We start from the raw sequence: 56,284 nt of genomic DNA, 5'->3' as shown, positions 1-56,284 counted from the left end.
GCTGTCGGCGGTGGACCACATCGAAGTGCTGCGCGATGGTGCTTCGGCACGTTACGGCTCTGACGCGATCGCCGGCGTGATCAACGTGATCCTCAAGCATGACGACCAGGGCGGTTCGATCTCGACCCGCTTCGGCGGGTACAAAAAGGGTGACGGCATCCAGCGTAATGTCAGCGGCAATACGGGCCTGGCATTGGGCGAAAACGGTTTTATCAATCTGTCAGCCGAAGGTGCCGACAACGATTACACCAACCGCGCCGGCAAGGATTACCGCCCAGGCAGCATCGGTTCCACCACCTACGGCCAGCGAGTGTTCCGTCAAGGCGAGCCTGCCACCAATGAAGGCAAATTCCAGTTCAACTCGGAATATTCCTTCAACGATGCCGCCGAGTTCTACAGCTTCGGTGGCTACAGCAAGCGCCGTGGCGAGACGGCAGCGTTCTACCGCGCGAGCAACGCTTCCAACAATATCCCGGCACTCAACCCCAACGGCTACCTGCCACTGATCAAAGGGAACCTGGAAGACACCTCGCTGGTGGCGGGTCTGCGCGGGCTGCTCGCCTACGATTGGCATTACGACCTGTCGGCCAACTACGGCAAGAACCAGTACGAGCTCGGCACCGAAACCATCAACACCTCTCTGGGCCTGGCTACGCCGCGCAAATTCAACAACGGCACCCTGAGCAACGAGCAGAAGCAAGTCAGCCTGGACCTGTCCCGTGAGTTTGACCTGAGCTTGCTGCCGTACCCGGTTTCCGTGGCGTTGGGTGGGGAATACCTGCACCAGGGCTATGAAATCGAAGCTGGGGAGCCCGCGTCCTACTACCAGACCGGCAGCTCGGGCCTCGGCGGGTTCCGCGATGCGGATGCCGGCACCAGTACCCGGCATAGCTGGGCGCAATACCTGGACCTGGAAACCAACTTCACCGAACAACTCAGCGCCTCGGCCGCGGTGCGCCATGAGGACTACAGCGATTTTGGCTCCAACGTCAGCGGTTCGTTGTCGGCGCGTTACGACTTCACTCCGCAAGTGGCGTTGCGCGGCAGCATTTCCAATGGCTTTCGCGCGCCGTCCCTGGCCCAGCAGAACTTCGCCTACACCTCTTCGCAGTTGATCGGCAGCACCCTTCAGGAGGCCGGCACGTTCCCGGCCAACAGCCAAGTGGCGCGCCTGCTCGGTGCCGAAGACCTCAAGGCTGAAAAGTCGCGTAACTACAGCCTTGGCCTGGTACTGGAGCCTGCCGACGACCTGACGGTGACGCTGGATGTGTATCGCATCGACATACGTGACCGTATCAGCCTGTCGTCCAACCTCACGCTCAATCCGGCGACGGTGGCCTACCTGCAAGCCAACGGCGTCGGCAATATCAATTACACCACGGCGCGCTATTTCACCAACGCCACCGACACCAGCACCGACGGTGTCGACCTGGTGGCCAACTATCGCTATCAGTTCGATAACGGCATCCGCTGGAACAGCACTGTGGGTTACAACTACAACCACACCAAAGTCACCGACGTGAAGGCCAACCCGGCCGTCCTCGACAGCCTGGGCGCCAACCTGGTGCGGGTGGACCGTCGCGAGCGCATCGGCTTGCTCGGCGACACCACGCCCCAGCACAAGCTGAGCCTGGGCAACGACTTCACCTTCGGCAATTGGGCGCTGCACAGCAACCTGGTGCGCTATGGTGAGTTCACCAGCTACCAGGCGGACAAGGTCAACGACCAGACCTTCAAGGCAGCCTGGGTGCTGGATTTGTCGGCGGACTACAAGTTGAAGAACTGGACCTTCACCCTGGGCGGCGACAACGTCACCGATAAATACCCCGAGAAGGTCAATGCCTACGCCAGCAGCGGCGGCAACCTGGCCTACAGCACTTTTTCGCCGTACGGTTACAGCGGCGCGTTTTATTACGGTAAAGTCGCTTACAACTGGTAGCACACAGGAGGCGCAACGCTTTTCGCCATGACCGCCATTGAAACCGATCTTTTGCAGTTGGCTTACCCTCCGCGGCTCGATCTTGGGCCGCAACTCACTCACGAACAATTAATGAGCTCGATGCAGGCCACCATGGCCCGGCACAAGGGTGGGCCGGTCTGGCTGTTTGCCTATGGTTCGCTGATCTGGCGTCCTGAATGTTCGTCGAGCGAGCGAGTGCGCGCGCGGGTTCACGGTTATCACCGTGGCCTGTACCTGTGGTCCCACGAGCACCGGGGGACGCCGGAGTTGCCGGGCCTGGTCTTCGGACTGGATCGGGGCGGTTCGTGCAGCGGGTTTGCCTACCGCTTGCCGGAAGATCAGTTGGAGGCTTCGCTGTATGCACTGTGGCAGCGCGAAATGCCTTACCCCTCCTACAAGCCGCACTGGCTCAGTTGCCGCCTGGAAGATGGCAGTCAGGTACAGGCGTTGGGATTTGTGCTGGAGCGGCATTTGCCCAGCTACGCCGGCAACTTGCCCGATATCGTACTCAATCACGTGCTGCAAAGCGCTTGCGGGCGTTACGGCACCACTCGCGATTATGTCGAGCAGACCGTGAACGCCCTGCGTAGCCACGCCATGCCAGATAAAAACCTGGAGGCGCGGCTCAAGCGTTGTGCAAAGGATTGCTCGGGTAGCTAGCGCGCCGAGCTGACGCTGTTGGTGTGCCACAGCGTCGGGATCAGGAAGGCGATCGCCAGCACGCACGCGCCAATCAGCAGCACGAAACCACCGTCCCAACCGAAGTGGTCCACGGTGTAGCCCATTGCCGCGCTCGCCGCCACCGAACCACCCAGGTAGCCGAACAGGCCAGTGAAGCCCGCAGCGGTACCGGCGGCTTTCTTCGGTGCCAGTTCCAGCGCCTGCAGGCCGATCAGCATCACCGGGCCGTAGATCAAAAAGCCGATGGAGACCAGCGCGATCATGTCGACCATCGGGTTACCCGGCGGGTTGAGCCAGTAAACCAGGGTCGCCACGGTCACCAGCGCCATGAACACGATGCCGGTCAGGCCGCGATTGCCACGGAAGATCTTGTCCGACATCCAGCCGCACAGCAGCGTGCCCGGGATACCTGCCCACTCGTAAAAGAAATACGCCCACGACGACTTGTCGACCGTGAAATGCTTGGCTTCTTTCAGGTAGGTCGGTGCCCAGTCCAGTACGCCGTAGCGCAGCAGGTAGACGAACACGTTGGCGAACGCGATGTACCACAGCATTTTGTTGCGCAGCACGTATTTGACGAAAATTTCCTTGGCGCTGAATTCGTCTTCGTGGCTGGCGTCGTAGCCTTCCGGGTAGTCGTTCTTGTACTGCTCGATCGGCGGCAGGCCAACCGATTGCGGGGTGTCGCGCATGGTGATGAAGGCAAACGCCGCCACAGCCAGCGCCACCGTGGCCGGCACGTAGAACGCCGCATGCCAGTCATTGAACCAGGCCATGCCCAGCAGGAACAGCGGACCGATCAGGCCGCCGCCGACGTTGTGCGCCACGTTCCACACCGAGACTACGCCGCCGCGTTCTTTCTGCGACCACCAGTGCACCATGGTCCGCCCACTTGGCGGCCAGCCCATGCCTTGGGCCCAACCGTTGATGAACAGCAAAATGAACATCATGGTCACGCTGGACGTCGCCCAGGGCGCGAAACCGAAAATGAACATCACCCCCGCTGACACCAGCAGGCCGAAGGGCAGGAAGTAACGCGGATTGGAGCGGTCGGACACCAGGCCCATGAGGAACTTGGACAGGCCGTAGGCAATCGCGATGGCCGACATCGCCAGGCCCAGCTCACCGCGGGTGTAGCCGTCCTCGATCAGGTAGGGCATGGCCAGGGAGAAGTTTTTTCGTAGCAGGTAATAGCCGGCGTAACCGAAGAAAATACCGGCGAAGATCTGCCAGCGCAGACGTCGGTAGGTACTGTCTATTTTTTCTTCAGGCAGGGGCGCCTGGTGTGCGGCAGGTCGAAAGAAAGCAAACATTCAAGAGCTCCAAATTTCTTGTTTTGACTGCGGATGCGAATGTTACAGTTTCGTTACCGAAAATAGCATCGCCTCTTATCTGCAAACACAGGAAATGGGAGCAATGGCATGTTCTTTTATGAACATGTCGCTAATAGGTAAGCGTGGGTCGTTGAGGATCAAGTGTGGGAGGGGGCTTGCCCCCGATGGCGGTGTATCAGGTTAGTCATTCCTGGCTGACCCACTGCTATCGGGGGCAAGCCCCTCCCACACTGACCGCGTTCCACTTCCGTCAACGGGTTTGGACGACAACCTTACCCACAGCCTTGCGCTGCCCCAGATCATTGATCGCCTGGGCCGCCTGTTCCAGCGGGTACACCTGCGACACCAACGGCTTCAACTTGCCCTCGCCATACCAGGTGAACAGTTGCTGAAAATTGGCCGCATTGTCCTGCGGCTGACGCTGGGCGAACGAGCCCCAGAATACGCCCACCACCGCCGCGCCCTTGAGCAGCGCCAGGTTCACCGGCAATTCGGGGATGCGCCCGCTGGCAAAACCCACCACCAACAAACGGCCGTTCCAGGCGATCGAGCGGATCGCCTGGTCAAACAGATCGCCGCCCACCGGGTCGTAGATCACATCGGCGCCGTTACCATCGGTGAGGCGCTTGACCTCATCCTTGAGGCTGGCTTCGCTGTAATTGATCAACTCATCGGCGCCGGCCGCCTTGGCCACCGCGAGTTTGTCGGCGCTGCTGGCGGCGGCGATCACCCTCGCACCCATGGCCTTGCCGATTTCCACGGCGGCCAGGCCCACACCACCGGAAGCGCCGAGCACCAGCAGGGTTTCGCCGGGTTGCAGGTTGGCTCGCTGTTTGAGCGCGTGCATCGAGGTGCCGTAGGTCATGCTGAAGGCTGCGGCGGTGTTGAAATCCATGCTGGGCGGGATCGGCAGCACGTTATAGCCCGGCACCGCCACCTGCTCGGCAAAACTGCCCCAGCCGGTCAGGGCCATCACGCGATCACCGACCTTCAGGTGGCTGACCTTTTCGCCGACCTCACTCACCACACCTGCCGCTTCGCCACCCGGCGAAAACGGGAAGGGCGGCTTGAACTGGTATTTGCCCTCGATGATCAGGGTGTCCGGGAAATTCACCCCGGCGGCGTGCACGTCCAGCAGGATTTCGTTCTTCTTGATCGCGGGGCTGGCGATTTCTTCCAGCACCAGGGTTTCGGCGGGGCCGAAGGCTTTGCACAGCACAGCTTTCATCGGACTATTCCTTTTGGCGTCGTGGCCGATAAGTGTAGGAGGGTACGCCCGTGGGTCAACGAGCATGCCCGCGCCTGATAAGCCCCCATAAGCTTGTACTCAGCCTTGCTAGCGTTATGCTACCCGGCAACCGAATTCGAGGAATGAACTGTGAAAGCGTGGATCCTGTTGATGCTGGCCCTGACCTTGCCGATGGCCGCCCAGGCCGAAGAAGCCAAAGAGGGCGAGGCGCCGAAGGTCAGCTATATCAGCCTTTCCCCGCCGTTTGTGGGCAACTACGGCCTGGATGGCACGGCAAAACTCAAGGTATTCAAGGCCGACATCGCCCTGCGCGTGACCGGCACCGAAGCCGCCGCGGCGGTTAAAGCCAACGATGCGTTGATTCGCAACCAACTGGTGGCGCTGTTTACCCAGCAGACTAATGAGGCAATGAGCACTGTTGAGGGCAAGGAGAAACTGCGCCAGGAAGCGTTGAAACAGACGCAGCAAGTAATGAACGATGAAACGGGTAAGCCGATGGTCGAGGATTTGTTGTTCAATAACTTGATTATTCAATAAGGGCAGATAAACGAAGCCTGCGACTGGTTTCTCAGTCGCAGGCAAGTATGTGTGTTAATTGAAAGGCAATGCTGCGGTTCTTTTTTTTACTTGAGTGCTGCCAGTCGGCATCGCCTGGAATAAGAACTCCAGTTCGCAGAACATGTTGCTGAGCCGGGGCGTTATCAAGCTTGAGTCCCATCTTGTCCACTGGTTCAACGCTGTTGGGTTTATAGATAATGTTGCGTGGTCAGGCGCTCGGACGGTAAATACCGTACGCTCCGGCAGTGACGAGCTTCGGAGATAGTATTGTAGGGTTCTTATTAAAACCGTCTGAGGCGTACTAAGAGAATATTCGAACTGTATGGCGCCGAGGTATCCCCATTCAGGAACCTCTGCTGAATACGCCAATTTAATCGGTGTGCTGGTTGGTGGGGGGGCAGTATCAAGGGTTGTTACGAGGATGCCGTCAATGAGTAGTTCTGTCACGGTGACTCTCCAATAGTTTTATGAGCATGTAAAGCTGCCCAGGTCGCTTTGCGTAGTCAATGTTGAAAGCGCCAGTAAACTTTGAAATTGAAGCGTTTGCTACTGTCAGAAATGACAGGTTTTTATATGTTTTTCTAATGTTCAAATGTTTTTTATAGCGACAGATTTTAACTGTCTGCGTTAAAGCCAGGACTCCCGCTGCAGGCAAGCTTGATGATCGTAGTCATCTGGTCAGTCGTCACGGCCATCACCGAAAGCCGACTGCCTTTGTGCACCAAAGGCATCTCTGCCAACGCGGCCTGCTGTTTCAGGTAGCCAAGGCCCAGTACTTTGGGAAAGGTCTGCACATGCGCAACGTCAATTGCGCTCCAAGGGTTTTTCTCCGCACTGGCCTTGGCGTCGAAATAGTGGCTGTCTGGCTCCAGTGCGGTCGGGTCGGGATAGGCGGCCTGGATGATTTTGCCGATGCCGGCGATGCCCGGCTCCGGGCAACTGGAGTGGTAGAAGAGAAACTCATCGCCGGCCGCCATGGTGCGCAGGAAGTTACGCGCCTGGTAATTGCGCACCCCGTCCCAGCGGGCTTCGCCGAGCTTTTCCAGGTCTACGATGGACAGCTCGTCAGGTTCGGATTTCATCAGCCAATAGGCCATTTTGGGCTCCTCAAACAGGTATTGGGCAAGTTGTCGGGCAATTGCATGACAAACCGACAGTCGGTTGGCGCCAAGGTTTGCGTGTTGGTTCACGTTACCGCAGAATGCCGGGCTTCAAGCTTGGTGCAGCTGCAACGGACTACTTTGGAACGTTGTTGTCATCGTGTACGAGATGCCTGAAGGGGGGCAATCGATGCAACGTAAACCGGATTTACTATGGATATTGGTTATTTTGTTTGGTCTGGGTGTCGTGACCACCGGTTATGCCCAGAGCCTGTGGTCGAACAAGACCGATGCACCGGTTGAACTCTCGCCTGTGCAGCAGCAATTCAAGCGTTAACACGACTTTAAAGCGTCGCTGGCTCCAGCGACGTTTCTGCGACATACCAGTGCTTATCGGTGACAGTGCCCGCCAGCGGCACGTCCCAACTCGCCTGCGCCAAGCGATCAACCTGCTGACATTCATGGGCCAACCCCAACAGCGTCGGCTTGCGCCATGTGTTGCGCCTGGCGAGGTAAGCCAGGCTGCGGTCATAGAATCCGCCGCCCATGCCCAAGCGCCCACCCTCATTATCGAACCCCACCAGCGGCAGCAGCACCAGGTCGAGCGCCCACACCTTGCGTTGGCGTTGGGCGACGGCCCGAGGTTCGAGAATGCGAAAGCGGTTGGGCCGCAACTTATCCCCAGGCCGCACGCGCTGGAACACCATTTTGGTACGCGGCCACGCACTCAGTACCGGCAGGTAGGTCGCCTTGCCCCGGCGCTGGGCAGCGCGCAGCAGCAGGCGCGGGTCAATTTCACCGTCCGTCGGTAGATACAGGGAAATATGTTTGGCCCGGCGAAACAGCGGGTGCTGTGCCAGTTGCCGATACAGGCCAAGGGCGGCCTCGCGCTGCTCGCGGGGCGTGAGGGCGCGGCGGGCGTTGCGCAACATGCGTCGAAGGTGCGGACGGGAAAGCGGCGCAGGTTCGGTCATGGCTTTTTGGCTCATAAAACAATGCCAGTCCGGGGACTGGCATTGAGTTTGGGAATTCAGGCTCCCCGGCAGAGCCGCTGTCGACTAAGCCCTTGAACCCGAAAGTTCAAGGTGGAAGAAGCAGTAGGCTTTAAGGCTTTCCGTCTAGCGGACATGCACACCAGCCCAACGTGCAACTTCCAGGGTAGTGCGAATCGGCTCCGGGACATCGCCGACTGGCAAACACGCCAGGGAGTGAGGCGAGTATACCTTAAACAGACTCGGCAATCAGCCCTTGGGTGCGTCCGAATCGGTGGAAAGCACCAGGTCGACGCGTTCGAGCAGGTCACGCACTTGCTCGCGGGTCGAGCCGCTGGCCTGCACGTCAGGCCGCTCCTGCTTGTGCAGCAGGTCGTGGGTAATGTTCAGTGCAGCCATCACGGCGATGCGGTCGGCGCCGATCACTTTGCCGCTGCTGCGGATTTCACGCATCTTGCCGTCCAGGTAGCGGGCAGCGCTCACCAGGTTGCTGCGCTCTTCCTGGGGGCAGATGATCGAATACTCTTTGTCGAGGATCTGCACGGTAACGCTATTGCTTGAACTCATGAGTCTTGCTCCAGGGCCTTCAGGCGCGAAATCATCGATTCGACCTTACGCCGGGCGATTTCGTTTTTTTCAATGAGGTGAGCGCGTTCCTCGCGCCAGGTCTTTTCCTGAGCTAATAGGAGTCCGTTTTGACTCTTAAGTTGCTCGACCCGATCAATTAGCAGTTCGAGTCTGGCCATCAGCGCTTGCAGGTCGGTGTCTTCCATTGGGTTCCACTGGATTTTGTCTGATGAATGGCAACTTCAGGATAAACGATCTGACGCCCTCGATAGTCTTGGTGCGTCTGCCGGTGCTAGGATACAGCGCTCCATTCTAGACATTGCGCCGTCTGGCGCCTAGCTCACCATGCCCATTCAGAACTCCCCGTACGACGCTTTTTCAAAACTGCTGAGCACCAGCGGTCATCCTTGCTCGCCTGCCGAACTGCACGGCGTGCTGTTGGGCCGCAGCTGCACCGGCGTGGGCTTCGATGCCGACAACTGGCTGGCCGATGTGGCCGAGCTGCTGGAAACCGAACCGACCGAGAACGTGCGTAACGCGCTGATCGGCCTGCAAGAGATGGTCAAGGGCGAACTGACCGGTGATGACGTCACCGTGGTCCTGCTGCTGCCGACCGACGACGCACCGCTCGCCGAGCGTGCCGCTGCCCTGGGTCAATGGTGCCAGGGTTTCCTCCACGGTTTCGGCGTGAACGCCGGCGGCCTGGAACTGAGCACCGACGCCAAGGAAGTGTTGCAGGACCTGGCGGCCATCTCCCAGGTGCAGGACGCCCTGGAAGAATCCGAAGACGGCGAGGGTGACTACATGGAGGTCATGGAATACCTGCGCGTCGCACCGTTGCTGCTGTTCACCGAGACCAGGAAGTCCGCTGAGCCGGCAGCCCCCAAGCCGTCCCTGCATTAAAAGGAAGCCCATCTGCCCATGATCCATATCCCCAAAGCGGAATACACCCGTCGCCGCAAGGCGCTCATGGCGCAGATGGAACCCAACAGCATCGCGATCCTGCCGGCCGCCGCCGTGGCGATCCGCAACCGTGATGTGGAACATGTCTACCGCCAGGACAGCGACTTCCAATACCTGAGCGGCTTCCCTGAACCGCAGGCGGTGATCGTGCTGATGCCTGGTCGCCAGCATGGCGAGTACGTGCTGTTCTGTCGCGAGCGCAACGCCGAACGCGAATTGTGGGACGGCCTGCGCGCGGGTACTGAAGGCGCGATCCGCGATTTTGGCGCCGACGACGCGTTTCCCATCACCGATATCGATGACATCCTGCCCGGCCTGATTGAAGGCCGCGACCGGGTGTACTCGGCCATGGGCAGCAATGCCGAATTCGACCGGCATGTGATGGAGTGGATCAACGTGATCCGCTCCAAAGCGCACCTGGGCGCCCAGCCGCCAAACGAATTCGTTGCCCTGGATCACTTGCTGCACGACATGCGCCTGTATAAATCGGCGGCGGAAGTGAAGGTGATGCGCGAGGCGGCGCGGATTTCCTGCGCCGCCCATGTGCGCGCGATGCAAGCCAGCCGTGCCGGCCTGCATGAGTTCAGCCTGGAGGCCGAGCTGGATTACGAGTTTCGCAAGGGCGGCGCGAAAATGCCGGCTTATGGCTCCATTGTGGCCGCCGGGCGTAACAGCTGCATCCTGCATTACCAGCAGAATGACGCGCTGCTCAAGGACGGTGACCTGGTATTGATCGACGCCGGTTGCGAGATCGACTGCTACGCCAGTGACATCACCCGCACCTGGCCGGTCAACGGCAGGTTTTCGCCCGAGCAAAAGGCGATCTACGAGATTGTGCTGGCCTCCCAGGAAGCCGCCTTCGCGCAGATTGCGCCGAACAAGCATTGGAACCAGGCGCATGAGGCGACCGTGCAGGTCATCACGGCCGGGCTGGTCAAGCTGGGGTTGCTGCAAGGCGACGTTGACGAACTGATCGCCAGCGAAGCCTACCGCGCCTTTTACATGCACCGCGCCGGCCATTGGCTGGGCATGGATGTGCATGATGTGGGCGAGTACAAAGTGGGCGGTGAATGGCGTGTGCTGGAAGTCGGCATGGCCTTGACCGTGGAACCGGGGATCTATATTTCACCGGACAACCAGAACGTAGCGAAGAAGTGGCGTGGCATTGGCGTACGCATCGAGGACGACGTGATAGTGACCAAGCAAGGCTGTGAAATTCTGACCGGTGCGGTGCCCAAGACGGTGGCCGAGATCGAAGCGCTGATGGCGGCTGCCCGATGAGCCGGGTCAACCTGGCGATCATCGGCGGTGGCCTGGTGGGCGCCAGCCTGGCGCTGGCGTTGCAGGCCGGGGCCAAGGCGCGAGGGTGGAAAATCGCACTGATCGAACCCTTTGCGCCGGGTGACAGTTATCAGCCGAGCTACGATGCGCGTTCTTCGGCGCTGTCCTTTGGTGCCCGGCAGATCTATCAGCGCCTGGGCCTGTGGCAGGACATCTCCCGTCGCGCCGAGCCGATCAAGCAAATCCATGTGTCCGACCGTGGACGTTTCTCCACCGCGCGTCTGTCAGCCATGGAGGAGGGCGTGCCGGCCCTGGGTTACGTGGTGGAAAACGCCTGGCTGGGCCAATGCCTGTGGCAAGGCCTGGATAAGGACGTGGTCAGTTGGCGCTGCCCGGCGGAAGTCACGCGCATGGAGCCGCTGCCTGAGGGCTACCGCCTGACCCTCAACGACGAAACGGTGCTGGAGTGCGACCTCGCGGTACTGGCCGACGGCGGCCGCTCGGGCCTGCGCGAACAACTGGGCATCGGCGTGAAGACGCGCCCGTATAACCAGAGCGCGCTGATCGCCAACATCACCCCGAGCGAAGCCCACAACGGCGAAGCGTTCGAGCGCTTTACCGATGAAGGGCCGATGGCCTTGCTGCCGCTGCCCGACAACCGCTGCGCGCTGGTCTGGACCCGCATGGGCATGGACGCCCAGCGTCTGGCCAATCTGGACGAGCGCAGTTTCCTGAGTGAATTGCAGGGCGTGTTCGGCTATCGCCTGGGCACCCTGAAGCAGGTAGGCGCACGGCATCTGTACCCGCTGACCCTGGTGGAAGCGCAAGAACAGGTCCGCTCGCACCTGGTAGTCCTCGGCAATGCAGCGCACAGCCTGCACCCGATCGCCGGGCAGGGCTTCAACCTGTCGTTGCGCGATGCCAACGCCCTCGCCGAAGCCTTGCTGGCCGGGCCTGCCGTGCCGGGCGACCTGGCGACACTGCAGCGCTACCGCGAGCGCCAGCGCCTGGACCAGCAACTGACCGTGGGTTTCTCCGACCAGGTCACGCGCCTGTTCGGCAGCGGACAACCGTTGGTTGCGTTGGGGCGCAACATGGGCCTGCTCGGCCTGGATCTGCTGCCGCCGGCCAAGCGCTGGTTCGCCCGTCAGGCCATGGGCCTGGGCACGCGCTCCGATGCGTAAGTGGCTGATCCAGCGCCTGGGCAAGGCCCGGCTGCTGCGCTGGGTGATGACGCTCTATCCGCCGTACCTGGGCGCCGGGATCAGCGTGCAGCAGATGAGCGCCGACTTTCGTCACGTCAAGGTGCGCATGGGCCTGGGCTGGTATAACCGCAACTATGTGGGCACTCAGTTCGGCGGCAGCCTGTATTCGATGGTCGACCCGTTCTACATGCTGATGCTGATGGAGAACCTGGGCCGCGATTACATTGTGTGGGACAAGGCCGCCAGCATCGACTTCATCTCGCCGGGCAAAGGCCCGGTGTATGCCGAGTTTTCCATCGACGACGCCTTGCTCGATGAGGTGCGTCGACAGACCGCCGATGGCGAGAAATATTTGCCTCACCTCAAGGTCCAGATTCATGACGGCTCCGGCACCCTGGTGGCGCGGGTCGACAAAACCCTTTACGTGCGGCGCAAGCCGCCAGCGAGACAGGCTTGACTATGGACATGCGCGCAGATGTGCTGATTGTCGGGGCCGGAATGGTCGGAAGCGCCCTGGCGCTGGCGTTGCAGGGCAGTGGCCTGCAGGTATTGCTGCTTGACGGCAGCCCGCTGAGCGTCAAGCCGTTCGAACCGGCGGCGGCGTTTGAACCGCGGGTCAGTGCACTGTCCGCCGCCAGCCAGCGCATTCTCGAGCGGCTTGGCGTGTGGGACGGCATCGTCGAGCGCCGCGCCAGCCCCTATGGCGAGATGCAAGTGTGGGACGGCAGCGGCACCGGGCAGATCCACTTTTCGGCGGCCAGCGTGCATGCCGAGGTGCTGGGGCATATTGTCGAGAACCGCGTGATCCAGGATGCCTTGCTGGACCGCCTGCATGATTGTGACCTGGGGCTGCTGGCCAATGCGCGCCTGGAGCAGATGCGCCGTTCCGGCGATGAGTGGCTGCTGACCCTGGCCGATGGGCGCAAGCTGCGCGCGCCGCTGGTGGTCGCCGCCGACGGCGCCAACTCCGCAGTGCGCCGCCTGACCGGCACCCCCACCCGTGAGTGGGACTACCTGCACAACGCCATCGTGACCAGCGTGCGCGGCAGCCAGCCGCACCAGCGCACGGCGTGGCAACGCTTCACCGACACGGGCCCGCTGGCATTCTTGCCGCTGGTGCGTGATGGGCAGGAGGATTGGTGCTCGATTGTCTGGTCGACCACGCCGGCGGAGTCCGAGCGCCTGATGGCCCTGGACGATGAGCGCTTCTGCCGTGAGCTGGAGCGGGCCTTTGAGGGGCGTCTCGGCAATGTGATCAGCGCCGACCCGCGCGTCTGCGTACCATTGCGTCAGCGTCACGCCAAGCGCTATGTGGCCGAGGGCCTGGCGTTGATTGGCGACGCGGCCCATGTCATCCATCCATTGGCCGGGCAGGGCGTGAACCTGGGCTTTCTCGATGCTGCGGTGCTGGCCGAAGTGCTGCTGGCGGGCAGCGAACGTGGCGAACGTCTGGCGGATGTAAAGGTGTTGAGCCGCTACGAGCGTCGGCGCATGCCGCATAACCTGGCGCTGATGGCCGCTATGGAGGGCTTCGAGCGTCTGTTTCAGGCGGATCAACTGCCATTGCGCTGGTTGCGCAATGCCGGCTTGAAACTGGTCGACCAGATGCCCGAAGCCAAGGCAGTGTTTGTACGCCAGGCCTTGGGCCTGACCGGCGACCTCCCGGACCTCGCCAAACTGTAAATTGAAATGCGGCCCCCTGTGGGAGGGGGCTTGCCCCCGATGGCGGCCTCAGGGCCGACCAGGATGCTGGATCAGATTGAGTACATATCCGTTTCTGCGGTAACGGCTACTTAGGGTTCCGCCCTGACGGCGGCTCACTTTTGTAAAGCGCAAAAGTAAGCAAAACGCTCTTGCCCACCACTCGGCACCTCGCTAATGCTCGGTGTGCCCTCACTCCGGCTTGAATCCGTGGGCCGCCGCAATGGGCCATCCCTGGCCCAGTGCGGCTAACCCGGCGTCCTGCCGGGTTACCCACGGATTCAAGCCTGCGTTCGGCCAGCGTGGTTTAACGGGGCGCCTAAGATCAAGATCAAGAGCTACTCGCTGCGCATCGTGGTTAGCGTTGGGTGCTACAGCGTTGTGTAGAGATCTATGCCCCGAGGCCATCAGTCCTCACGCCTCTCTCCGACCGTGCAACATCTGGTAACGCCTCCACCGAGCGTTACCAAATGTGAGTCCTTATCATTTGCGCTCTTTTTGCAAATGAGAGACCGCACCCATGTTGGCATCCAAGCGCCTCCTGACTGCCCTGGCACTCACCCTGATCGGCAGCGCCACTGCGCAGGCCGCCGACGAAGTGGTGGTCTACTCCTCGCGCATCGACGAACTGATCAAACCGGTGTTCGACGCCTATACCCGCAAGACCGGCGTACAGGTGAAGTTCATCACCGACAAGGAAGCCCCGCTGATGCAGCGCATCAAGGCCGAGGGCGAAAATGCCACCGCCGACCTGCTGCTCACCGTCGACGCCGGCAACCTCTGGCAGGCCGAGCAGATGGGCATTCTGCAGCCGTTCACCTCCGAGGTGATCGACAAGAACATCCCGCTGCAATACCGCTCCTCGGCCCATGCCTGGACCGGTTTGAGCCTGCGCGCGCGCACCATCGCCTATTCCACCGACCGGGTAAAACCGGGTGACCTGACCACCTACGAGGCCCTGGCCGACAAGCAGTGGGAAGGCCGCTTGTGCCTGCGCACGGCGAAAAAGGTTTATAACCAGTCCCTGACCGCCACGCTGATCGAGACCCACGGCGCGGCCAAAACCGAAGAAATCGTCAAAGGCTGGGTGAATAACCTGTCCACCGATGTGTTCTCCGACGATATCGCAGTGCTGGAAGCGATCAACGCCGGGCAATGCGACGTTGGTATCGTCAACACGTACTACTACGGTCGCCTGCACAAGCAGAAGCCGGACCTGGCGGTGAAGCTGTTCTGGCCGAACCAGGGCGACCGTGGCGCGCATGTGAACCTGTCGGGTATTGGCTTGACCAAACATGCGCCACACCCGGCAGCGGCCAAGGCCCTGGTGGAATGGATGACCACGCCCGAGGCGCAGCAGATCTTCGCCGACGTGAACCAGGAGTTCCCAGCCAACCCTGCGGTACCGCCGTCCGCCGAAGTGGCGACCTGGGGCAAGTTCGTGGCCGATACCTTGCCGGTGGAAGTGGCGGGCAAGCGTCAGGCCGAGGCGATCCGCTTGATGGATCGCGCCGGTTGGAACTGAGTTTCTAAATCGCTGCCAATCAAAAGGTGGGAGGGGGCAAGCCCTAATTGTAGGAGCGAGCTTGCTCGCGAAAAACGTCAACGATAACGCGTGCTTTCTGAATGAACGCGGTGCCTGTGAGTTTTTCGCGAACAAGCTCGCTCCTGCAGACGGCATTAGGGCTTGCCCCCTCCCACACTGTTTTGTGTCTGCCTTCAGATAGTCCATTCCCAGGGAATTTGCTTTTGGCCCACCCCGCCCAACGCCGCTGGTACCTGCCGGTCTTCGCCGTCGCTGCCCTGGTGCTGCTGCCGCTGAGCGTGCTGTTGCTGTCCTGGCAAAGCATCGATCAACAAATCTGGTCCCACCTGTGGGACACCCAGATGCCTCGTCTGCTCGCCAACACCTTGACCCTGGTGCTCGGCGTCGGTCTTGGCGTGACGTTGCTGGGGGTGAGCCTGGCCTGGCTCACCAGCCTCTGCGAGTTCCCGGGGCGGCGCTGGCTGGATTGGGCGTTGATGCTGCCCTTTGCGATTCCGGCCTATGTGCTGGCCTTCGTGTTTGTAGGGCTGCTGGACTTTGCAGGCCCGGTGCAGACCCTGCTGCGCGAAGGGTTCGGCGCGGGGCTGCGCCTGCCGCGTGTGCGCTCCACCAGCGGCGTGATCATCGTATTGGTGCTGGTGTTCTACCCCTATGTCTATCTGCTGGCGCGTTCTGCATTCCTGGCCCAGGGCAAGGGCTTGATGGAAGCGGCACGGGTGCTGGGCCAGTCGCCGTGGCAGGCGTTCTGGCGCGTGGCGCTGCCCATGGCGCGGCCGGCGATTGGTGCCGGTGTCGCCTTGGCCCTGATGGAAACCCTGGCGGACTTTGGTGCGGTCTCGGTGTTCAATTTCGACACGTTCACCACCGCCATCTATAAAACCTGGTACGGCTTTTTCAGCCTGTCCAGCGCCGCGCAACTGGCCAGCCTGTTGTTGCTGGTGGTGATGCTGGTGCTGTATGGCGAGCGGCGCGCGCGTGGAGCGAGCCGGCCCGGCAACGAGCGCCCGCGCGGCAAGGCGCTGTATCACCTGCGCGGGCTCAAGGCGGCAGCGGCCAGCGGTTGGTGTGGCTTGGTGTTCGCCTGCGCGTTTGTTATCCCGATGCTGCAACTGGTGGCCTGGTTCTGGCAGCGCGGCCGCTTCGATCTGGATGAGCGCTACACCGGCCTGATCGTGCACACGCTGTACCTGGGCGCGATCGCGGCGCTGATGACGGTCAGCGTGGCGCTGATATTGGCGTTCGCCAACCGCCTGGCGCCGACGCGGGCGATCCGTTCCGGCATCAGCCTGGCGAATGTCGGTTATGCCTTGCCCGGGTCGGTGTTGGCGGTGTCGATCATGTTGGCCTTCAGCTATCTGGACCGCGAACTGGTGGTGCCGCTGTCGGGCTGGCTGGGCGGCGCGGGCAAGCCGTTGCTGCTGGGCAGCCTGTCGGCGCTGGTGCTGGCGTATCTGGTGCGATTCCTGGCGGTCGCCTACGGGCCTCTGGAAAACAGCCTGGCGCGTATACGTCCGTCGTTGCCCGAGGCCGCGCGAAGCCTGGGCGTGAGTGGGCCACAACTGTTTTGCAAGGTGTATCTGCCGTTGTTGCTGCCTGGCACCCTGAGCGCGGCGCTGCTGGTGTTTGTCGATGTGCTCAAGGAAATGCCCGCCACCTTGCTGATGCGCCCGTTTGGCTGGGACACCCTGGCGGTGCGCATCTTTGAAATGACCAGTGAAGGGGAATGGGCGCGGGCCTCGCTGCCGGCGTTGACCCTGGTACTGGTTGGGTTGCTGCCGGTCATCGGGTTGATCCGACGCTCCGCACGACAAATCGGCTAGGTGCCAGTCCTACAGCTTGCGGCTACAATGCGCCGCATTCGGTGTGCTCCGTTTTTCGGATCGACCTGCTGTATGTGGCTGCGGGCCTTGTCGTTCAAGGTGTTCGGCGCAAGTGGCAGCTCTGCGCACCTTCGCCAAGCCCGGAAGGAGAAACCCATGGGACAGCGTACGCCTCTGTATGACCTGCATCTCGCCCTCGGCGCGAAAATGGTCGATTTTGGCGGTTGGGATATGCCTTTGCATTACGGCTCGCAAGTCGAGGAGCACCACCAGGTGCGGCGCGACTGCGGGGTGTTCGATGTATCTCATATGACCGTGATCGATGTCACCGGCCCTCAGGCCAAGGAATGGCTCCAGTACCTGCTGGCCAATGATGTCGATCGATTGCACGGCTGCGGCCGCGCGTTGTACAGCGCCATGCTCAACGAGCAGGGCGGGGTGGTGGACGACATGATCGTCTACCGTACCGAAACCGGTTACCGACTGGTGGTCAACGCTGCCACCCGTGACCAGGATATGGCCTGGATGCAGGCGCAACTGGGCGGCTATCAGGTGCAACTGCAGGAGCGCTCCGAGCTGGCCATGCTCGCCATTCAAGGTCCCCACGCGCGGCAGAAGATCGCCGAACTGGTGACCCAGTCCCGTGGCACCCTGATCCATCAGCTCAAACCTTTCGAAGGCCAGGCCGACGGCGACTGGTTTATCGCTCGCACCGGTTACACCGGCGAAGACGGCCTGGAAATTGTCCTGCCTGCCGACCAGGCGCCGGGTTTTTTCAACGACCTGGTGGGCGCCGGTATTTCCCCCATCGGCCTCGGTGCGCGCGATACCCTGCGCCTGGAGGCCGGCATGAACCTGTATGGCCAGGATATCCACCAGCAGGTGTCGCCCCTGGCTGCCAACATGGCCTGGAGCATCGCCTGGGAACCGGCAGGGCGCAATTTCATCGGCCGCGCCGCGCTGGAAGCGGAAAAAGCAGCCGGTGTGCAGTTCAAATTGGTCGGGCTGGTCCTGGAAGAACGTGGAGTTCTACGTGCTCACCAGGTAGTTCGTATCGCCAATGTTGGCGAAGGGGAGATCACCAGTGGTAGTTTCTCACCTACGCTTAGCAAATCCATTGCCCTGGCGCGTGTACCGACGGCGACTGCCGACCGGGCCGAAGTGGAAATTCGCGGCAAGTGGTACCCGGTTCGAGTGGTCAAGCCGACCTTCGTCCGCCATGGCAAAACCTTGATCTAACTATTTTCCGGCAGGCCACTGGCCGCTGACATTTCTTCTTGAGGACACAGACTATGAGCAATATCCCTGCCGACCTGCGTTTTGCCGAAAGTCATGAGTGGGCCCGTCTGGAAGCCGACGGCACCGTGACCGTCGGAATCTCCGACCATGCACAGGAAGCGTTGGGTGATGTGGTGTTTGTTGAGTTGGCTGAGATTGGCGCCACATTTGAAGCCGAGGGCCAGGCGGGTGTGGTTGAGTCGGTGAAGGCTGCCTCGGACATCTACGCCCCGGTTGCAGGCGAAGTGATTGCGGTCAACGACGAGTTGAGTGGGAGTCCTGAGCTGTTGAACTCCGACCCTTATGGCGCCTGGATCTTCAAGCTCAAGCCAAGCAACCCGGCTGATCTGGAGAAACTGCTGGACGCTGCCGGCTACAAAGCCGCTATCGGCGAGTAAACACAGAACCCGATGTGGGAGGGGCTTGCCCTAATGCTGGTCAGTTTGTGGGAGGGGGCTTGCCCCCGATGGCGGAGTGTCAGTCTGCTCATCAGTGGCTGACCCACCGTAATCGAGGGCAAGCGCCCTCCCACACTGGATAATCAGCCTGCTTTCAATACGGCTTTGACCGCCGCCACAGCCCGCTCCACATCCGCCTCTGTCATCGCCGTGAACATCGGCAACGACACGATCAATCGCCCAACACGCTCCGCCACGGGAAACATCCCTTCCTTGAAGCCCTGTGCCCGATACAGGCTCAGCAGGTGGATGGGCGGGTAGTGATAGCCAATGCCGACGCCGCGGGCCTGCATCTGCTCCATAAAAGTGGCGCGGGCGGGCAACCCATCCTGACGCTCCGGCAATACCAGTTGGAACAAGTGCCAGTTGCTGTTTTCGAAGTCCGCCGGCGGCAGTTGTGCGCCGTACTGTTCTTCGAAATCACTGCCGAAGCATTCGAAGTAGTGCCGTGCCAGGTTCTGACGATGGGCGGTGATCTTCTCGATGTGGGCAAATTGTCCCAGGCCGATGGCGGCGGCGATATCGGTCATGTTGAACTTGCCGCCCAGCACGTCCACATCCAGACCGTCGAAACCGTTGCGGGTGACGCCCTGCAGGCGGTACTTCTCGGCCAGACGGGCTTCTTCGGCGTTGTTCAGCACCAGGCAGCCACCTTCGGATGAGGTGATGTTCTTGTTCGCCTGAAAGCTGAACGAGACGAAGTCGCCGGTAGCGCCGATGCGTTCTGCGTCCCAGCTGGACCCCAGGGCCTGGGCAGCATCCTCGACGATGCGCAGGTTGTACTTGTTGGCCAGCGCGTAAAGCATCGGCATGTCCAAGGGCAAACCGGCCAGGTAGACCGGGATGATCGCCTTGGTGCGCGGGGTGATCGCCGCTTCAACCTGAGCCAGATCGATGTTGCGGGTCACCGGGTCGATATCGGCAAAGACCGGGGTGGCGCCCACTTCGAGGATGACATTGGCTGTGGCGACCCAAGAGATTGGTGTGGTGATGACCTCATCCCCAGGCCCGATACCAGCGATGCGCAGGGCAATTTCCATGGTGCAGGTGCCTGAGTTGAAGGTGCGCACCGGGCGGCCGCCAAAGAACTCCGACAACTGCGCTTCGAACGCCAGCACCTTCGGCCCGCTGGTGATCCAGCCGGAACGAAGGACATCGCCGACCGCCGAGATCGTGGCTTCGTCAATGGTAGGTTTGGAGAACGGCAGGAAAGGCTGTTGGCTCATGACGAAGAAGGCATCCGATAGGCGATGGGTGATGGACGTGCGAGTCCTGCATGGTTGCACGGTGCGACTGAATATAGCCTGTCGCCCGTGAACGATTCGTCATGTTGCGAGCAAAACAATGCCGCCTGGACGGCGGCATTTTTTCAGGGAATCAAAAGCCGAAGCGGGCTTCAAGAAACAAATTCTGCTCCTTGAGTTTGCCTTTGAGCTGTTCATCACGGGCATTCACCCTGTTGGCAAACGTGTTGTAGCCAGTTTCAACATCGCCCATGGCGGTATAGCGATAACCAGTGCCCAGGGTGAGTCGCTCATTGAGCCTGGCTTGCAACCCGATGCCCACGCTGTAGGCAAAGTTGTGCTGGCGATTGCTGGCAAAACGCCGTGTATCGTTGGTTTGGTAGCCAGCAGCGTCAACCCGCGCGACACCCATGCCGGCCATCCCGTAGAACGACAGCCAGTCATTGATAGGTATGTCCTTGTAACCATTGAGCATCAGGCGCTGGCTCTGGGTGTGCAGGCTATTGACGTTGGCATTGAAGGGCGCCCAGTAGGACTTGAATGTCGAGGTATTGGGCATGGTGTATTCGCCCTCCAGGCGCCACCCGTCGGCAAAGGCATAACCCACTGCAAAGGAGCCAACCACCGATTTGCTGCTGTCCGGTGCGGCCACACGTTCTGTCACGCGGGGGCTGGTCAGCAGAGCGCTGGAGAGGTTCTGGCGTGTACTGTTGAGCTTAGTCGAACCATACCAGCTTTCTGCCTGGGCACAGGGGGCTGCGGCTGCCGACAGGAGGCAGGCGAATACAAGTTTTTGCATGGAGACTGATTCACTTTATTGAAAAAGGAATCGGTAGCTTGTTACCTGCTACCCACGGCCTCGACAGGACTGATCCGATGGTTGCCCAGAAAACTCGACTCTTGACGTAATCAATCGCAGGTTTTTTGTAGGGGAATGCAAAAATGCCGCTTGAGAAAGCGGCATTTTTTAGGTTGCAGTGGTTACTCGGTAACAGCGTTCTTCGCGAGGATGGCGTTGGCCAGCTCCATGTCCGTGGCCTGCAGGCCAGGGTTATCGGCGCGCACTTTCTGCATGGCCGCTTCCAGGTACGGGCCGCGGATGCCGCCGTCGCTGGCGACGAAGCTGCCGGCGTCGTCCTGGGCGGCGACGACCATTTTGTGGTCCTTGAAGGTCAGGTAGGTCGAGCCGGTGGTGGCGCCTGACGAGATGACATTACGCCAGAAGCTATCGGCCATGGCTGAGCCGACAGGGAGAGAGAGCACAGCAAGGGTTGCGACAGCATATTTAAGACGCATGATGGGTGACTCCGGTGGGTTATCTGTACGTTTTGATTGTAGTTAACCTGATCCAGTTCCATCACTGACTAAACAGTTTCAACCTTTAAAACTACCCCATCCTGCCCAACCACGCGGACTTGAGCGCCTACAGGTGCATCGGCACCGGTGACCATCCATACGCCATCGCCGACCTTGACCTTGCCCCTGCCGTCCACTATCGCCTGATGCACCACGAACGTGCGCCCGACCAGCTCTGAACCGCGCTCGTTCAAGCCGGGTTGATCGCTGGCCTTGGCGCTGCTGCGTTGGCGTCTCCACCAGTACACGGCCGTCAATATCGACAGCAGGGCGAACAGCAGCAGTTGCCACTCCAGTCCGAGGGGCGGGACGATGAACTTGATCACACCCACGGCCGCTGCGGCGATACCCATCCACAACAGGTAGCCTCCGGCACCGAACACCTCAAGAATCAACAAGACGGTGCCCAGCGCCAACCAATCCCAGAACGAAAGATGCTGCAGGAAATCCCACATGGTGGCGACCTCAGCCTTTCTTGTTGTCGAAAGTGGCTTTGACGATCTCGCCGATACCGCCCACGGCGCCAATGACCTGGCTGGCTTCCAGCGGCATCAGGATCACTTTGCTGTTGTTGGCCGATGCCAGCTTGCCCAGGGCATCGATGTATTTCTGCGCGACGAAGTAATTCACCGCCTGCACGTTGCCGGAGGCGATCGCTTCGGATACCACCTGGGTCGCGCGGGCCTCAGCCTCGGCCTGACGTTCACGCGCTTCGGATTCGAGGAAGGCGGCCTGGCGGCTACCCTCTGCCTCGAGGATCTGCGCCTGTTTCTTGCCCTCGGCGGTGAGGATCGCCGAGGCGCGCAGGCCTTCGGCTTCGAGGATTTGTGCGCGCTTGATCCGCTCGGCTTTCATTTGTCCGGACATGGCCGCCATCAGGTCGGCGGGCGGGCTGATGTCCTTGATTTCGATACGGGTGATCTTGATGCCCCACGGCGCCGTAGCTTCGTCGACGGTGCGCAGCAGTTTTTCGTTGATGCCGTCGCGCTGGCTGAGCATGGCATCCAGCTCCATGGAGCCGAGCACCGTACGGATATTGGTTTGCAGCAAGTTGCGGATGGCATGTTCGAGGTTGTTCACCTCATACGCGGCCTGGGCAGTGTTGACCACCTGGAAGAAGCACACGGCGTCAATCTGCACGGTGGCGTTGTCGGCGGTAATCACTTCCTGGGGCGGGATATCCAGCACGCTTTCCATCACGTTGATCTTGCGGCCGATGCGGTCCATGACCGGGATGATGATGTTCAGGCCGGGCTTGAGGGTGTTGGTATAGCGGCCGAAACGTTCGACGGTCCACTGGTAGCCCTGGGGCACCACCTTGAAACCCATGAACAGGATGGCAATGGCCAAACCCACGAAAAGAAGCAGTACGGTTCCGATCTGCATTGCGATTCCCTATCTGATGATGTCAGTGACACGACGTTCGGTCGATTGTAACGGTGTCGTCACGGATAAGAACGGTTTCATTGGCCAGCGAACAAAGGATTTGTTTCTGAATCCCCAGGGGTAACCCTGAGGACTTCCGTCAGCGTCGTCAGTCCGGCCTTCACCTTTTGCATGCCGGCCATTCGCAGGCTGTGCATGCCTTGCCCGAGAGACGCATGGCGCAAGGCTTGAACGTCAGCGCCGGGGGTGATCAGCGCTTTGAGGGTTTCGTCCAGAATCATGATTTCGTAAAGCCCGGCCCTGCCTCGATAGCCACTGTCGCGGCACTCACCACACCCGACCGCCTCGTAGACTTCGGCGACGGCGCGTTTGCAATGGGGGCACAGCACGCGCACCAGGCGCTGTGCCATGACGCCTATCAGCGTCGCCTTGATCAAATAATGAGCGATACCCAGTTCCTGCAAACGGCTGATGGCGCTCGGCGCATCGTTGGTGTGCAGCGTTGACAGCACAAGGTGCCCGGTCAGCGCGGCCTGGATCGCCATTTCGGCGGTCTCCTGGTCGCGAATCTCGCCGATCATGATGATGTCCGGGTCTTGGCGCAGCAACGCGCGGATACCGCTGGCGAAGGACAGGTCGATGTTGTGCTGCACCTGCATTTGGTTGAATGCCGGCTCGACCATTTCGATGGGGTCCTCCACCGTGCACAGGTTGACCTCCCGGGTCGCCAGTTGCCTGAGGGTGCTGTAGAGCGTGCTGGTCTTGCCCGAGCCGGTGGGGCCGGTGACCAGAATGATGCCGCTGGTCTGTCGGGTCATGGCCTGCCAGCGCTGCTGATCGTCGACGGACAGCCCCAGTTGATCGAAATCCTTGAGCAGCACCTGGGGATCAAAAATGCGCATGACCAACTTTTCGCCGAAGGCGGTGGGCAAGGTCGACAGGCGCAGTTCCACTTCAATGCCTGCCGTTTTCGTTTTGATGCGCCCATCCTGGGGCTTGCGCTTCTCTGCCACATTCATACGCCCAAGGCTTTTCAGCCGGCTGACCACAGCGGTACTGACCTGGGGCGGAAATTGGTAGACGTCATGCAACAGCCCGTCAATGCGAAAGCGCACACGCCCCTGTTCAAGGCAGGGCTCGATATGGATATCGCTGGCCCGTTGATCAAAAGCGTACTGCAACAGCCAGTCGACGATATTGACGATATGCGCGTCATCGGCATGCGGCTCGCTATCGCTGGCGCCCAGGCTGAACCGTTCGACAGTACCGGGGGACGCCATTTGCTGGTCGGCACCGCTGACAGATTTGGCCAAACGGTAAAATTCATTGATGCAGCGCTGGAGGGTTTGAGGGTTGGCCACCACGCGTCTTATCGAACGTTTGAGTACCTGGCAAAGCCCGGCCTCCCAGCCGCTGACATGGGGCTGAGCGCTGGCAACGGTGACGCTGTGCGCATCCACGGCCACTGCAAGGATGGCGTGGCGCTGGGCGAAGGCGTGGGACATCAACGGCACCACCGTCGCCACGTCGATCTTCAGCGGGTCGATGCGTAGATAAGGCTGATCGACGTGCCGGGCCAGCCACCGGGTCAATGTTTCCAGGCACGGTCCTTGCGCGGCGATCATTTCCAGGGGATGCCGGGCGCTGGCGGGCACGGACGACACCTGCCGCGCCGTCTCTGGCGTAATCAGTTGCTGCTCGATCAATGCAGGCAGCAACTGTTGCAGTTCCAGAGGGCGATCTTGCAGGACGGCGGGCATGAGGGGTTCCAGATTGGCGTCGGGTGTAATCCCAGGCTAGCCAGCTTCTGAATATTCTCCCTGGGCGTGTATTGCAGGCTTTTACCGAGAGGTTGCCGCCACGGCTTGAGGCCGCGCGCTACCTGCCGGCCACGACTCAACGGAACACACGCTGATCAGGTTTCGAAACTTTTCACCAATCACCTGGGCGCGATGCCAGCTCAGGCCGTCCACCACGATGTCGATATGCAGCAGGTCGTCTTGCCTGTTCACGATCACCTGTCTGGGCGTGAGAAATTGCAGCGCGAAGTAATTCAGTACCCGGCACAGCACGTCCGGCTCCGCCTCTGCGGCAATCCGATAATGCGCCTCGCACTGAAGGCTATCGACAGCCCACGCATCGGCGCGGGTAACAGAGTGGACGGTTTCAACGGCGTGCATGCTGACTCTCCAGATTTGGCTGGAGGAATTTTTACATTCGCCATGGGAGATTTCTTATCTAAGATGAGCCAGATTCGCATAAATTCGAATCGTGCAATTCAAGATAAGCGCACCCGAAGGTATTTTTATGCACAGTGAATTGGACGTCTATGACCGCCGCATCCTGGCCCTGCTGCAAGAGGACGCCTCGCTCTCCAGCGCGCAGATCGCCGAACAGGTCGGCCTGTCCCAGTCGCCCTGCTGGCGGCGCATCCAGCGGTTGAAGGAAGAGGGCGTGATTCGTGGCCAGGTGACGCTGCTGGACCGCAAGAAAATCGGCCTCAACACGCAGATTTTCGCCGAGGTCAAACTCAACGCTCACGGCCGATCCAACTTCACCGAGTTCACCGAGGCGATTCGTGGCTTTCCGGAAGTGCTGGAGTGTTATGTACTGATGGGCGCGGTGGATTTCTTATTGCGCATTGTTGCGTCGGACATCGAGGCGTACGAGCGGTTTTTCTTTGACAAGTTGTCGATGGTGCCGGGGATTCAGGAGGTCAATTCGATTGTGGCTTTGTCCGAGATCAAGTCCACTACCAGTCTGCCAGTATTGCGCTGACAGGGAAGGCCTCATCGGGGGCAAGCCCCCTCCCACAGGTCAAAATGTGGGAGGGGGCTTGCCCCCGATAGCAATGTTACAGGCGCAGAAGCGTCTTCCACGCCCGATTCTGATACACCGCAATCGCCTGATGCATCCGCGCATCCAGCGACTCATCGGTAATCGGCTGGTTAGCCAGGTGCGCCAGCTTGTTCAGCTCGCCGTACAAGCGGTCCAGTTCCGGGATGTCCACCACGTGACGGGCATGGTGCAGCCAGGCCTGGATGCGTTCGATGCGCGGCAATTGCTCGGCCAGGTCTTCCGGCTGCTGCTGGTAACGCGACAGTTGCAGGGCAACGGCGTCATCGGCCAACAGGCGCGGTAGCCAGTTGGTGATCTGCGCGGCGCCCTGACGGTTGCCACGTACGTTGCGCGCTTCGGTCCAGGTGCGGGCCAGCAGCCAGCGCGAGGTGTTCAGGGAGAACAGGCCCCAGCGCACATCCTGCAACTCTTCAACGAACTGCTCCGGCGCGGCTTTGCGAATGTCTTCATCGTCGTCACCGGCCTGGACCAGCGGGCGCCAGTCTTCCAGCAACGCATCCAGGGCGCTGCGCAGCTCGCTGGTGGATTGGCGCGGCGCGGCCTGGCCGAGGCTGCCGATCAGGGCGCGCAATTCGCCGAGGTTCTCGACCCAATCCTGCAGCAGACGCCAGTGGCCATTGAAGCGATATTGCTCGGCCAGACGCTGGCTGCTGCCCAGCAGGTGCCACATGATTGCGGCGAAGGCATCGTCCAACGGCATTTCGGCGTGAATCTGCGGCGCCGGCAGGCTCAGGGAGTAGCTGCTGGCGTCGTACAGGCGATAACCACGTTCGGCCTTGCTGATGTCACACGGCATCAGCGCCAGGGTCGCCGCCAGTTCGGCGGCCAGCTCCAGCAGGGCTGCCGGCTCACCTTCGCGCAGTTCCAATTCCAGCTCGCAGATTTCTTCCTTCTGCTTGCCGACGACCACATGGCCCAGGTCCAGGGCGGCTTCGATCACCACCTTGGCCTTGCCGCGACCCCAGGCGATTTCGGCGCGTTCACGCACGAAGTCGGTGGTAAAGATCGGCTTGAGGGTCTTTTTGTCCAGCTCGGCCAGTTGCTCGGGCCAGCACTCGCCGTCGAGCTTCTTCACGTCGAGCTTGGCTTTGGGCAGGTCCCAGTTGTATTCGTTGCGTTCCGACAAGCCGGCAACACTCTGGCCGCGGGTCTTGAGGGTCTGGATGATGTCGTCACCGTCCTTGCGCAGGCGCAGGGCCACCTTGGCCTGGGCCAGGTCGCGCTCGGGGGTGTCGAAGTACTGATTCATCAACTCACGGCGTTCCCAGCCACTTTTGTTGCGTTTTTTCAGTAGCGGGTGCTCACGCAGCGCGGCGAGTGTCTCGCGGCTGACGCGGAGCTTGATTTCGGTTTCTTTCTGCATGGCCGGAAAATCCAGGATCGGGAGCGCAGCCGGGGAAAAGTGTGGCTGCCAAGGTCGTGCAGTGTACAGGACTGAGCCCGGCAACGTGCCGCAACGGTTTATTGTGTCGTGCAGATGGCTCTATAGTGGGGCTCATCCGGGAAGTTGGAGACCGCGCATGCCGTTACCGTCCATGAAAGAGCAGTTCGCCGCGTTGATTGCCGCGCCGTCGGTCAGTTGCACTCAAGCGTCGCTGGACCAGACCAACCGCCCGGTGATCGATCTGCTCGCCACCTGGCTGGGCGACCTGGGCTTCGCCATCGACATCCAGCACGTCAGCCCCGGCAAATTCAACCTGCTGGCGAGCTTTGGCAGCGGCCCCGGCGGCCTGGTGCTGGCCGGTCACAGCGACACGGTGCCCTACGACGCGGCATTGTGGAAAACCGATCCGCTCAAGCTGACGGAAGTCGACGGGCGCTGGGTAGGATTGGGCAGTTGCGACATGAAGGGCTTCTTCGCCCTGGCCATCGAAGCCGTATTGCCGCTGCTGGATCAACCGTTCAAGCAACCGCTGCTGATTCTCGCCACGTGCGATGAAGAAAGCTCCATGTCCGGCGCCCGTGCCCTGGCCGACGCGGGGCGGCCGTTGGGTCGGGCGGCGGTGATCGGTGAGCCGACCGGCCTCAAGCCGATCCGCTTGCACAAAGGTGTGATGATGGAGCGCATCGACATTCTTGGCCAAAGCGGCCATTCATCGGACCCGAGTCTGGGCCACAGCGCCCTGGAAGCCATGCACGACGCCATCGGCGAATTGCGTGGCCTGCGCCTGGCCTGGCAACGTGAATACCGCAACCCGCAGTTCAGCGTGCCGCAGCCGACCATGAACTTCGGCTGCATTCACGGCGGCGACAACCCCAATCGCATCTGCGGGCAGTGCTCGCTGGAATTCGACCTGCGGCCGCTGCCGGGCATGGACCCGCAAGTCCTGCGCGCCGCCATCCGGCAGAAGCTGCAACCCTTGGCCGAGCGCCATCAGGTCAAGATCGACTACGCGCCGCTGTTCCCCGAAGTGCCGCCGTTCGAGCAGCCGGAAGACGCCGAACTGGTACGGGTGGCAGAGCGTTTGACCGGCCATCGTGCCGAAGCAGTGGCGTTCGGCACCGAAGCGCCTTATCTTCAGCGCCTTGGTTGCGAAACCCTGGTGCTCGGCCCTGGCGATATCGCCTGTGCGCACCAGCCGGGCGAATACCTCGAAATGTCACGCTTGACGCCTACAGTGCGTCTATTGCGGGAACTGATTGAACATTACTGCCTGAAACCTGCATAAATTAACCCCCGCCTGTTCGTACATAGAAAGGAGAGTGAGCGTGTCGCCAAGCCTGTTCCGACGATAACCATCAGCCCGCTGTGCGCTTTCACGATTGATCCCTTTTCGGCTGCTTTTTATTACAGGCCCAGGTGTTATGCCCGACTACGTTAATTGGCTTCGTCACGCTTCGCCCTACATCAACGCTCACCGCGACTGCACCTTTGTGGTCATGCTGCCCGGCGATGGTGTGGAACATCCCAACTTCGGCAATATCGTCCACGACCTGGTGCTGCTGCACAGCCTGGGGGTGCGGCTGGTGCTGGTGCACGGTTCGCGCCCGCAGATCGAAGTGCGCCTTGAAGCGCGTGGCCTGACCCCTACTTACCACGAAGGCATGCGCATCACCGATGCGGCGACGCTGGAGTGTGTGATCGACGCGGTCGGCCATCTGCGTATCGCCATTGAAGCGCGCCTGTCCATGGACATGGCCTCATCGCCCATGCAGGGCTCGCGCCTGCGCGTGACCAGCGGCAACTTCGTGACCGCGCGCCCTATCGGCGTATTGGACGGCGTGGACTATCACCACACCGGCGAAGTGCGCCGGGTCGACCGCAAGGGTATCAACCGCCTGCTGGACGAGCGCTCCATCGTGCTGTTGTCGCCGCTGGGGTATTCGCCCACTGGTGAGATCTTCAACCTGGCCTGCGAAGACGTCGCCACGCGCGCCGCCATCGACCTGGGTGCCGACAAGCTGCTGCTGTTCGGCGCCGACCTGGGCCTGATCGATGAAAATGGTCGCCTGGTGCGCGAACTGCGTCCGCAACAAGTGCCGGCCCACCTGCAGCGCCTGGGGAGCAACTACCAGGCCGAGCTGCTCGATGCCGCCGCTGAAGCTTGCCGGGGTGGAGTAGGGCGCAGCCATATCGTCAGCTACGCCGAAGACGGCGCCTTGCTCACCGAGCTGTTTACCCGTGACGGCGGCGGTACGCTGGTGGCCCAGGAGCAATTCGAACTGGTGCGCGAAGCGGCGATCGAGGACGTCGGCGGCTTGCTCGACCTGATCAGCCCGCTGGAAGAGCAGGGCATCCTGGTGCGTCGTTCGCGGGAAGTGCTGGAGCGGGAGATCGAGCAGTTCAGCGTGGTCGAGCGCGAAGGGATGATCATCGCTTGCGCGGCGTTGTATCAGATCGCGGATTCGGATGCGGGTGAATTGGCGTGCCTGGCAGTGAATCCGGAATACCGCCATGGCGCGCGCGGCGACGTGCTGCTTGAGCGCATCCAGACCCGTGCCCGTGCCCAGGGCCTGAAGACCTTGTTCGTCCTCACCACCCGCACCGCCCACTGGTTCCGTGAGCGCGGCTTCGTGCCGAGCAGCGTGGACCGCCTGCCATCGGCGCGGGCGTCGCTGTACAACTATCAGCGCAACTCGAAAATTTTCGAGAAGGCTTTGTAAGCCCGGCCTGGCAACCAATACATATCTACCTGTGGGAGGGGGCTTGCCCCCGATAGCAGTGGGTCAGTCAATTTCTATGTGACTGACACACCGCCATCGGGAGCAAGCCCCCTCCCACATTGGGCCGCGTTTATCCCCAATGCGTGATGCCGCTGCCGTTACGCACTACCAGGCCTTCAGAAGCGTTGATTTTTGCCGATAGCGTGTTCGTGGAGCCGTCAGCCGTTGACATCAAAAGAAAGTAATACCGATACAAAAACTGTAACAAATTGACGGGAGGATGTGCCCTTGGCCATGATGGCGTCGCCTTTTTGATCGTGAGTGACGTATGCAACCGAACGTCAACACTAATCGATCTAAAAAAGCACAGGTAAATACCCTTTAGGAATTAGCTTATGGGCAGGTTGGTCTATCCTGACCAGTCCGTTTCGCGAACGCGCTTATTCCTGAATCGTATGAAAAAGAATGAAATAATTCTTTTTGGGTGTATGAAAAACTCATTACCCTGCAGGGACCAAATCAACTGCGATTAGACGAAGGTAGTAGACACACAAGGTTACGATTGACTTGGTGGTCACTATCTGGCGCTAATCGCGCATCTGTGGATCGAGGGCGTCAGACCCGAGACCAAAGAAATACAAAAATTAGAAATGAGAGGAGCGGTACATGAAGAAGTCCACCTTGGCTGTGGCTGTAGCGTTGGGCGCAATCGCCCAGCAAGCAGGCGCTGCCGGTTTCATCGAAGACAGCAAGGCCACACTGGGTCTGCGCAACTTCTATATCAACACCGATAACCGCGAAGGCACGGCCAACCCGAGCAAGAACGAAGAATGGGGCCAAGGCTTCGATCTGCGTTTCATCTCCGGTTATACCCAAGGCACCGTGGGCTTCGGTCTTGACGCTATCGGCCTGTTGGGTGTTCGCCTGGATTCCGGCGGCGGTACCAACGGCGCGACTGCCACGTCCTACGGCGGCACCATCTTCCCGAGCAAGTCCAATGGCGAAGCCGTTGATAACTACTCGAGCCTGGGCCTGACTGCCAAGGCCAAGATTTCCCAGACTGAATTGAAGCTGGGTACCTTGCAGCCCAAGCTGCCGGTCATCGTGACCAACGATGGTCGTATGCTGCCGCAGACCTTCCAGGGTGGCCAGATCAGCTCCAGCGACATCAAGGACCTGACCCTGGTCGCCGGCCAGATCGAAAAGGCCAAGGGCCGTAACTCCAGCAACAACGAAAGCCTGTCCATCTCCGGTGCCAACAGCCGTGGTGTGAACTGGCGTTCGAGCAACAAGTTCTACTATGCCGGCGGCGACTACAAGATCACCAAGGATCTGACCGCCCAGTACTACTACGGCAACCTGGAAGATTTCTACAAGCAGCACTTCCTGGGCCTGACCCACAACTGGGCCATCGGTCCGGGCGTGTTGAAGTCTGACCTGCGTTACTTCAACAGCTCCGACGACGGTAACAACGGCAACCAGTCCGCCTACTTCTCTACAGGCAACTACGGTGGCGTCAACTCCGGTCGTGGCAAAGTCGACAACAACCTGTACAGCGGCCTGTTCCTGTACTCGGTTGCCGGTCACACCTTCGGTGGTGGTTACCAGGTCAGCAACGGCAGCAGCGACTTCCCTTGGCTGAACCAGGGTGACGGCTCGTCGGCCTACATCACGACGGACATGCAGATCCAGAAGTTCGCCCGTGCCGGCGAGCGTACCTGGCAAGCTCGCTACTCCTACGACTTCGCCAAAGTCGGCGTACCTGGCCTGACCGCGGGTGTGGTTTACCTCAAAGGCGACCATATCGACACCGTCGCCAGCAACCGTGCCGAGTTCACCGGCCAGTCCGAGTGGGAACGTGACATCACTGTTGCCTACGTCGTACCGGAAGGTCCGCTGAAAAACGTCGGCGTGGCTTGGAAAAACGCTATGTGGCGCAGCGATATCGCCAACGCGCGTAACCAGGACGAAAACCGCTTGATCGTCAGCTACTCGATCCCGCTGTTGTAAGACTGTAAAACCTTGCCCGGCGCAATGCCGGGCAAGGTGTCTTGCTTTTCAAGTCGGGCTCAACCCCCGCAAGCCCTTCCTGAACCCTCTTTGTGCAGCGTCTCAAGGCCTTCTCGAACCTTGAAGAAGATGGTGCTCTTCAGTGCTGATCACGTCCAATGAACAGATCTTTAATATTCCTTTATCGTCTAGATAAATTGATATTTATTCTTTTTAAAATTTCTCCTATGCATGCACAGTGGGCTCCATAAGCACTCATCAGGAGCCACACAATGAGCCTAAGACTGGGCGATATCGCCCCCGACTTCGAACAGGATTCCAGCGCCGGCAAGATTCGTTTCCACGAATGGCTGGGCGATAGCTGGGGTGTGCTGTTTTCCCATCCGGCGGACTTCACCCCGGTGTGCACCACCGAACTGGGCTTCACCGCCAAGCTCAAGGATGAGTTCGCCCAGCGTGGCGTCAAGGCCATCGCGCTGTCGGTTGACCCGGTGGACTCGCACCACAAGTGGATCGAAGACATCAACGAAACCCAGAACACGGTCGTCAACTTCCCGATCCTGGCCGATGCCGATCGCAAGGTTTCCGATCTCTACGACCTGATCCACCCCAACGCCAGCGACACCCTCACCGTGCGCTCCCTGTTCGTGATCGACCCGAACAAGAAGATCCGCCTGACCATCACCTACCCGGCCAGCACCGGCCGTAACTTCCACGAAATCCTGCGGGTGATCGACTCGCTGCAGTTGACCGACACCCATAAAGTCGCCACACCGGCCAACTGGCAGGACGGTGATGAAGTGGTGATCGTGCCGTCGCTCAAGGACGAGGAAGAGATCAAGAAACGCTTTCCGAAGGGCTATCGCGCGGTGAAGCCGTACCTGCGCCTGACGCCACAACCCAACCGTTAACACAGCTCAACCCTGGAGACAGGACCCGTGTGGGAGGGGGCTTGCCCCCGATTACGGTGCCTCAGTTACCAAATATTTAGCTGACCCACCGCTATCGGGGGCAAGCCCCCTCCCACACGTTGAGCGCATTTCAAGCAGGGGTTTTCAGGCCATTTCGATGGCCTTTTTTTTCGCGCGGCGATCTGTTTTCTGTATATGTTTTTATGGAATAAACAAATGAATAAATAAGATTTAAAGATATATAAATCTGCTGCTAAGGTCTGTTCCATCTTGGCGTCATCGCTACACAGCGAGCCGCCGACACTTGCTTGAGGAATTCCCTACATGCTGGTCGTAACACTTGGAGGCAGTCCCAGTCAGCGTTCCCGCTCCGGGGTCTTGCTGGAGAAAACCCGTCAATGGCTGCAGGACCAGGGCGTGGAGGTGGTGAGTTACCAGATCCGCGACTTCCCGGCTGAAGACCTGCTGCATGCGCGGTTCGACAGCGCCAAGGTCATCGACCTGTTGCAGCAGGTGGCGAATGCCGATGGCCTGGTGATCGCCACGCCGGTGTACAAGGCGTCGTTCTCCGGTGCACTGAAGACGGTACTCGACTTGCTGCCCGAGCGTGCCCTGGCCCACAAGGTGGTGTTGCCGATGGCCACCGGCGGCAGCATCGCGCACATGCTGGCGGTGGATTACGCCCTCAAGCCGGTGTTGTCGGCGCTGAAGGCGCAGGAATTGCTCCACGGGATTTTCGCCGAAGACAGCCAGATCGCCTACGGCGAAGGCAGTGCCCAGGCGCAGTTGGTGCCGGTGCTTGAACAGCGTCTGCAGGAAGCCCTGGAGCAGTTTTACAGCGCCATGGCCCGCCGCCCGAAACCGCTGGACCCGCATGTACTGAATGAACGCTTGTTGAGTGCTCGCTGGAGCATTTGAGCCTTACCCCGACATCTGGAAACACTCACCTTACTCAGCCGCCAACGGCCAAGCAGGTGCAGCCAACACCCCACTCGCATATTTGGAGAGAGCGCCATGCGCACTGTCATCTTGCGTCGCGGTCTGGTCGCACTGTTTGCTGCGGCTGTGTCCTTCGGCGCCATCGTTCAAGCCCACGCCGCAGACACCCTGCGGATCGGTTATCAGAAGTACGGCACGCTGGTGCTGCTCAAGGCCAAGGGCTCGCTGGAAAAGCGCCTGGCCGAGCAGGGCGTGCAGGTGCAATGGACCGAATTCCCCGGTGGCCCGCAACTGCTTGAGGGCCTGAATGTCGGCTCGATCGACTTTGGCGTCACCGGCGAAACCCCACCGGTGTTCGCCCAGGCCGCCGGTGCGGATCTGCTTTACGTGGCCTATGAGCCGCCGGCGCCGACCAGTGAAGCGATCCTGGTGCCGAAAGATTCGGCAATCAAATCGGTGGCTGAGCTCAAGGGCAAAACCGTCGTGCTGAACAAAGGCTCCAACGTGCATTATCTGCTGGTGCGTGCCCTGGAAGACGCCGGCCTCAAATACACCGACGTGAAAACCGTGTTCCTGCCGCCCGCCGATGCCCGTGCCGCCTTCGAGCGTGGCAGCGTGGACGCCTGGGTGATCTGGGACCCGTACCAGGCCGCTGCCGAGAAACAGCTGCAAGCGCGCACCCTGCGCGACGGTACCGGCATTGCCGACAACCACCAGTTCTACCTGGCCACCAAGCCTTACGCCGAACAGCACCCCGAGGTAATCAGGGCGCTGGTGGAAGAAGTGCGCGCGGTGGGCGAATGGTCCAAGGCCAACCCGCAGCAAGTGACTGACCAGGTCGCGCCGCTGCTCGGCCTGCCGGCTGATATCACCCTGACCTCGGTGAAACGCCAGGGCTACGGCGCGCTGTTCCTGACGCCCGAAGTGGTCGCGGCCCAGCAGAAAATCGCCGACACCTTCTACCAGCTCAAATTGATCCCCAAGCCCTTGAGCATCAAGGACGTGATCTGGACCCCACCCGCCGCTGTTGCCAAAGCGCCGTAATCCGATTTCTTCAGGAGACAACTCCATGAGCCTCAATATTTTCTGGTTCCTGCCTACCCACGGCGACGGTCATTACCTTGGCACCGCCGAAGGCGCTCGCGCCGTCGATCACGGTTACCTGCAACAAGTGGCACAGGCTGCCGACCGCCTGGGCTTCGGCGGGGTGTTGATCCCGACCGGGCGCTCCTGCGAAGACTCCTGGCTGGTGGCCGCCTCGCTGATCCCCGTGACCCAGCGGTTGAAATTTCTTGTCGCGCTGCGCCCCGGGATCATTTCCCCGACGGTGGCCGCGCGTCAGGCCGCGACCCTGGACCGCCTGTCCGGTGGCCGCGCACTGTTCAACCTGGTCACCGGCGGTGACCCGGAAGAGCTGGCCGGCGACGGCTTGTTCCTCAGTCACGAAGAGCGCTACCAGGCGTCGGTGGAATTCACCCGCATCTGGCGCCGCGTGCTCGAAGGCGAGACCGTGGATTACGACGGCGAGCACATCAGCGTCAAAGGTGCCAAATTGCTCTACCCGCCGGTCCAGCAGCCACGCCCGCCGTTGTACTTCGGCGGGTCGTCCGAGACGGCCCAGGACCTGGCGGCCGAACAAGTGGAAATGGTGCTGACCTGGGGCGAACCACCGGCAGCGGTGGCGGAAAAGATCGCGCAGGTGCGGGCCAAGGCCGACAAGCTCGGACGTACCCTGCGCTTCGGCATTCGCTTGCACGTGATCGTGCGTGAAACCAATGAAGAGGCCTGGAAAGCCGCCGATAAACTGATCTCCCACCTGGACGACGACACCATCGCCCGCGCCCAGGCGTCCCTGGCGCGTTTCGACTCGGTGGGCCAGCAGCGCATGGCGGCCTTGCATGGCGGCAGCCGCGACAACCTGGAAGTCAGCCCCAACCTGTGGGCCGGGGTCGGGCTGGTGCGCGGCGGCGCGGGCACGGCGCTGGTGGGCGATGGCCCAACGGTTGCGGCGCGGGTCAAGGAATACGCAGACCTGGGCATCGACACCTTTATCTTTTCCGGTTATCCGCACCTGGAAGAATCGTATCGGGTCGCTGAGTTGCTGTTTCCGCATCTGGATATCGAACGTCCCGAACTGCCGAAAAGCGCCGGCTACGTCAGCCCGTTTGGCGAGATGGTGGCCAACGATATCCTTCCCAAAGCTGCATCACAGAGCTGAGGCGGCGCCATGAACGTTGAGAAACTCAGCCATCGCGTGGCGCCCTGGGTGCTGCCGATTCTATTGCTGGCGGTGTGGCAGTTGTCGGTGACGGCAGGGTGGTTGTCCACGCGTATTCTGCCGGCGCCCAGTGCGGTCATCGAGGCCGGCGTCAACCTGATCCGCAGCGGCGAAATCTGGACGCACTTGGCTATCAGCGGCTGGCGCGCGGGCCTGGGCTTCGTGATCGGTGGCAGCATCGGCCTGGCCCTGGGCTTTATCACCGGGCTGTCGAAGTGGGGCGAACGTTTGCTCGACAGCTCGGTGCAGATGATCCGCAACGTGCCGCACCTGGCGCTGATTCCATTGGTGATCCTGTGGTTCGGGATTGACGAGACCGCGAAGATTTTCCTGGTGGCCCTGGGCACGTTGTTTCCGATCTACCTGAATACCTACCACGGCATCCGCAACGTCGATCCGGCGCTGGTTGAAATGTCGCGCAGCTACGGTTTGTCCGGCTTCAGCCTGTTCTGGCAAGTGATCCTGCCGGGCGCGTTGCCGTCGATCCTGGTGGGCGTGCGCTTTGCCCTGGGCTTCATGTGGTTGACGTTGATCGTGGCGGAAACCATCTCGGCCAGTTCCGGCATCGGTTACCTGGCGATGAATGCCCGCGAATTCCTGCAAACCGACGTGGTGGTGCTGGCGATCGTGATGTACGCGATCCTCGGCAAGCTGGCCGACCTGGCGGCGCGTGGCCTGGAACGGGTATGGCTGCGCTGGCACCCGGCGTATCAAGTGAAAGGAGGTGCGGCATGACGGCTCAACAACCCCCGCGCCTGCTCAAGGGTATTCCCCTGGCGGTGCGCAAGTTGCGCAAGTCCTTTGGCACTCGCCAAGTGCTCAAGGAAATCGATCTGCATATCCCTGCCGGCCAGTTCGTGGCTGTGGTCGGCCGCAGCGGCTGTGGCAAAAGTACCTTGCTGCGCCTGCTGGCGGGCCTGGACAAAGCCAGTGGCGGCGAACTGCTGGCGGGTTCCGCGCCGCTGCACGAGGCGATCGAAGACACGCGGCTGATGTTCCAGGAAGCGCGCCTGCTGCCGTGGAAAAAGATCATCGACAACGTCGGCCTGGGCCTCCAGGGCAACTGGCGTCCCAGGGCGTTGGAGGCGCTGGAAGCCGTGGGCCTGGCCGAGCGCGCCAATGAATGGCCGGCGGCCTTGTCCGGTGGCCAGAAGCAACGTGTTGCCTTGGCGCGCGCCTTGATTCACCAGCCGCGTCTGCTGCTGCTCGACGAACCACTGGGCGCGCTGGATGCCCTGACCCGTATCGAGATGCAGCAACTGATCGAGAACCTCTGGCAAAAACACGGTTTTACCGTGCTGCTGGTCACCCATGACGTCAGTGAAGCCGTGGCGATTGCCGACCGGGTGATCCTGATCGAAGACGGCGAAATCGGCCTCGACTTGAGCGTCGATCTGCCTCGACCGCGCGCCCGTGGCTCACATCGCCTGGCTGCGCTGGAGGCCGAAGTGCTCAACCGCGTGCTGTCGCTGCCCGGCTCACCGCCGGAGCCCGAACCTGTTTCACCGCTGCCGACGCAATTGCGTTGGGCGCAATAGAAGCAGCGGCAAGTTTTTAGCTTCAAGCTGCAAGAAGGAGCCCGGTGCTTTTACTTGCAGCTTGTAGCTTGCAACTTGCAGCTAATTTCCACTCGAGGAGAAATCATATGACTATTAAAGCCATCAACGTGCGTAACCAGTTCAAAGGCACCATCAAGGAAATCGTGGTCGGCGACGTGTTGTCGGAGATCGACGTGCAGACGGCCTCGGGCATTGTCACGTCTGTGATCACCACGCGCTCGGTGAAAGAGCTGGAGCTGGTGATTGGCAGTGAAGTGATTGCCTTTGTGAAATCGACTGAGGTGTCGATTGCCAAGCTGTAATGTACATCGCTCTTGAGGTCGTCATCGGGGGCAAGTCGAATCGTCGCACCGCCCCTCCCACATTTAGATCTGTGAATGCATTCAACGTGTGGGAGGGGCGGTGCGACGATTCGACTTGCCCCCGATGAGGCCGGCCCAGCCAACACAAGACTCAGCGCTTGGGCAGATAAGCCGGCAGATAAAGCCCCACATACGCATCAAACACCCGCATACCTTCCTGCGCCATGCGCGGCGTAATCAGCCCGTGCTGATGCACCGAACGCGCATACACGCGGTCGCTCAATTCAAGCGCCAGGGCGAACACATCCACATCGCTCGGTAGCGTCGGCACGTCGAAGTGGCGGTTGAATACCGCCAACATCAAATCGCCCAGTTCCAGGTCATGCTGACGATCCGCCTGGGTCACTTCAGTCAACCCATGCTGGGCCAGGATCAACTGGCGCGCGGCGGCGTCGTGGCTGTAGATGGCAAGCATGCGCTGCTCGACGATGCAGGACAGGTCGCGCCAGGTCTTGAGCGAGTCGTGTTCGATGGGCGCCTGGATGGCCGCGCGAAAGGCCGCGTGCACATCGGCCGTCAACGCCTCCAGCAGGGCCGGCACGCTGGCGAAAAAGTGGTACACCGACGATGGCGGGATCTGCGCCCGTTCGGCCACGCTGTAGATCGACAAGCCGGCCACGCCTTCGGCTGCCAGCAAGGCGCGGGCGGCGTCCAGGATCGCGTCGATCCGGGCCTGACTGCGGGCGCGGGGTTTGCGAAGGGCGGCGGGGCGGGTTGTCATGGAAGTCTCCTACAAGGCAGCGGGCATTGTATGAGCAGGAATCTTCGTTGTCTGCCAGACCGCCATCGGGGGCAAGTCGAATCGTCGCACCGCCCCTCCCACACTTGAAGGTATTCACAGATCTAACTGTGGGAGGGGGCTTGCCCCCGATGAGGCCGACTCGGACTCCCTGGACAACCCCATAAAAAAACGCCACAGACCCTGAAGCCTGTGGCGTTTCTTCAATACTGCAACCGCTTACACGGTATGCAGATACCAGTTGTACTCAAGGTCGGAGATGGAGTGTTCGAACTCCTCCAGCTCGCTTTCCTTACAGGCGACGAAAATATCGATGTATTTAGGATCGATGTACTTGGCCATCACCTCGCTGTCGTCCAACTCGCGCAGGGCATCGCGCAGGTTGTTCGGCAGGCTCTGTTCGTTCTGCTCGTAGCTGTTGCCTTCCACGGGAGCGCCGGGTTCGATCTTGTTGGTCAGACCGTGGTGCACACCGGCCAATACCGAAGCCATCAGCAGGTAAGGGTTGGCGTCGGCGCCGGCCACACGGTGTTCGATGCGCACCGCATCGGACGAGCCGGTCGGTACGCGAATCGCCACGGTGCGGTTGTCCAGGCCCCAGCACGGCGAGTTCGGCACGTAGAACTGTGCACCGAAACGGCGGTAGGAGTTGACGTTGGGGCACAGGAACGCCATCTGGGCGGGCAGGGTCTCGAGCACACCGCCGATCGCGTGACGCAATGCGGCGTTCTGCTCGGGATCCTCGCTGGCAAAAATGTTCTTGCCGTCCTTGTCCAGAATGGAGATGTGCACGTGCAAACCGTTGCCTGCCTGGCCTGGGTAAGGCTTGGCCATGAAGGTGGTGTCCATCTCATGGTCGTAGGCGATGTTCTTGATCAGGCGCTTGAGCAGGACCGCGTAGTCGCAGGCCTTGATCGGGTCGGCGACGTGGTGCAGGTTCACTTCGAACTGCGCCGGGGCACTTTCCTTGACGATGGCGTCGGCCGGGATGCCTTGCTCCTTGGCACCTTCCAGAATGTCCTGGAGGCAGTCGACGTATTCGTCGAGGTCGTCGATCAGGTAGACCTGTGTCGAATGCGGGCGTTTGCCGGAGATCGGCGAGCGCGGCGGTTGAGGGCGGCCGTTCACGTTCTCCTGGTCGATCAGGTAGAACTCAAGCTCGAAGGCGGCGCAGATGGTCAGGCCCATGTCGTCGAACTTGCTCACGACTTGGCGCAGGACTTCGCGTGGATCGGCGAAGAAGGGTTCACCTTCCAGTTCGTGCATGGTCATCAGCAGTTGCGCAGTAGGGCGCTTTTGCCAGGGTTCATTGCACAGGGTGTCGGGGATTGGATAACAGATTCGGTCAGCATCGCCGATGTCCAGGCCCAGGCCGGTGCTTTCCACCGTCGAGCCATTGATATCCAGGGCAAATAAAGAGGCAGGCAGGTTAATGCCTTTCTCGTAAACCTTGTGGAGGCTGGTGCGTTCGATGCGCTTACCGCGCACCACACCATTCATATCCGCAATTAGAAGGTCTACGTACAGAACCTCAGGATGATCCTTAAGGAACGCGTTCGCTTCGTTAAGCTGAACGGCACGCGGGGGTACCGACATGATGCAACACCTTTGTTGTTAAAAATATCAATCATTGATCTTTTCTGGTTTCAGTCAACCCGAACGGCATGCCGAAGTCAAGCGAGGCCTTTTTTGCCCTAAAAAAGCGCCACGGCGCCTTTTTTGGGGCTTTTCGGGGCGGTTTTTTGGGTTTCGTGGGCTTGGGATCGGCAGGCTTGAGCGGGCCGTGTTGTATTTTTTACGGGGGTGTTGTGTAAAAAAATGAACAAGGCTAAGCTCGATTCAAACCCATAACAGCAATAATACCGGGGTGCTTCATGTTTCACCTGCCGCCAATCGGCGTCTGCGCCTGCATCAGCCAGGCGTTGTCCGCAGTCCGTTCGTCCCGCGTGAATGCTCACGCAGCGGCCAATATTCTTGACGGCCCGTCCGATCTCTTCTTTGCCCACTCCTGCACCGCTGACCGGCCCTCATTCGCCGTGCCGATCATAATTGTGCACAAGTTTGGCGTGAGGAATGCAACCCTTGGGCAAATGGCAGGTAAGCTCCTACCCTGAGTGAACAAACGACGCGGATGCTGCGTCAACCAACGCCTGGCCTTTAACGGATGCCAGGAAACCCAGCCCAGAGGCATTTATGAGTAACAACCTCGACCAGCTCACCGATTGGTTGAAAGACCACAAGATCACAGAAGTCGAATGCATGATTGGCGACCTCACCGGCATCACCCGGGGCAAGATCTCGCCGACCAACAAGTTCATCGCCGAAAAAGGCATGCGCCTGCCCGAAAGCGTTCTGTTGCAGACCGTGACCGGCGACTATGTCGAAGATGACATCTATTACGAATTGCTCGACCCGGCCGACATCGACATGATCTGCCGCCCCGACCAGAACGCGGTATTCCTGGTGCCCTGGGCCATCGAGCCGACCGCCCAGGTGATCCACGACACCTACGACAAGCAAGGCAACCCGATCGAGCTGTCGCCGCGCAACGTACTCAAGAAAGTCCTCAAGCTCTACGCCGACCGCGGCTGGCAGCCCATCGTGGCACCGGAGATGGAGTTCTACCTGACCAAGCGCTGCGAAGACCCGGACTTCCCGCTGCAACCGCCGATTGGCCGTTCCGGTCGCCCGGAGACGGGGCGCCAGTCCTTCTCTATAGAAGCCGCCAACGAATTCGACCCGCTGTTCGAAGACGTCTACGACTGGTGTGAATTGCAGGAGCTGGACCTCGACACGTTGATCCACGAAGACGGCACCGCACAGATGGAAATCAACTTCCGTCACGGCGACGCGCTGTCCCTGGCCGACCAGATCCTGGTGTTCAAGCGCACCATGCGTGAAGCGGCGCTCAAGCACAACGTGGCCGCCACCTTCATGGCCAAGCCCATGACCGGCGAGCCCGGCAGCGCGATGCACCTGCACCAGAGCATCATCGACATCGCCACCGGCAAGAACGTCTTCTCCAACGAAGACGGGAGCATGAGCCAGCTGTTCCTCAACCATATTGGCGGCCTGCAGAAATTCATCCCCGAATTGCTGCCTTTATTCGCCCCCAACGTGAATTCATTCCGCCGCTTCCTGCCCGACACCTCGGCGCCGGTAAACGTGGAATGGGGTGAAGAGAACCGCACCGTGGGCCTGCGCGTGCCGGATGCCGGGCCGCAGAACCGCCGTGTGGAAAACCGCTTGCCGGGCGCCGACGCCAACCCGTACCTGGCCATTGCCGCCAGTTTACTGTGTGGCTACATCGGCATGGTCGAAGGCCATAACCCGAGCGCACCTGTGGTGGGCCGTGGTTACGAGCGGCGCAACCTGCGCCTGCCGTTGACCATCGAGGACGCGCTGGAACGCATGGAAAACAGCAAGACCATCGAGAAATACCTGGGGCAGAAATTCATCACAGGCTACGTCGCAGTCAAGCGGGCCGAGCATGAAAACTTCAAGCGCGTGATCAGTTCGTGGGAGCGGGAATTCCTGCTCTTTGCCGTCTGATGCGCCGGGCGCGTCGTGCACACGGCGCGCCCTTCACCGAAAAGTCTAGGAGATCGGTATGTCCAGCAACAACCCGCAAACCCGTGAATGGCAAGCTTTGAGCAATGATCACCACCTCGCGCCGTTCAGCGACTTCAAGCAATTGAAAGAGAAAGGCCCAAGGATCATCACCAAAGCCCACGGCGTTTACCTGTGGGACAGCGAAGGCAACAAGATCCTCGACGGTATGGCCGGCCTGTGGTGCGTGGCGATCGGCTACGGTCGCGATGAACTGGCTGACGCCGCCGCCAAACAGATGAAAGAACTGCCGTACTACAACCTGTTCTTCCAGACTGCTCACCCGCCGGTACTCGAACTGGCCAAAGTCATTTCCGAAGTCGCACCGGCCGGCATGAACCATGTGTTCTTCACCGGTTCCGGCTCCGAAGGCAACGACACCATGTTGCGCATGGTCCGCCACTACTGGGCGATCAAAGGCCAACCGAACAAGAAAACCATCATCAGCCGCAAGAATGGCTACCACGGCTCCACCGTGGCCGGCGCCAGCCTGGGCGGCATGACCTACATGCATGAACAGGGCGACCTGCCGATCCCGGGCATCACCCACATCGCCCAGCCGTACTGGTTTGGCGAAGGCGGCGACATGAGCCCTGAGGAATTCGGAATCTGGGCCGCCAACCAGTTGGAAGAGAAGATTCTGGAACTGGGCGTGGACAACGTCGGTGCCTTTATTGCCGAGCCGATCCAGGGCGCCGGTGGCGTGATCGTGCCGCCTGACAGCTACTGGCCGCGCATCAAGGACATCCTCGCCAAGTACGACATTCTGTTTGTCGCCGACGAAGTGATCTGCGGCTTTGGCCGTACCGGCCAGTGGTTCGGCAGCGATTTCTACGACCTCAAGCCACACATGATGACCATCGCCAAGGGCCTGACTTCCGGCTACGTGCCGATGGGTGGCCTGATCGTGCGCGACGACGTGGTGGACGTGCTCAACCAAGGCGGCGATTTCAACCACGGTTTCACCTACTCCGGGCACCCGGTGGCGGCGGCGGTGGCCCTGGAAAACATCCGCATCCTGCGCGATGAAAAAATCGTCAGCCGCGTACATGAGGAAACGGCACCGTATTTGCAGAAACGTCTGCGGGAGCTGGCGGACCATCCACTGGTGGGTGAAGTGCGCGGCGTGGGCATGCTCGGTGCAATCGAGCTGGTGCAGGACAAGGCCACGCGCAAGCGTCATGAAGGGAAGGGCGCCGGCATGATTTGCCGAACCTTCTGCTTCGAGAACGGCCTGATCATGCGCGCCGTGGGCGATACCATGATCATTTCGCCGCCGTTGGTGATCAGCAAGGCTGAAATCGACGAGCTGGTGACCAAGGCCCGACAGTGCCTGGACCTGACATTGGCAGCATTGCAGGACTGAGTAGATAAATGTGGGGGCCGGTTGAAAGCTGGCCCCCGAACTTGCCAGACTGTCGTCCTGTTTTGTTGCCCTTTGGCTGGGCCCGAAACATTTACAACGTGCGGCCCAAAAAAGAAAAAATCGGAGCATCACCCAATGAAGGCATTAGGTTTGAAAAACGCTGGCAAGACCCTCCTCGCCTTGTCCCTGATGGGCGCAATGGCGGGCGCGGCCCAGGCAGACAATAAAGTGCTGCACGTCTACAACTGGTCCGACTACATCGCACCGGACACCATCGCCAACTTCGAAAAAGAGTCGGGCATCAAGGTGGTGTACGACGTGTTCGACAGCAACGAGACCCTGGAAGCCAAGTTGCTGGCAGGCAAGTCCGGCTATGACATCGTCGTACCGTCGAACAACTTCCTCGCCAAGCAGATCAAGGCCGGTGTGTACCAGGAGCTGGACACGTCCAAGCTGCCTGAGTACAGCAACCTGAACAAATCCCTGCTCAAGGCCGTGTCGGTCAGCGACCCGGACAACAAGCACGCTTTCCCGTACATGTGGGGCTCGATCGGTATCGGCTACAACCCGGAGAAGGTCAAGGCCGCGCTGGGCGTGGACAAGATCGAGTCGTGGGATGTGCTGATGAAGCCGGAAAACATCGCCAAGCTGAAAAGCTGCGGCGTGAGCTTCCTTGATTCGCCGACCGAAATGCTGCCGATCGCGCTGCATTACCTGGGCCTGCCGACCGACACCCAGAAGAAAGCCGACCTCAAGCAAGCCGAAGACCTGTTCCTGAAAATCCGTCCTTCGATTGGCTACTTCCACTCGTCCAAGTACATCTCGGACCTGGCCAACGGCAACATCTGCGTGGCCGTGGGTTACTCGGGTGACATCCAGCAGGCCAAGTCCCGTGCGGCTGAAGCCGGTGGCAAGGTCAAGGTGGCCTACGACATTCCGAAAGAAGGTGCCGGCAGCTTCTTCGACATGGTCGCCATCCCGAAAGATGCTGAAAACGTCGAGGCCGCCTACGCCTTCATGAATTACCTGCTCAAGCCAGAAGTGATGGCTTCGATCACCAACAGCGTGCGTTTCCCGAACGGTAACGAGAAAGCCACCGCACTGGTCGACAAAGACATCACCAGCGACCCGGGCATCTACCCGTCGGCAGACGTGCAGGCCAAGCTCTACGCCATCGCCGACCTGCCGGCTGCAACCCAGCGTGAAATGACCCGCAGCTGGACCAAGATCAAATCGGGCAAATAAGCCTTAAAACCTGTGGGAGGGGGCTTGCCCCCGATGGCGCTGTATCAGAAACACATGCGCAGGCTGACACACCGCCATCGGGGGCAAGCCCCCTCCCACAAATAAATGACAGAAAGTTTTTGCCGGATCGGTTTATCGAGGGTAAGTTGCGCGCCGGTTTGTTGCCGGGCAACAACTTTGGGCCCAACTATTTAAGAGGACCTCCACTTGCCAATTTCTTTATTTCGCAAAGCCTTGCTGGTGGGTGCAGGTATCACGCTGGCTGTCAGCGTGCAGGCCGCACCGACGGTGCATGTTTATAACTGGTCGGACTACATCGGCCCCGACACCCTGGCCAATTTCGAAAAGGCCACCGGCATCAAGCCTGTGTATGACGTGTTCGATTCCAACGAAACCCTGGAAGGCAAGCTGCTGGCCGGGCGCACCGGCTACGACGTGGTGGTGCCGTCCAACCACTTCCTGGGCAAGCAGATCAAGGCCGGGGCGTTCCAGAAGCTCGACAAGTCATTGCTGACCCACTACGCCAACCTCGACCCGGCGCTGCTCAAGCGCCTTGAGAAAAACGATCCGGGCAATGCGTACGCCGTGCCGTACCTGTGGGGCACCAACGGCATCGGTTACAACGTCGACAAAGTGAAGGAGGTGCTGGGCGTCGACAAGATCGACTCCTGGGCCATGCTGTTCGAACCAGAAAACATGAAGAAGCTCGCCACCTGCGGTGTTTCATTCATGGATTCGGCGGATGAAATGCTGCCCGCAGTCCTCAACTACATGGGCCTGGACCCGAACAGCACCAACCCGGCCGACTACAAGAAGGCCGAAGAAAAACTGCTGAAAGTACGCCCCTACGTGACCTACTTCCATTCCTCCAAATACATCTCGGACCTGGCCAACGGCAATATCTGCGTGGCTGCCGGTTTTTCCGGCGATGTGTTCCAGGCCAAGGCCCGCGCGGCCGAGGCGGGCAAAGGCGTGAACATCGCCTACGCGATTCCCAAGGAAGGCGGCAACCTGTGGTTCGACGTGCTGGCGATTCCCAAGGACGCCGCCAACGTCAAGGAAGCCCACGCTTTCATCAACTATTTGCTGCAACCTGAGGTGATCGCCCAGGTCAGTGATTACGTGGGTTACGCCAACCCCAACCCCGGGGCGGACACGCTGATGGAGCAATCGATACGCACCGACGCAGCGGTTTATCCACCGCAGGCGGTTCTCGACCGGACATTCGTCAACGTCGAGCTGCCCCCGAAGGTGCAACGTTTAATGACCCGTAGCTGGACCAAGGTCAAGACGGGCAAGTAAGGCTCAAACTATCCAAGTTCGCTCACCTGGGGCGAACTGCAAATTTGTTGGGAGTTTCGTAAATGGCAGTTGCCTCCGGCGCCTACAAGAAAGCCCTCGAGGGCGACCAGACACCGAAAAAGGTGCTGGTCAAAATCGACCGGGTCACGAAGAAGTTCGACGAGACGATTGCCGTGGACGATGTGTCCCTGGAAATCAAGAAAGGCGAGATCTTCGCCTTGCTCGGCGGTTCGGGTTCGGGCAAGTCCACCCTGCTGCGCATGCTGGCAGGCTTCGAACGCCCGACTGAAGGCCGCATCTACCTCGACGGTGTGGACATCACCGACATGCCGCCCTACGAGCGGCCGATCAACATGATGTTCCAGTCCTACGCGTTGTTCCCGCACATGACCGTGGCGCAGAACATCGCCTTCGGCCTGCAACAGGACAAGATCCCCAAGGCCGAGGTTGACGCCCGCGTGGCCGAAATGCTCAAGCTGGTGCAGATGAGCCAGTACGCCAAGCGCAAGCCGCACCAGCTGTCCGGTGGCCAGCGCCAGCGTGTGGCGTTGGCCCGCTCCCTGGCCAAGCGTCCGAAACTGCTGCTGCTCGATGAGCCGATGGGGGCGCTGGACAAGAAGCTGCGTTCGCAGATGCAGCTGGAGCTGGTGGAGATCATCGAACGCGTCGGCGTGACCTGCGTGATGGTGACCCACGACCAGGAAGAGGCCATGACCATGGCCGAGCGCATCGCGATCATGCACCTGGGCTGGATCGCCCAGATCGGCAGCCCGATCGACATCTACGAAACGCCTACCAGCCGCCTGGTGTGCGAGTTCATCGGCAACGTCAACATTTTCGACACCCAAGTGGTGGACGACGCCGAAGGCCACGCCGTGCTCAAGTGCCCGGACCTGGACCGCGACATTTACGTGGGCTACGGCATCGCCACCTCGGTGGAAGACAAGTCGGTGACCTACGCGATTCGCCCGGAAAAACTGCTGGTTACCACCGACATGCCGACCTGCGAGCACAACTGGTCCAGCGGCAAGGTGCACGACATCGCCTACCTGGGCGGCCACTCGGTGTTCTACGTGGAACTGCCGAGCGGCAAGCTGGTGCAGTCCTTCGTCGCCAACGCCGAACGCCGTGGCCAGCGCCCCACCTGGGGTGACCAGGTGTACGTGTGGTGGGAAGACGACAGCGGCGTGGTACTGCGCTCATGAACATGAAGAAATTCAAGCGGCGCTTGGATCGCATAATCCCCAATGGCAAGCAGGTGGTCATCGGGATTCCCTTCCTCTGGCTGTTCCTGTTTTTCGCACTGCCGTTTTTCATCGTGTTGAAAATCAGCTTCGCCGAAGCCGATGTGGCGATCCCGCCCTACACCGAGATCTACACCTACGTTGAGCAGAAGCTGCAAGTGGTGCTGAACCTGGCCAACTACAGCTTGCTGGCGGGCGACGAGCTCTACATCGCCGCGTACCTGGGCTCGCTGAAGATGGCGTTTTTCAGCACGCTGCTGTGCCTGCTGATCGGCTACCCGATGGCCTACGCCATCGCCACCGCGCGCAAGGAAATGCAAACCGTGCTGGTGTTGCTGATCATGATGCCGACCTGGACCGCGATCCTGATCCGCGTCTATGCGTGGATGGGCATCCTCAGCAACAACGGCTTGCTCAACGGCTTCCTGATGTCCATGGGGCTGATCAATGAACCGCTGCAGATCCTCAACACCAACATTGCGGTGTATATCGGCGTGGTCTATTCCTACCTGCCGTTCATGATCCTGCCGCTGTATGCCAACCTGGTCAAACACGACCAGAGCCTGCTGGAAGCGGCGTCGGACCTGGGCTCAAGCACCTTCAACAGTTTCTGGAAAATCACCGTGCCGCTGTCCAAGAACGGCATCATCGCCGGCTGCATGCTGGTGTTTATCCCGGTGGTGGGCGAGTTCGTGATCCCTGAACTGCTCGGCGGCCCGGAAACCCTGATGATCGGTAAAGTGCTGTGGCAGGAATTCTTCAACAACCGTGACTGGCCGGTGGCGTCCGCCCTGGCGGTGGTGATGCTGGCGATCCTGATCGTGCCGATCATCCTGTTCAATCGCAGCCAGGCCAAAGAGCTGGAGGGCAAGATATGAAACGCTTTCGTTTCTCCAGCTTCATGCTGGTCGTGGGGTTGTTGTTCATCTACCTGCCGATGCTGATCCTGGTGATCTACTCGTTCAACGAGTCCAAGCTGGTGACGGTGTGGGGCGGCTGGTCGATCAAGTGGTATGTGGGCCTGCTGGATAACACCCAGTTGATGGGCTCGGTGGCGCGTTCCCTGGAAATCGCCTGCTACACGGCAGTGGCGGCAGTCGCGCTGGGTACGCTGGCGGCGTTCGTGCTGACGCGCATCAGCCAGTTCAAGGGCCGCACGCTGTTCGGCGGCCTGGTCACGGCGCCGTTGGTGATGCCGGAAGTGATTACCGGCCTGTCGCTGTTGCTGCTGTTCGTGGCCATGGCGCAGATGATCGGTTGGCCTCAGGAGCGTGGCATTGTCACCATCTGGATCGCCCACACGACGTTTTGCGCGGCGTATGTGGCGGTGGTGGTGTCGGCGCGCCTGCGTGAGCTGGACCTGTCGATCGAAGAGGCCGCGATGGACCTGGGTGCACGGCCGTGGAAGGTGTTCTTCCTGATCACCATCCCGATGATCGCGCCATCGCTGGCGGCGGGCGGCATGATGTCGTTTGCGCTGTCCCTGGACGACCTGGTACTGGCCAGCTTCGTGTCGGGCCCGGGTTCGACCACCTTGCCGATGGAAGTGTTTTCGGCGGTGCGCCTTGGGGTCAAGCCTGAGATCAACGCGGTGGCCAGCCTGATCCTGTTGGCGGTGTCGCTGGTGACCTTCCTGGTGTGGTTCTTCAGCCGCCGTGCCGAAGAACACCGCAAGAAGGCCATCCAGCAAGCCATCGAAGAAGCCGCAGCGGATGGCTGGCAGCAGCCGGACAAGCGCCGCGCCCCGGCACCGGTCTAAAGCTGATGGGGGACAATGTGGGAGGGGGCTTGCCCCCGATGGCGGAGTGTCAGGCAAAGATTAGCTGACTGATCCACCGCTATCGGGGGCAAGCCCCCTCCCACATTTGATTGCATTTCAGGCTGGTTAAGCTGACCACGGCGACTTGCGAATCACCTCGACAAAGTTCATCGGCTTGAACCCCGGCTCCTGATCCACCAGCACATCGGTCTTCACGTTGCCAAACGTGGTCTGCGGGCGATGGCGCAAGCCGTCGGCGAACGCGCAGATGATGCATTCCTTGAACCCCTCACCGCGTGGATGCGCATGCACCACCGCTTCGCGCTGCACGGTGCTGAATGCGGCGTAGTCCATGCCCAGCACGTCCATCTCCACCCCGGCAGTCACCAGCGCCACGGTGGGGCGCAAATGCTGTGGCACGCCCGGCGTGGTGTGCAGGGCGATGGACAACCACACCTGTTCGATATCGTCGTCGCTCAGCCCATACGGCTTGAGAAACGCGGCCGCCGCGTTGGCGCCGTCCACTTCGAAACGCTCATTGTCGCTGCGATGGCCCTCCACCAGGCCGAGGTCGTGGAACATCGCGCCGACGTACAGCAGCTCCGGGTTGTAGGCCAGTTGCTTGCGCTCACCGCTCAAGGCGCCGAACAGGAACACCCGGCGCGAGTGGTGGTAGAGCAGGTCTGACTCAATGTCGCGGATGTACTCGGCGGTGGCCCTGGCCAGGGCGCTGTCGGGGATGCTGATACCGGCGATGGTGGTGCTCATGGTGGTGCTCCTCTGGAAAGTATCCAGTCTGGTTGCGCGAGCGCTATGGCGCTATCGCAACGAAGGAGCATTCTCGGCCAATGTGCTGCCACATCGTGCCAAGGCAAAATCGGCTAGGGTTAGGCCTGCGACAATTCAAATGTGGGAGGGGGCAAGCCCCCTCCCACAGGGTATCCGTGTTTATGCAGTTGGAAAAAGGTGTGTCGCTCATGAGCAAAACCGTCGCCATCCTGATCTTCCCCGGTGTCCAGTCACTGGATGTGACCGGGCCGATGGATGTGTTCTGCGAGGCCAACCGCTTCCTGGCGCCTGAAGAGCACTACCGCCTGGAAGTCATTGGCCTCGGCCACGGCACTATGGCGTGTTCGAACGGTTTGTCCTTGCAGGCGCACAAGCACTACAGCGAAGCCCTGCAGCCCTACGACCTGTTGCTGGTAGCTGGCGGCCCGCAACTGCCTTTCGAGGATTTCGGCCCCCGGTTTGATGACTGGCTGCGCGGTGCCGCTGCCAGGGCACAACGCTTCGGCTCGATCTGCAACTGCGCTTTCATGCTGGCCCGCGCCGGCCTGCTGGACGGTAAAACCGTCACCACCCATTGGGGCGACGCCGCCGACCTGGCCCGGTTGTGCCCCTCGGCCCAGGTCGAGGCTGATCGTTTGTATGTGCAGGACGGCAACCTCTACACCTCGGCCGGGGTCACGGCGGGGATCGACCTGTCGCTGTACCTGCTCGCCCAGGACCATGGCCCGGAAGTCGCATTGAGCGTGGCCAAGCGCCTGGTCGTGTTCACCCAGCGTTCGGGCGGCCAGTCGCAGTTCAGCCCGTTCCTCACGCCCCATGCCGAAGCCACCTCGGCGGTGGCGCTGGTGCAGTTGTACGTGCTGGCGAACCTGACCGGGGATTTGAGCATTGCCGACCTGGCCAGGGCGGCCAATATGAGCGCGCGCAATTTCTCCCGGGTGTTCGCCCGTGAAGCGCGGATCACGCCGGCGGAATTTGTCGAGAGGGCGCGCGTGGACGCGGCGCGGGTGATGCTCGAAAGCACCCACGCGCCGCTGAAGACCGTGGCCTATCAATGCGGGTTTCGCGATGCCCAGCACATGCGTAGCGTGTTCAACCGCCGGCTGGGCGTGACGCCGCAACAGTTCAGGCTCAACTTTGCCGTCAATGTGGGAGGGGGCTAGCCCCCTCCCACATTTTGACCCAGTGACCCAGTGATACTCGGCTATCTGGCAGGCAACAGTTTCAAGGTGCCACGGGTATTCGCCGTGATCTCCTCCTCACTGAAATGCGCCTGCTCGTACCCGCCTTCGATATAGGTTGGTGCCTGGTCGCTGTAGTGCGCATCAAACGGTACGCCGCTTTGCCCCACCGGGTTGATGGTCAGGGCATGGGCCGGGTCGGCGAAGTCGATCAGGCGGCGGGTCGACGGGCCATAGGTCACCGGCCAGGGGGCCGGGCCGATCATGGCGGTCTGGTTGTTCGGCACTTCGTGGCTGCCCGGTGCGGCGAAGGGACCAACGTTGAAGAGTTTGTCCAATGGCCTTTGCATGCCCAGTGGATGGCCATGGGTCAGGGTGTGCGCTTTGCCCCACTGCCACTGGGACGGGTCATCGCCGAAGGTGGCTTTCAGATGCGCGAGGCTGTTGTCCCAGGCCAGCTTGACGGTCTCGGCCCGCGTGCCATTCCACCAGGGCGAATCCGGCATGGCGGCCAGCCGTGGCAGGGCCGCGTCGATCACGCGGGTGCCGAGCAGCGTCTTGAACAGGGCGTCGCCCAGTTTCGGGTGGAAGGTCGCATCGGCAAGGTTGAACAGCAACTGGTTGAACAGGGTGGCGCTGGTGGAGTCCAGCGGGTAATCGCCTTTCCAGCTCGCCAGTTGTTCCACCAGCTTCACCTGCGCCGGGTCTGTGACTACCTCGCGCAACACCGGCAACAGCGGCGCCAGCAGTCGCGGGCCAAAGGCGGTGGTGGTGCCCAGTTGCAGGGCCTGGCTATTGTTCACATCCCATTTCACGCGGTTGTCGCTCAACTGCGCATTCAACTGCTGGCCACGGTCGGCCAGGTTGTAATAGCCGGGGATTTCCATGCCGGTGGGTGATGCCGGCTGGGCATTGGCGGAGACCACATAGCCGCGCGCCGGGTTCTCTTCCTGGGGGTTGGCGCTGAACGGGTAGAAGCCCAATTTATCGGCCTGGGCGGTACTGCCGTCGAGGATGAACCCCGGGTTGACGCCGGCCGGGCGTATCGGCAACTGCGCCGCCGCCCACCAGCCGATATCGCCCCTGGCATTGGCCCACACGATGTTCAGGCCCGGCGCCGCTACCTTGGCCGCCGCGGCGCGTGCCTTGGCCAGGGTATCGGCGCGGTTGAGCTGGTAGAAGCCTTCGAGGATCGGGTTCTCTGTGTCGAGGAACGCCCACCACATCGCAATCGGCGTGGCGCCGGCGTGTTCACCGAGTACGTCATTGACGATCGGGCCGTGGGGCGAACGGCGCAGGACGAGCGTGACCGGGGCCTGGCCCTTGACCTGGATTTGCTGTTCGCTGCTGCTCATGTCGACCCACTGGCCGTGGTACCAGACCTGATTGGGGTTGACCGGGTTGACCTTCTCGGCGATCAGGTCGAGGTCATCGTTCTGGAACATGGTCAGGCTCCAGCCGAAATCCAGGTTGTGTCCCAGGAATGCCACCGGCACCAGCGCGTTGTGATAGCCATACAACTCAAAGCCGGGCGCCGACAGCTGCGCCTCGTACCACACCGACGGCACCGAAAAGCGAATATGCGGATCGCCGGCCAATAACGGTTTGCCGCTTTTGGTACGGTTGCCGCTGATGGCCCAGGCGTTACTGCCTTCGAACTGCGGCAAGCCGTTGTCGGCCAGGGCCTGCTCGCTCAGGCGGGCGAGGGCGCCGAGGGTTTTCCAATCGCCGGCCGCCAGGTTGAGTGCGCCTTTGGGTTGCCAGTCCAGGTCGAACACCTTGAGGTAATCGCTGCCCAACTGGTCGCGCACGTAAGTCAGCACCGGTTCGGTACGAAAGGCTGCGGCGAAGCTGTAGGCCATATACCCGGCGACACTGATGGAGTCCTCGGCAGTGAAGGGCCGCTTGGGAATGCCCAGCACGTCGAACTCCATCGGGCTGGCGTGGCTGGCCTGGTATTGATTGATCCCGTCCAGATAGGCTTGCAGGGCCTTCCAGGCGGCCGAGTCAGGGTTCATGTGCTCGACGTAGCTCAGGGCGCGCTCGCGAATCCGCAGGCTGCGAAACAGCTTGTCGGTCTCCAGCAGCTTGGGCCCCAGCACTTCGGCCAGCTCGCCACGGGCCAGGCGGCGCATGATTTCCATCTGGAACAACCGGTCCTGGGCATGCACATAGCCCAGCGCGCGGTACAGGTCGGCCTCGTTCTCGGCGCGGATATGCGGCACGCCACGGTCGTCGTAGCGCACGGTGACCGAGCCTTGCAGGTGCGCCAGCGTGCCCGTGCCCTGGCGGCTGGGTTGCTTGCTGTAGACGTACCCGCCGGCGCCGAGGGCAACCAGCACAACCAGCACCACGAGAGCCTGCAAGACACGCTTCATCGACTTTCCTTACCCAGAATGGACAGACTACGGTTGCTCAGGCCACGAACAATAGCAGCCCACCGCCAGGGTGTGCGTGGCGTTGATTTCGCGCCCGGCTTGCAGGGCCTTGAGGATCGGCTCGATAAAGCTGTTGCCGGCATTGCAGGTCAGTCCTTCGCTGTACGGCCCGAAATACGCCAGCTTGCCCGTACGGTCCCAAATGCCTACGGCCGGGCTGGCCGGTAGCTGATCGGCGCCGGGCAGGGCGTCGAGGGTTTTCATCCGGCGCAGGTTGTCTGGCAGGGCGCCGTGGCTGCCGGCTTTCTGCAGGGCGTAGAACTCGACACCTTGCGGCGCGTAGTGCTCGATCAGCTCACCCAGGTGTTGCTGGTTACCGACATTGCACGGGCAGGCCGGGTCCCAGAAGTGCACCAGGCGAATCGGCCCAGGGCCGCTGAGTGCGGCGGGCAGTTGCAGCGCATCGCCGGAAAACACCGCCGTATGCTCGCTGAAGGCGCGCAGATAACGGCCCTGGAACCAGTCATACGCGGCCCACAGCACGCCGGCGCAGATAATCAGCACCAGGCTGGTGAACAAGGCAGTGCGGTAGGGTTGTCGCATTCAGAGGTATCCTCGCGGGTCGCGTAGCTTGCCATGCTTGTCCTGACAGATGAATATCGCAGCTCGATATTCATCTTCACCGTCAGTCTGGAAGCCTTTATGCCCGTCACCTTTGACCCTGATCATCTGCGCGAAAGCTTGCGGCCCCTGATGGATGCGCAGCCGCTGTCAGCCGAGGCGCGGGTGTACCAGCGGTTCTACGGGTTGGACCTGCCGGCCCGCGAGGCCGTGAGCCGCCTGGGGCGTCTGGAGGTGGATGGGTTCGAGGTGGTTGCGCAGGTGTGGTGGCCTTCGGCGCCGGTGGCGACGATGTTCATGTTCCACGGCTTCTACGACCACATGGGGCTCTATCGCCATGCGGTGGACTGGGCGCTGGAACAGGGCTTTGTGGTGATCGCCTGCGACCTGCCAGGTCATGGCTTGTCCAGCGGCATACGGGCCAGCATCGATGATTTTGCGGTGTACCAGCACGTGGTGCAGGCTTTGTTCGCCGAGGCCGGGGCGTTGCAACTGCCGCAGCCCTGGCACCTGTTCGGGCAGAGCACCGGTGGCGCAATTGTGGTTGACCACCTGCTCAACCATGGCGATCAAAGCCCGGCCCAGGGCAAGACGTTTCTACTTTCGCCCCTGGTACGCCCGCGAGCCTGGGGTTGGTCGCAGCTCAGCTATTACCTGCTGCGCCCGTTCGTCAAAGGCATCGCGCGACGCTTCAGCGATAATTCCAACGACCCGGCATTCAGACCTTTTCTCGAAGCCGACCCATTGCAGCCGCGCCAACTGCCCACCGCCTGGGTGGGGGCGCTGGCGTGCTGGATCAAACGCATCGAAGCCGCACCACGCAGCGCTCGGCGGCCAGTGATCGTGCAGGGTGAGGAGGATATGACGGTGGATTGGCAGCACAATCTGCGCGTACTGCAGGGCAAGTTCGATCGGCCTGAGGTGTTGATGCTCAAGCGCGGCAGGCATCATTTGATCAATGAGATTCCAGAAATTCGCGAAGAATACTTCCGATACTTGACGAACCATCTGACCTGACACAATCCAAATGTGGGAGGGGGCTTGCCCCCGATTGCAGTGGGTCAGCTACACATAAGTTGACTGACACACCGCCATCGGGGGGCAAGCTGAACTGGCCTAATGATTTTGGACACTTCAATCGGGCGCTATGATAGCGCCCAAATCTGAGGTGTTTGGTTATGCGTAAATCTTATTCGAGTGAGTTCAAGCTCAAGGCTGCCAGCATGGTGTTGGATGAAGGTCAGCCGGTTACCGAGGTGTGTGCCACCCTGGATATCGGCCCCACAGCCCTGCGCCGCTGGGTCGATCAAGTGCAAAAAGAACGCTTGGGCTCGACCCCGGTAGGGGCCAAGGCGATTACTGCTGATCAACGAGAAATCCAGAGGCTCAAAGCTCTGCTCAGAGAGAAAGACCTGGATATCGAAATTCTAAAAAAGGCCAGTGCTCTCCTGCTTTTGGACGCCAAAGATCATTCACGTTGATCGATGAGCTGGACGAGCAGTACGGCGTTAAAAGGTGTTGCCAGGCGTTTGGGGTCAACCGCAGTAGCTTCTACGCCTGGCGCCAGCGCCAAGGCAGAGCAAATCCTGAGAGGGATAAGCTCAAAGCCGCGCTGGTCAGGCACCACAAGGCGTCCAGAGAGTCGGCCGGTGCACGTACGTTGTCCAAGGAGCTACAAGCCAAAGGGCATCGTATCGGGCGTTATATGGCTCGCAGTTTGATGCGCGAAGCTGGCATCGCCAGCCGTCAGCGCAGGCGCCATAAGTACAGGTCGCCGGGCGTGGAGGCCTTGGTGGCGCCGCACGTGCTCAAGCGAAAATTTGATGTGACGGCGGTTAATCAGGTGTGGTGTGGCGACGTGACATATATCAAGGTCGGCAAGCGGTGGATGTACTTCGCCGCCGTTCTGGATTTGTACGCTCGCAGGATCGTGGGCTGGTCGTTCTCGATGATTTCTGATGCCAACCTGACCTGCGAAGCGCTACGCATGGCGGTTGAGCTACGCGGCCATCCCCAGGATGTGTTGTTTCATTCTGACCAAGGTTGTCAGTACACCAGTCATAAATTCCGAAACGAGCTGCTGAAACAGGGGTTTAGGCAGAGTATGAGCCGTAAAGGCGAATGCTGGGACAACGCCCCGATGGAGCGTTTCTTTGGCAGCTTGAAATCAGAGTGGGTGCCTGAAACGGGCTACAAACTGGAACATGAGGCCCGAGCAGACGTGCAGCGCTATGTCTCGCGCTACAACATCAGCAGGCCTCATAGCTACAACGACTACCGGTCGCCGGTCGTGAAGGAAAGGTTGGCGGCGTGAACCTTAATCAGTGTCCAAGATTACTTGACCAGTTCA

General features: G+C 60.7%; 54 protein-coding genes and 1 other RNA gene (1 of these 55 cut by a window edge). 35 read left to right on the top strand and 20 right to left on the bottom strand.

Annotated elements, in window-relative coordinates:
• On the top strand, window positions 1-1,939 hold the 3' portion of the coding sequence (locus tag BFQ04_RS08615; RefSeq protein ID WP_065950444.1) for a TonB-dependent receptor plug domain-containing protein. The gene continues 449 nt to the left of window position 1, outside the view; 1,939 of the gene's 2,388 nt are visible here — the last part of the coding sequence; the start codon falls outside the window, past its left edge; the stop codon is at window positions 1,937-1,939.
• Between the two features lie 27 nt (window positions 1,940-1,966).
• The gene (locus BFQ04_RS08610) at window positions 1,967-2,620 is read left to right on the top strand and encodes a gamma-glutamylcyclotransferase (protein ID WP_057723381.1); all 654 of its coding nucleotides are present in this window, start codon (window positions 1,967-1,969) and stop codon (window positions 2,618-2,620) included.
• On the opposite strand, the gene glpT is transcribed toward BFQ04_RS08610, so the two are convergent.
• Both glpT and BFQ04_RS08600 read right to left on the bottom strand, forming a co-directional pair.
• Window positions 2,617-3,954 (bottom strand): glycerol-3-phosphate transporter, encoded by a 1,338-nt coding sequence (gene glpT, locus BFQ04_RS08605; RefSeq protein ID WP_065950443.1) that lies wholly within the window; start codon window positions 3,952-3,954, stop codon window positions 2,617-2,619. The two genes, BFQ04_RS08610 and glpT, sit on opposite strands and share 4 nt — an antisense overlap.
• A 271-nt stretch (window positions 3,955-4,225) precedes the next feature.
• On the bottom strand, window positions 4,226-5,203 hold the full coding sequence (locus tag BFQ04_RS08600; RefSeq protein ID WP_065950442.1) for an NADPH:quinone oxidoreductase family protein: 978 nt from the start codon (window positions 5,201-5,203) through the stop codon (window positions 4,226-4,228).
• Window positions 5,204-5,353: 150 nt separating this feature from the next.
• Between BFQ04_RS08600 and BFQ04_RS08595 the strand changes: the two genes are divergently transcribed.
• On the top strand, window positions 5,354-5,761 hold the full coding sequence (locus tag BFQ04_RS08595) for a flagellar basal body-associated protein FliL (RefSeq protein ID WP_065950441.1): 408 nt from the start codon (window positions 5,354-5,356) through the stop codon (window positions 5,759-5,761).
• Between the two features lie 635 nt (window positions 5,762-6,396).
• Here the strand turns inward: BFQ04_RS08595 and BFQ04_RS08590 are convergent.
• Entirely contained in the window at window positions 6,397-6,879 is a 483-nt protein-coding gene (locus tag BFQ04_RS08590; protein WP_065950440.1) for an EVE domain-containing protein, read from the bottom strand.
• A 193-nt stretch (window positions 6,880-7,072) separates the two neighbouring features.
• On the opposite strand from BFQ04_RS08590, the gene BFQ04_RS29630 reads away from it, so the two are divergent.
• On the top strand, window positions 7,073-7,219 hold the full coding sequence (locus BFQ04_RS29630) for a hypothetical protein (RefSeq protein WP_015886446.1): 147 nt from the start codon (window positions 7,073-7,075) through the stop codon (window positions 7,217-7,219).
• A gap of 7 nt (window positions 7,220-7,226) precedes the next feature.
• Here the strand turns inward: BFQ04_RS29630 and BFQ04_RS08585 are convergent, their stop codons facing one another.
• The 4 genes from BFQ04_RS08585 to BFQ04_RS08570 form a co-directional block, all read right to left on the bottom strand.
• Window positions 7,227-7,856, bottom strand: a complete 630-nt coding sequence (locus BFQ04_RS08585; RefSeq protein ID WP_065950469.1) for a 5-formyltetrahydrofolate cyclo-ligase — start codon at window positions 7,854-7,856, stop codon at window positions 7,227-7,229.
• 58 nt (window positions 7,857-7,914) lie between these two features.
• Window positions 7,915-8,093: non-coding RNA, 6S RNA (gene ssrS / locus BFQ04_RS08580), on the bottom strand.
• Window positions 8,094-8,123: 30 nt separating this feature from the next.
• Complete coding sequence (locus tag BFQ04_RS08575) at window positions 8,124-8,441, bottom strand: cell division protein ZapA (RefSeq protein ID WP_005792389.1); 318 nt, start codon at window positions 8,439-8,441, stop codon at window positions 8,124-8,126.
• Window positions 8,438-8,647 (bottom strand): TIGR02449 family protein, encoded by a 210-nt coding sequence (locus tag BFQ04_RS08570; protein WP_003177365.1) that lies wholly within the window; start codon window positions 8,645-8,647, stop codon window positions 8,438-8,440. The genes BFQ04_RS08575 and BFQ04_RS08570 overlap by 4 nt, the downstream gene beginning before the upstream one ends.
• 139 nt (window positions 8,648-8,786) lie before the next feature.
• Here BFQ04_RS08570 and BFQ04_RS08565 point away from each other — a divergent pair, with 139 nt between their 5' ends.
• From BFQ04_RS08565 to gcvH, 9 genes are all read left to right on the top strand, one after another.
• On the top strand, window positions 8,787-9,344 hold the full coding sequence (locus BFQ04_RS08565; RefSeq protein ID WP_057723388.1) for a YecA/YgfB family protein: 558 nt from the start codon (window positions 8,787-8,789) through the stop codon (window positions 9,342-9,344).
• A gap of 18 nt (window positions 9,345-9,362) precedes the next feature.
• Entirely contained in the window at window positions 9,363-10,685 is a 1,323-nt protein-coding gene (gene pepP / locus BFQ04_RS08560) for a Xaa-Pro aminopeptidase (protein WP_065950439.1), read from the top strand.
• Window positions 10,682-11,869, top strand: coding sequence for a 2-octaprenyl-6-methoxyphenyl hydroxylase (ubiH, locus tag BFQ04_RS08555; RefSeq protein WP_065950438.1), 1,188 nt, complete (start codon window positions 10,682-10,684; stop codon window positions 11,867-11,869). The genes pepP and ubiH overlap by 4 nt, the downstream gene beginning before the upstream one ends.
• Complete coding sequence (locus BFQ04_RS08550) at window positions 11,862-12,347, top strand: DUF4442 domain-containing protein (protein WP_065950437.1); 486 nt, start codon at window positions 11,862-11,864, stop codon at window positions 12,345-12,347. The genes ubiH and BFQ04_RS08550 overlap by 8 nt, the downstream gene beginning before the upstream one ends.
• Window positions 12,348-12,355: 8 nt before the next feature.
• Window positions 12,356-13,573 carry a 2-octaprenyl-3-methyl-6-methoxy-1,4-benzoquinol hydroxylase gene (locus BFQ04_RS08545; RefSeq protein ID WP_175413265.1) on the top strand — a complete coding sequence of 406 codons (1,218 nt, stop codon included), beginning with the start codon at window positions 12,356-12,358 and terminating at the stop codon, window positions 13,571-13,573.
• Between the two features lie 538 nt (window positions 13,574-14,111).
• On the top strand, window positions 14,112-15,116 hold the full coding sequence (locus BFQ04_RS08540) for an extracellular solute-binding protein (protein ID WP_065950435.1): 1,005 nt from the start codon (window positions 14,112-14,114) through the stop codon (window positions 15,114-15,116).
• 224 nt (window positions 15,117-15,340) lie between these two features.
• A complete protein-coding gene (locus tag BFQ04_RS08535) occupies window positions 15,341-16,957 on the top strand; it encodes an ABC transporter permease (protein WP_065950434.1) in 1,617 nt (538 codons plus the stop codon).
• Window positions 16,958-17,113: 156 nt separating this feature from the next.
• Entirely contained in the window at window positions 17,114-18,196 is a 1,083-nt protein-coding gene (gene gcvT, locus BFQ04_RS08530) for a glycine cleavage system aminomethyltransferase GcvT (protein WP_065950433.1), read from the top strand.
• Between the two features lie 53 nt (window positions 18,197-18,249).
• Window positions 18,250-18,633, top strand: a complete 384-nt coding sequence (gene gcvH, locus BFQ04_RS08525) for a glycine cleavage system protein GcvH (protein ID WP_065950432.1) — start codon at window positions 18,250-18,252, stop codon at window positions 18,631-18,633.
• 143 nt (window positions 18,634-18,776) lie between these two features.
• Here the strand turns inward: gcvH and BFQ04_RS08520 are convergent, their stop codons facing one another.
• From BFQ04_RS08520 to BFQ04_RS08490, 7 genes are all read right to left on the bottom strand, one after another.
• Window positions 18,777-19,919 carry a DegT/DnrJ/EryC1/StrS family aminotransferase gene (locus BFQ04_RS08520; protein WP_065950431.1) on the bottom strand — a complete coding sequence of 381 codons (1,143 nt, stop codon included), beginning with the start codon at window positions 19,917-19,919 and terminating at the stop codon, window positions 18,777-18,779.
• Window positions 19,920-20,070: 151 nt separating this feature from the next.
• A complete protein-coding gene (locus BFQ04_RS08515; RefSeq protein WP_065950430.1) occupies window positions 20,071-20,736 on the bottom strand; it encodes an outer membrane protein in 666 nt (221 codons plus the stop codon).
• Window positions 20,737-20,918: 182 nt separating this feature from the next.
• Window positions 20,919-21,233, bottom strand: coding sequence for a DUF2388 domain-containing protein (locus tag BFQ04_RS08510; protein ID WP_057723397.1), 315 nt, complete (start codon window positions 21,231-21,233; stop codon window positions 20,919-20,921).
• A 68-nt stretch (window positions 21,234-21,301) separates the two neighbouring features.
• Window positions 21,302-21,748, bottom strand: a complete 447-nt coding sequence (locus BFQ04_RS08505) for an NfeD family protein (RefSeq protein ID WP_065950429.1) — start codon at window positions 21,746-21,748, stop codon at window positions 21,302-21,304.
• A 10-nt stretch (window positions 21,749-21,758) separates the two neighbouring features.
• Window positions 21,759-22,679 (bottom strand): SPFH domain-containing protein, encoded by a 921-nt coding sequence (locus BFQ04_RS08500; protein ID WP_003176797.1) that lies wholly within the window; start codon window positions 22,677-22,679, stop codon window positions 21,759-21,761.
• A 77-nt stretch (window positions 22,680-22,756) separates the two neighbouring features.
• Window positions 22,757-24,439, bottom strand: a complete 1,683-nt coding sequence (locus BFQ04_RS08495; RefSeq protein WP_065950428.1) for a GspE/PulE family protein — start codon at window positions 24,437-24,439, stop codon at window positions 22,757-22,759.
• Window positions 24,440-24,520: 81 nt separating this feature from the next.
• Window positions 24,521-24,859, bottom strand: coding sequence for a hypothetical protein (locus BFQ04_RS08490; protein WP_065950427.1), 339 nt, complete (start codon window positions 24,857-24,859; stop codon window positions 24,521-24,523).
• Between the two features lie 127 nt (window positions 24,860-24,986).
• On the opposite strand from BFQ04_RS08490, the gene BFQ04_RS08485 reads away from it, so the two are divergent.
• A complete protein-coding gene (locus BFQ04_RS08485) occupies window positions 24,987-25,457 on the top strand; it encodes an Lrp/AsnC family transcriptional regulator (protein WP_043046970.1) in 471 nt (156 codons plus the stop codon).
• Window positions 25,458-25,533: 76 nt separating this feature from the next.
• Here the strand turns inward: BFQ04_RS08485 and BFQ04_RS08480 are convergent, their stop codons facing one another.
• The gene (locus BFQ04_RS08480) at window positions 25,534-26,901 is read right to left on the bottom strand and encodes a CYTH domain-containing protein (RefSeq protein WP_065950426.1); all 1,368 of its coding nucleotides are present in this window, start codon (window positions 26,899-26,901) and stop codon (window positions 25,534-25,536) included.
• A 157-nt stretch (window positions 26,902-27,058) separates the two neighbouring features.
• Here BFQ04_RS08480 and argE point away from each other — a divergent pair, with 157 nt between their 5' ends.
• From argE to BFQ04_RS08430, 10 genes are all read left to right on the top strand, one after another.
• The gene (gene argE, locus BFQ04_RS08475; RefSeq protein ID WP_065950425.1) at window positions 27,059-28,207 is read left to right on the top strand and encodes an acetylornithine deacetylase; all 1,149 of its coding nucleotides are present in this window, start codon (window positions 27,059-27,061) and stop codon (window positions 28,205-28,207) included.
• 136 nt (window positions 28,208-28,343) lie between these two features.
• Window positions 28,344-29,642, top strand: a complete 1,299-nt coding sequence (gene argA / locus BFQ04_RS08470; RefSeq protein ID WP_049711030.1) for an amino-acid N-acetyltransferase — start codon at window positions 28,344-28,346, stop codon at window positions 29,640-29,642.
• A gap of 666 nt (window positions 29,643-30,308) precedes the next feature.
• Window positions 30,309-31,652, top strand: a complete 1,344-nt coding sequence (locus tag BFQ04_RS08465; protein WP_065950424.1) for an OprD family porin — start codon at window positions 30,309-30,311, stop codon at window positions 31,650-31,652.
• 272 nt (window positions 31,653-31,924) lie between these two features.
• Window positions 31,925-32,563: a peroxiredoxin gene (locus BFQ04_RS08460; RefSeq protein WP_065950423.1), complete on the top strand. Its 639-nt coding sequence runs from the start codon at window positions 31,925-31,927 to the stop codon at window positions 32,561-32,563.
• A 324-nt stretch (window positions 32,564-32,887) separates the two neighbouring features.
• Window positions 32,888-33,481, top strand: coding sequence for an NADPH-dependent FMN reductase (ssuE, locus tag BFQ04_RS08455; protein WP_065950422.1), 594 nt, complete (start codon window positions 32,888-32,890; stop codon window positions 33,479-33,481).
• Window positions 33,482-33,577: 96 nt separating this feature from the next.
• Window positions 33,578-34,546, top strand: coding sequence for a sulfonate ABC transporter substrate-binding protein (locus tag BFQ04_RS08450; RefSeq protein WP_065950421.1), 969 nt, complete (start codon window positions 33,578-33,580; stop codon window positions 34,544-34,546).
• Window positions 34,547-34,571: 25 nt separating this feature from the next.
• A complete protein-coding gene (gene ssuD / locus BFQ04_RS08445; protein ID WP_065950420.1) occupies window positions 34,572-35,720 on the top strand; it encodes an FMNH2-dependent alkanesulfonate monooxygenase in 1,149 nt (382 codons plus the stop codon).
• 9 nt (window positions 35,721-35,729) lie between these two features.
• Window positions 35,730-36,515, top strand: a complete 786-nt coding sequence (gene ssuC, locus BFQ04_RS08440) for an aliphatic sulfonate ABC transporter permease SsuC (RefSeq protein ID WP_065950419.1) — start codon at window positions 35,730-35,732, stop codon at window positions 36,513-36,515.
• A complete protein-coding gene (ssuB, locus tag BFQ04_RS08435; RefSeq protein ID WP_065950418.1) occupies window positions 36,512-37,318 on the top strand; it encodes an aliphatic sulfonates ABC transporter ATP-binding protein in 807 nt (268 codons plus the stop codon). The genes ssuC and ssuB overlap by 4 nt, the downstream gene beginning before the upstream one ends.
• A gap of 107 nt (window positions 37,319-37,425) precedes the next feature.
• Window positions 37,426-37,641: a TOBE domain-containing protein gene (locus BFQ04_RS08430; RefSeq protein WP_003176783.1), complete on the top strand. Its 216-nt coding sequence runs from the start codon at window positions 37,426-37,428 to the stop codon at window positions 37,639-37,641.
• 151 nt (window positions 37,642-37,792) lie between these two features.
• On the opposite strand, the gene BFQ04_RS08425 is transcribed toward BFQ04_RS08430, so the two are convergent.
• Window positions 37,793-38,422: a TetR/AcrR family transcriptional regulator gene (locus BFQ04_RS08425; protein ID WP_065950417.1), complete on the bottom strand. Its 630-nt coding sequence runs from the start codon at window positions 38,420-38,422 to the stop codon at window positions 37,793-37,795.
• Between the two features lie 237 nt (window positions 38,423-38,659).
• Complete coding sequence (locus BFQ04_RS08420) at window positions 38,660-40,036, bottom strand: glutamine synthetase family protein (RefSeq protein ID WP_003176781.1); 1,377 nt, start codon at window positions 40,034-40,036, stop codon at window positions 38,660-38,662.
• A 597-nt stretch (window positions 40,037-40,633) separates the two neighbouring features.
• Between BFQ04_RS08420 and BFQ04_RS08415 the strand changes: the two genes are divergently transcribed.
• The 7 genes from BFQ04_RS08415 (at window position 40,634) to BFQ04_RS08385 (ending at window position 48,965) form a co-directional block, all read left to right on the top strand.
• Entirely contained in the window at window positions 40,634-41,992 is a 1,359-nt protein-coding gene (locus BFQ04_RS08415) for a glutamine synthetase family protein (protein WP_057723413.1), read from the top strand.
• Window positions 41,993-42,050: 58 nt separating this feature from the next.
• Complete coding sequence (locus BFQ04_RS08410; protein WP_065950416.1) at window positions 42,051-43,415, top strand: aspartate aminotransferase family protein; 1,365 nt, start codon at window positions 42,051-42,053, stop codon at window positions 43,413-43,415.
• Between the two features lie 150 nt (window positions 43,416-43,565).
• On the top strand, window positions 43,566-44,660 hold the full coding sequence (locus tag BFQ04_RS08405) for a polyamine ABC transporter substrate-binding protein (RefSeq protein ID WP_065950468.1): 1,095 nt from the start codon (window positions 43,566-43,568) through the stop codon (window positions 44,658-44,660).
• 207 nt (window positions 44,661-44,867) lie between these two features.
• Window positions 44,868-45,962: a polyamine ABC transporter substrate-binding protein gene (locus BFQ04_RS08400; protein WP_065950415.1), complete on the top strand. Its 1,095-nt coding sequence runs from the start codon at window positions 44,868-44,870 to the stop codon at window positions 45,960-45,962.
• A gap of 62 nt (window positions 45,963-46,024) precedes the next feature.
• The gene (locus BFQ04_RS08395; protein ID WP_065950414.1) at window positions 46,025-47,167 is read left to right on the top strand and encodes an ABC transporter ATP-binding protein; all 1,143 of its coding nucleotides are present in this window, start codon (window positions 46,025-46,027) and stop codon (window positions 47,165-47,167) included.
• A complete protein-coding gene (locus tag BFQ04_RS08390) occupies window positions 47,164-48,084 on the top strand; it encodes an ABC transporter permease subunit (protein WP_065887049.1) in 921 nt (306 codons plus the stop codon). The genes BFQ04_RS08395 and BFQ04_RS08390 overlap by 4 nt, the downstream gene beginning before the upstream one ends.
• Window positions 48,081-48,965: an ABC transporter permease subunit gene (locus BFQ04_RS08385; protein ID WP_057723417.1), complete on the top strand. Its 885-nt coding sequence runs from the start codon at window positions 48,081-48,083 to the stop codon at window positions 48,963-48,965. Before BFQ04_RS08390 ends, BFQ04_RS08385 begins: the two co-directional genes overlap by 4 nt.
• 126 nt (window positions 48,966-49,091) lie before the next feature.
• Here the strand turns inward: BFQ04_RS08385 and BFQ04_RS08380 are convergent, their stop codons facing one another.
• Window positions 49,092-49,733: an HD domain-containing protein gene (locus BFQ04_RS08380; protein ID WP_065950413.1), complete on the bottom strand. Its 642-nt coding sequence runs from the start codon at window positions 49,731-49,733 to the stop codon at window positions 49,092-49,094.
• Window positions 49,734-49,942: 209 nt separating this feature from the next.
• Here BFQ04_RS08380 and BFQ04_RS08375 point away from each other — a divergent pair, with 209 nt between their 5' ends.
• Window positions 49,943-50,917, top strand: coding sequence for a GlxA family transcriptional regulator (locus BFQ04_RS08375; protein WP_065950467.1), 975 nt, complete (start codon window positions 49,943-49,945; stop codon window positions 50,915-50,917).
• Window positions 50,918-50,958: 41 nt separating this feature from the next.
• Here BFQ04_RS08375 and BFQ04_RS08370 read toward each other — a convergent pair whose 3' ends face one another.
• Window positions 50,959-53,313, bottom strand: a complete 2,355-nt coding sequence (locus tag BFQ04_RS08370) for a penicillin acylase family protein (RefSeq protein WP_065950412.1) — start codon at window positions 53,311-53,313, stop codon at window positions 50,959-50,961.
• A gap of 27 nt (window positions 53,314-53,340) precedes the next feature.
• Complete coding sequence (locus tag BFQ04_RS08365; RefSeq protein WP_065950411.1) at window positions 53,341-53,916, bottom strand: DUF6436 domain-containing protein; 576 nt, start codon at window positions 53,914-53,916, stop codon at window positions 53,341-53,343.
• Window positions 53,917-54,015: 99 nt separating this feature from the next.
• Between BFQ04_RS08365 and BFQ04_RS08360 the strand changes: the two genes are divergently transcribed.
• The 3 genes from BFQ04_RS08360 to BFQ04_RS08350 all read left to right on the top strand — a co-directional run bounded on the left by BFQ04_RS08360 (window position 54,016) and on the right by BFQ04_RS08350 (window position 56,248).
• Entirely contained in the window at window positions 54,016-54,951 is a 936-nt protein-coding gene (locus BFQ04_RS08360; RefSeq protein WP_065950410.1) for an alpha/beta hydrolase, read from the top strand.
• Between the two features lie 161 nt (window positions 54,952-55,112).
• The gene (locus BFQ04_RS30370; protein ID WP_065949522.1) at window positions 55,113-55,415 is read left to right on the top strand and encodes a transposase; all 303 of its coding nucleotides are present in this window, start codon (window positions 55,113-55,115) and stop codon (window positions 55,413-55,415) included.
• Window positions 55,412-56,248, top strand: coding sequence for an IS3 family transposase (locus BFQ04_RS08350; RefSeq protein WP_065949523.1), 837 nt, complete (start codon window positions 55,412-55,414; stop codon window positions 56,246-56,248). The genes BFQ04_RS30370 and BFQ04_RS08350 overlap by 4 nt, the downstream gene beginning before the upstream one ends.
• Window positions 56,249-56,284 lie beyond the last annotated feature (36 nt).

The sequence above is a fragment of the Pseudomonas sp. 37 R 15 genome (genome assembly GCF_900004865.1).
Lineage (GTDB): Bacteria > Pseudomonadota > Gammaproteobacteria > Pseudomonadales > Pseudomonadaceae > Aquipseudomonas > Aquipseudomonas fluorescens_AM.
The sequence above is the reverse complement of the archived record's forward strand: the minus strand, read 5'-3'. Positions and strand labels throughout refer to the sequence as shown.

Coding starts and splice junctions, on each gene's coding strand:
- BFQ04_RS08610 (WP_057723381.1), top strand. CDS start 1,967: ATGACCGCCATTGAAACCGATCTTTTGCAGTTGGCTTACCCTCCGCGG.
- glpT (WP_065950443.1), bottom strand. CDS start 3,954: ATGTTTGCTTTCTTTCGACCTGCCGCACACCAGGCGCCCCTGCCTGAA.
- BFQ04_RS08600 (WP_065950442.1), bottom strand. CDS start 5,203: ATGAAAGCTGTGCTGTGCAAAGCCTTCGGCCCCGCCGAAACCCTGGTG.
- BFQ04_RS08590 (WP_065950440.1), bottom strand. CDS start 6,879: ATGGCCTATTGGCTGATGAAATCCGAACCTGACGAGCTGTCCATCGTA.
- BFQ04_RS29630 (WP_015886446.1), top strand. CDS start 7,073: ATGCAACGTAAACCGGATTTACTATGGATATTGGTTATTTTGTTTGGT.
- BFQ04_RS08585 (WP_065950469.1), bottom strand. CDS start 7,856: ATGACCGAACCTGCGCCGCTTTCCCGTCCGCACCTTCGACGCATGTTG.
- BFQ04_RS08575 (WP_005792389.1), bottom strand. CDS start 8,441: ATGAGTTCAAGCAATAGCGTTACCGTGCAGATCCTCGACAAAGAGTAT.
- BFQ04_RS08570 (WP_003177365.1), bottom strand. CDS start 8,647: ATGGAAGACACCGACCTGCAAGCGCTGATGGCCAGACTCGAACTGCTA.
- BFQ04_RS08565 (WP_057723388.1), top strand. CDS start 8,787: ATGCCCATTCAGAACTCCCCGTACGACGCTTTTTCAAAACTGCTGAGC.
- pepP (WP_065950439.1), top strand. CDS start 9,363: ATGATCCATATCCCCAAAGCGGAATACACCCGTCGCCGCAAGGCGCTC.
- ubiH (WP_065950438.1), top strand. CDS start 10,682: ATGAGCCGGGTCAACCTGGCGATCATCGGCGGTGGCCTGGTGGGCGCC.
- BFQ04_RS08550 (WP_065950437.1), top strand. CDS start 11,862: ATGCGTAAGTGGCTGATCCAGCGCCTGGGCAAGGCCCGGCTGCTGCGC.
- BFQ04_RS08545 (WP_175413265.1), top strand. CDS start 12,356: ATGCGCGCAGATGTGCTGATTGTCGGGGCCGGAATGGTCGGAAGCGCC.
- BFQ04_RS08540 (WP_065950435.1), top strand. CDS start 14,112: ATGTTGGCATCCAAGCGCCTCCTGACTGCCCTGGCACTCACCCTGATC.
- gcvT (WP_065950433.1), top strand. CDS start 17,114: ATGGGACAGCGTACGCCTCTGTATGACCTGCATCTCGCCCTCGGCGCG.
- gcvH (WP_065950432.1), top strand. CDS start 18,250: ATGAGCAATATCCCTGCCGACCTGCGTTTTGCCGAAAGTCATGAGTGG.
- BFQ04_RS08520 (WP_065950431.1), bottom strand. CDS start 19,919: ATGAGCCAACAGCCTTTCCTGCCGTTCTCCAAACCTACCATTGACGAA.
- BFQ04_RS08515 (WP_065950430.1), bottom strand. CDS start 20,736: ATGCAAAAACTTGTATTCGCCTGCCTCCTGTCGGCAGCCGCAGCCCCC.
- BFQ04_RS08510 (WP_057723397.1), bottom strand. CDS start 21,233: ATGCGTCTTAAATATGCTGTCGCAACCCTTGCTGTGCTCTCTCTCCCT.
- BFQ04_RS08505 (WP_065950429.1), bottom strand. CDS start 21,748: ATGTGGGATTTCCTGCAGCATCTTTCGTTCTGGGATTGGTTGGCGCTG.
- BFQ04_RS08500 (WP_003176797.1), bottom strand. CDS start 22,679: ATGCAGATCGGAACCGTACTGCTTCTTTTCGTGGGTTTGGCCATTGCC.
- BFQ04_RS08495 (WP_065950428.1), bottom strand. CDS start 24,439: ATGCCCGCCGTCCTGCAAGATCGCCCTCTGGAACTGCAACAGTTGCTG.
- BFQ04_RS08490 (WP_065950427.1), bottom strand. CDS start 24,859: ATGCACGCCGTTGAAACCGTCCACTCTGTTACCCGCGCCGATGCGTGG.
- BFQ04_RS08485 (WP_043046970.1), top strand. CDS start 24,987: ATGCACAGTGAATTGGACGTCTATGACCGCCGCATCCTGGCCCTGCTG.
- BFQ04_RS08480 (WP_065950426.1), bottom strand. CDS start 26,901: ATGCAGAAAGAAACCGAAATCAAGCTCCGCGTCAGCCGCGAGACACTC.
- argE (WP_065950425.1), top strand. CDS start 27,059: ATGCCGTTACCGTCCATGAAAGAGCAGTTCGCCGCGTTGATTGCCGCG.
- argA (WP_049711030.1), top strand. CDS start 28,344: ATGCCCGACTACGTTAATTGGCTTCGTCACGCTTCGCCCTACATCAAC.
- BFQ04_RS08465 (WP_065950424.1), top strand. CDS start 30,309: ATGAAGAAGTCCACCTTGGCTGTGGCTGTAGCGTTGGGCGCAATCGCC.
- BFQ04_RS08460 (WP_065950423.1), top strand. CDS start 31,925: ATGAGCCTAAGACTGGGCGATATCGCCCCCGACTTCGAACAGGATTCC.
- ssuE (WP_065950422.1), top strand. CDS start 32,888: ATGCTGGTCGTAACACTTGGAGGCAGTCCCAGTCAGCGTTCCCGCTCC.
- BFQ04_RS08450 (WP_065950421.1), top strand. CDS start 33,578: ATGCGCACTGTCATCTTGCGTCGCGGTCTGGTCGCACTGTTTGCTGCG.
- ssuD (WP_065950420.1), top strand. CDS start 34,572: ATGAGCCTCAATATTTTCTGGTTCCTGCCTACCCACGGCGACGGTCAT.
- ssuC (WP_065950419.1), top strand. CDS start 35,730: ATGAACGTTGAGAAACTCAGCCATCGCGTGGCGCCCTGGGTGCTGCCG.
- ssuB (WP_065950418.1), top strand. CDS start 36,512: ATGACGGCTCAACAACCCCCGCGCCTGCTCAAGGGTATTCCCCTGGCG.
- BFQ04_RS08430 (WP_003176783.1), top strand. CDS start 37,426: ATGACTATTAAAGCCATCAACGTGCGTAACCAGTTCAAAGGCACCATC.
- BFQ04_RS08425 (WP_065950417.1), bottom strand. CDS start 38,422: ATGACAACCCGCCCCGCCGCCCTTCGCAAACCCCGCGCCCGCAGTCAG.
- BFQ04_RS08420 (WP_003176781.1), bottom strand. CDS start 40,036: ATGTCGGTACCCCCGCGTGCCGTTCAGCTTAACGAAGCGAACGCGTTC.
- BFQ04_RS08415 (WP_057723413.1), top strand. CDS start 40,634: ATGAGTAACAACCTCGACCAGCTCACCGATTGGTTGAAAGACCACAAG.
- BFQ04_RS08410 (WP_065950416.1), top strand. CDS start 42,051: ATGTCCAGCAACAACCCGCAAACCCGTGAATGGCAAGCTTTGAGCAAT.
- BFQ04_RS08395 (WP_065950414.1), top strand. CDS start 46,025: ATGGCAGTTGCCTCCGGCGCCTACAAGAAAGCCCTCGAGGGCGACCAG.
- BFQ04_RS08390 (WP_065887049.1), top strand. CDS start 47,164: ATGAACATGAAGAAATTCAAGCGGCGCTTGGATCGCATAATCCCCAAT.
- BFQ04_RS08385 (WP_057723417.1), top strand. CDS start 48,081: ATGAAACGCTTTCGTTTCTCCAGCTTCATGCTGGTCGTGGGGTTGTTG.
- BFQ04_RS08380 (WP_065950413.1), bottom strand. CDS start 49,733: ATGAGCACCACCATCGCCGGTATCAGCATCCCCGACAGCGCCCTGGCC.
- BFQ04_RS08375 (WP_065950467.1), top strand. CDS start 49,943: ATGAGCAAAACCGTCGCCATCCTGATCTTCCCCGGTGTCCAGTCACTG.
- BFQ04_RS08370 (WP_065950412.1), bottom strand. CDS start 53,313: ATGAAGCGTGTCTTGCAGGCTCTCGTGGTGCTGGTTGTGCTGGTTGCC.
- BFQ04_RS08365 (WP_065950411.1), bottom strand. CDS start 53,916: ATGCGACAACCCTACCGCACTGCCTTGTTCACCAGCCTGGTGCTGATT.
- BFQ04_RS08360 (WP_065950410.1), top strand. CDS start 54,016: ATGCCCGTCACCTTTGACCCTGATCATCTGCGCGAAAGCTTGCGGCCC.
- BFQ04_RS30370 (WP_065949522.1), top strand. CDS start 55,113: ATGCGTAAATCTTATTCGAGTGAGTTCAAGCTCAAGGCTGCCAGCATG.